Annotated in this window: 45 protein-coding genes, 1 tRNA gene and 2 riboswitches (2 of these 48 cut by a window edge); of the genes, 20 read left to right on the top strand and 26 right to left on the bottom strand. The window is 67.2% G+C overall.

Annotated elements, in window-relative coordinates; translation table 11 throughout:
* Together LRX77_RS09350 and ilvA are read left to right on the top strand one after the other, a co-directional pair.
* Positions 1 to 436 carry the final stretch of an AI-2E family transporter gene (locus tag LRX77_RS09350; protein WP_231832630.1) on the top strand. It extends 872 nt beyond the left edge of the window, so 436 of the gene's 1,308 nt are visible here — the last part of the coding sequence; its start codon lies off the left edge, out of view; its stop codon occupies positions 434 to 436.
* A gap of 178 nt (positions 437 to 614) precedes the next feature.
* Positions 615 to 1,859, top strand: coding sequence for a threonine ammonia-lyase (gene ilvA, locus LRX77_RS09345; protein ID WP_231832629.1), 1,245 nt, complete (start codon positions 615 to 617; stop codon positions 1,857 to 1,859).
* A 69-nt stretch (positions 1,860 to 1,928) separates the two neighbouring features.
* Here the strand turns inward: ilvA and greA are convergent, their stop codons facing one another.
* Positions 1,929 to 2,417 carry a transcription elongation factor GreA gene (gene greA / locus LRX77_RS09340; protein ID WP_231832628.1) on the bottom strand — a complete coding sequence of 163 codons (489 nt, stop codon included), beginning with the start codon at positions 2,415 to 2,417 and terminating at the stop codon, positions 1,929 to 1,931.
* An 85-nt stretch (positions 2,418 to 2,502) separates the two neighbouring features.
* A complete protein-coding gene (locus tag LRX77_RS09335; RefSeq protein ID WP_231832627.1) occupies positions 2,503 to 2,904 on the bottom strand; it encodes a DUF4307 domain-containing protein in 402 nt (133 codons plus the stop codon).
* Positions 2,905 to 3,099: 195 nt separating this feature from the next.
* Here LRX77_RS09335 and mca point away from each other — a divergent pair, with 195 nt between their 5' ends.
* Positions 3,100 to 4,074, top strand: coding sequence for a mycothiol conjugate amidase Mca (gene mca, locus LRX77_RS09330; RefSeq protein ID WP_231832626.1), 975 nt, complete (start codon positions 3,100 to 3,102; stop codon positions 4,072 to 4,074).
* 38 nt (positions 4,075 to 4,112) lie between these two features.
* Positions 4,113 to 4,523, top strand: coding sequence for a hypothetical protein (locus tag LRX77_RS09325; protein WP_231832625.1), 411 nt, complete (start codon positions 4,113 to 4,115; stop codon positions 4,521 to 4,523).
* Positions 4,524 to 4,553: 30 nt separating this feature from the next.
* Here LRX77_RS09325 and LRX77_RS09320 read toward each other — a convergent pair whose 3' ends face one another.
* A complete protein-coding gene (locus LRX77_RS09320; RefSeq protein ID WP_231832624.1) occupies positions 4,554 to 5,330 on the bottom strand; it encodes an isoprenyl transferase in 777 nt (258 codons plus the stop codon).
* A gap of 72 nt (positions 5,331 to 5,402) precedes the next feature.
* Between LRX77_RS09320 and trhA the strand changes: the two genes are divergently transcribed.
* Complete coding sequence (trhA, locus tag LRX77_RS09315) at positions 5,403 to 6,197, top strand: PAQR family membrane homeostasis protein TrhA (protein ID WP_442961629.1); 795 nt, start codon at positions 5,403 to 5,405, stop codon at positions 6,195 to 6,197.
* A gap of 22 nt (positions 6,198 to 6,219) precedes the next feature.
* Here the strand turns inward: trhA and LRX77_RS09310 are convergent, their stop codons facing one another.
* From LRX77_RS09310 to xseA, 10 genes are all read right to left on the bottom strand, one after another.
* Positions 6,220 to 11,400: an NAD-glutamate dehydrogenase gene (locus LRX77_RS09310; RefSeq protein WP_231832623.1), complete on the bottom strand. Its 5,181-nt coding sequence runs from the start codon at positions 11,398 to 11,400 to the stop codon at positions 6,220 to 6,222.
* Positions 11,401 to 11,838: 438 nt separating this feature from the next.
* Positions 11,839 to 12,546, bottom strand: a complete 708-nt coding sequence (locus tag LRX77_RS09305) for a GNAT family N-acetyltransferase (protein ID WP_231832622.1) — start codon at positions 12,544 to 12,546, stop codon at positions 11,839 to 11,841.
* 51 nt (positions 12,547 to 12,597) lie between these two features.
* Positions 12,598 to 13,674 carry a redox-regulated ATPase YchF gene (ychF, locus tag LRX77_RS09300; RefSeq protein ID WP_231832621.1) on the bottom strand — a complete coding sequence of 359 codons (1,077 nt, stop codon included), beginning with the start codon at positions 13,672 to 13,674 and terminating at the stop codon, positions 12,598 to 12,600.
* Between the two features lie 391 nt (positions 13,675 to 14,065).
* A complete protein-coding gene (locus LRX77_RS09295; protein ID WP_231832620.1) occupies positions 14,066 to 14,788 on the bottom strand; it encodes a hypothetical protein in 723 nt (240 codons plus the stop codon).
* 728 nt (positions 14,789 to 15,516) lie between these two features.
* Entirely contained in the window at positions 15,517 to 16,818 is a 1,302-nt protein-coding gene (locus LRX77_RS09290; RefSeq protein ID WP_231832674.1) for a PhoH family protein, read from the bottom strand.
* A gap of 707 nt (positions 16,819 to 17,525) precedes the next feature.
* The gene (locus LRX77_RS09285; RefSeq protein ID WP_331716157.1) at positions 17,526 to 18,917 is read right to left on the bottom strand and encodes a class II fumarate hydratase; all 1,392 of its coding nucleotides are present in this window, start codon (positions 18,915 to 18,917) and stop codon (positions 17,526 to 17,528) included.
* 69 nt (positions 18,918 to 18,986) lie between these two features.
* On the bottom strand, positions 18,987 to 19,658 hold the full coding sequence (locus LRX77_RS09280; RefSeq protein ID WP_231832619.1) for a carbonic anhydrase: 672 nt from the start codon (positions 19,656 to 19,658) through the stop codon (positions 18,987 to 18,989).
* A 44-nt stretch (positions 19,659 to 19,702) separates the two neighbouring features.
* On the bottom strand, positions 19,703 to 20,374 hold the full coding sequence (locus tag LRX77_RS09275; RefSeq protein WP_231832618.1) for a DUF4245 domain-containing protein: 672 nt from the start codon (positions 20,372 to 20,374) through the stop codon (positions 19,703 to 19,705).
* Positions 20,361 to 20,678: an exodeoxyribonuclease VII small subunit gene (locus LRX77_RS09270; RefSeq protein ID WP_231832617.1), complete on the bottom strand. Its 318-nt coding sequence runs from the start codon at positions 20,676 to 20,678 to the stop codon at positions 20,361 to 20,363. Before LRX77_RS09270 ends, LRX77_RS09275 begins: the two co-directional genes overlap by 14 nt.
* A gap of 10 nt (positions 20,679 to 20,688) precedes the next feature.
* Entirely contained in the window at positions 20,689 to 21,948 is a 1,260-nt protein-coding gene (gene xseA, locus LRX77_RS09265) for an exodeoxyribonuclease VII large subunit (protein ID WP_231832616.1), read from the bottom strand.
* Between the two features lie 214 nt (positions 21,949 to 22,162).
* Here xseA and LRX77_RS09260 point away from each other — a divergent pair, with 214 nt between their 5' ends.
* On the top strand, positions 22,163 to 23,176 hold the full coding sequence (locus tag LRX77_RS09260; RefSeq protein ID WP_231832672.1) for a 4-hydroxy-3-methylbut-2-enyl diphosphate reductase: 1,014 nt from the start codon (positions 22,163 to 22,165) through the stop codon (positions 23,174 to 23,176).
* Positions 23,177 to 23,226: 50 nt separating this feature from the next.
* Here the strand turns inward: LRX77_RS09260 and LRX77_RS09255 are convergent, their stop codons facing one another.
* Positions 23,227 to 24,729: a DEAD/DEAH box helicase gene (locus LRX77_RS09255; protein WP_231832615.1), complete on the bottom strand. Its 1,503-nt coding sequence runs from the start codon at positions 24,727 to 24,729 to the stop codon at positions 23,227 to 23,229.
* Positions 24,730 to 24,911: 182 nt separating this feature from the next.
* On the opposite strand from LRX77_RS09255, the gene LRX77_RS09250 reads away from it, so the two are divergent.
* Positions 24,912 to 25,676: a ferritin-like fold-containing protein gene (locus LRX77_RS09250; RefSeq protein WP_231832614.1), complete on the top strand. Its 765-nt coding sequence runs from the start codon at positions 24,912 to 24,914 to the stop codon at positions 25,674 to 25,676.
* A 65-nt stretch (positions 25,677 to 25,741) separates the two neighbouring features.
* Here LRX77_RS09250 and LRX77_RS09245 read toward each other — a convergent pair whose 3' ends face one another.
* Entirely contained in the window at positions 25,742 to 25,966 is a 225-nt protein-coding gene (locus LRX77_RS09245; RefSeq protein WP_231832613.1) for a DUF3107 domain-containing protein, read from the bottom strand.
* 208 nt (positions 25,967 to 26,174) lie between these two features.
* Here LRX77_RS09245 and LRX77_RS09240 point away from each other — a divergent pair, with 208 nt between their 5' ends.
* Together LRX77_RS09240 and LRX77_RS09235 are read left to right on the top strand one after the other, a co-directional pair.
* Positions 26,175 to 29,561, top strand: a complete 3,387-nt coding sequence (locus LRX77_RS09240; RefSeq protein WP_231832612.1) for an ATP-dependent DNA helicase — start codon at positions 26,175 to 26,177, stop codon at positions 29,559 to 29,561.
* Positions 29,558 to 32,854, top strand: a complete 3,297-nt coding sequence (locus LRX77_RS09235) for an ATP-dependent DNA helicase (protein ID WP_231832611.1) — start codon at positions 29,558 to 29,560, stop codon at positions 32,852 to 32,854. The genes LRX77_RS09240 and LRX77_RS09235 overlap by 4 nt, the downstream gene beginning before the upstream one ends.
* A 14-nt stretch (positions 32,855 to 32,868) precedes the next feature.
* On the opposite strand, the gene LRX77_RS09230 is transcribed toward LRX77_RS09235, so the two are convergent.
* The gene (locus tag LRX77_RS09230) at positions 32,869 to 34,158 is read right to left on the bottom strand and encodes a phosphotransferase (protein ID WP_231832610.1); all 1,290 of its coding nucleotides are present in this window, start codon (positions 34,156 to 34,158) and stop codon (positions 32,869 to 32,871) included.
* Positions 34,159 to 34,180: 22 nt separating this feature from the next.
* On the opposite strand from LRX77_RS09230, the gene LRX77_RS09225 reads away from it, so the two are divergent.
* Positions 34,181 to 35,854, top strand: coding sequence for an ATP-dependent helicase (locus LRX77_RS09225; RefSeq protein ID WP_231832609.1), 1,674 nt, complete (start codon positions 34,181 to 34,183; stop codon positions 35,852 to 35,854).
* Here LRX77_RS09225 and LRX77_RS09220 read toward each other — a convergent pair.
* Both LRX77_RS09220 and LRX77_RS09215 read right to left on the bottom strand, forming a co-directional pair.
* A complete protein-coding gene (locus LRX77_RS09220; RefSeq protein ID WP_231832608.1) occupies positions 35,823 to 36,935 on the bottom strand; it encodes a hypothetical protein in 1,113 nt (370 codons plus the stop codon). The two genes, LRX77_RS09225 and LRX77_RS09220, sit on opposite strands and share 32 nt — an antisense overlap.
* Before the next feature lie 74 nt (positions 36,936 to 37,009).
* Entirely contained in the window at positions 37,010 to 38,383 is a 1,374-nt protein-coding gene (locus LRX77_RS09215) for a zinc-dependent metalloprotease (RefSeq protein ID WP_231832607.1), read from the bottom strand.
* 50 nt (positions 38,384 to 38,433) lie between these two features.
* On the opposite strand from LRX77_RS09215, the gene LRX77_RS09210 reads away from it, so the two are divergent.
* Together LRX77_RS09210 and LRX77_RS09205 are read left to right on the top strand one after the other, a co-directional pair.
* Entirely contained in the window at positions 38,434 to 39,246 is an 813-nt protein-coding gene (locus LRX77_RS09210; RefSeq protein ID WP_231832606.1) for a YlbL family protein, read from the top strand.
* A gap of 175 nt (positions 39,247 to 39,421) precedes the next feature.
* A complete protein-coding gene (locus tag LRX77_RS09205) occupies positions 39,422 to 42,310 on the top strand; it encodes a UPF0182 family protein (protein WP_231832671.1) in 2,889 nt (962 codons plus the stop codon).
* A gap of 83 nt (positions 42,311 to 42,393) precedes the next feature.
* Here LRX77_RS09205 and LRX77_RS09200 read toward each other — a convergent pair whose 3' ends face one another.
* The 6 genes from LRX77_RS09200 to LRX77_RS09175 all read right to left on the bottom strand — a co-directional run bounded on the left by LRX77_RS09200 (position 42,394) and on the right by LRX77_RS09175 (position 51,167).
* Complete coding sequence (locus LRX77_RS09200; RefSeq protein ID WP_231832605.1) at positions 42,394 to 44,769, bottom strand: hypothetical protein; 2,376 nt, start codon at positions 44,767 to 44,769, stop codon at positions 42,394 to 42,396.
* 98 nt (positions 44,770 to 44,867) lie between these two features.
* Positions 44,868 to 45,215 carry a TraR/DksA family transcriptional regulator gene (locus LRX77_RS09195; protein WP_231832604.1) on the bottom strand — a complete coding sequence of 116 codons (348 nt, stop codon included), beginning with the start codon at positions 45,213 to 45,215 and terminating at the stop codon, positions 44,868 to 44,870.
* 128 nt (positions 45,216 to 45,343) lie between these two features.
* Positions 45,344 to 48,058: an ABC transporter permease gene (locus LRX77_RS09190; protein WP_231832603.1), complete on the bottom strand. Its 2,715-nt coding sequence runs from the start codon at positions 48,056 to 48,058 to the stop codon at positions 45,344 to 45,346.
* Between the two features lies 1 nt (position 48,059).
* On the bottom strand, positions 48,060 to 48,848 hold the full coding sequence (locus LRX77_RS09185) for an ABC transporter ATP-binding protein (RefSeq protein WP_231832602.1): 789 nt from the start codon (positions 48,846 to 48,848) through the stop codon (positions 48,060 to 48,062).
* Between the two features lie 196 nt (positions 48,849 to 49,044).
* Positions 49,045 to 49,839 (bottom strand): response regulator, encoded by a 795-nt coding sequence (locus LRX77_RS09180; RefSeq protein WP_231832601.1) that lies wholly within the window; start codon positions 49,837 to 49,839, stop codon positions 49,045 to 49,047.
* Positions 49,836 to 51,167 carry a sensor histidine kinase gene (locus LRX77_RS09175; RefSeq protein ID WP_231832600.1) on the bottom strand — a complete coding sequence of 444 codons (1,332 nt, stop codon included), beginning with the start codon at positions 51,165 to 51,167 and terminating at the stop codon, positions 49,836 to 49,838. The genes LRX77_RS09180 and LRX77_RS09175 overlap by 4 nt, the downstream gene beginning before the upstream one ends.
* Positions 51,168 to 51,323: 156 nt before the next feature.
* Here LRX77_RS09175 and LRX77_RS09170 point away from each other — a divergent pair.
* Positions 51,324 to 51,397 (top strand) — tRNA-Met (locus LRX77_RS09170).
* A 136-nt stretch (positions 51,398 to 51,533) separates the two neighbouring features.
* Here the strand turns inward: LRX77_RS09170 and LRX77_RS09165 are convergent.
* The gene (locus LRX77_RS09165; RefSeq protein WP_231832599.1) at positions 51,534 to 52,241 is read right to left on the bottom strand and encodes a TenA family protein; all 708 of its coding nucleotides are present in this window, start codon (positions 52,239 to 52,241) and stop codon (positions 51,534 to 51,536) included.
* Positions 52,239 to 52,348, bottom strand: a riboswitch (TPP riboswitch). (Overlaps the previous gene by 3 nt.)
* Before the next feature lie 71 nt (positions 52,349 to 52,419).
* Between LRX77_RS09165 and LRX77_RS09160 the strand changes: the two genes are divergently transcribed.
* On the top strand, positions 52,420 to 52,872 hold the full coding sequence (locus LRX77_RS09160) for a hypothetical protein (RefSeq protein ID WP_231832598.1): 453 nt from the start codon (positions 52,420 to 52,422) through the stop codon (positions 52,870 to 52,872).
* 206 nt (positions 52,873 to 53,078) lie between these two features.
* The gene (locus LRX77_RS09155; RefSeq protein WP_231832597.1) at positions 53,079 to 53,582 is read left to right on the top strand and encodes an FBP domain-containing protein; all 504 of its coding nucleotides are present in this window, start codon (positions 53,079 to 53,081) and stop codon (positions 53,580 to 53,582) included.
* Positions 53,583 to 53,584: 2 nt separating this feature from the next.
* Here LRX77_RS09155 and LRX77_RS09150 read toward each other — a convergent pair whose 3' ends face one another.
* Complete coding sequence (locus LRX77_RS09150) at positions 53,585 to 54,841, bottom strand: cation:proton antiporter (protein ID WP_231832596.1); 1,257 nt, start codon at positions 54,839 to 54,841, stop codon at positions 53,585 to 53,587.
* Positions 54,842 to 54,945: 104 nt separating this feature from the next.
* Here LRX77_RS09150 and LRX77_RS09145 point away from each other — a divergent pair, with 104 nt between their 5' ends.
* The 5 genes from LRX77_RS09145 to LRX77_RS09125 form a co-directional block, all read left to right on the top strand.
* Positions 54,946 to 55,254 carry a DUF4342 domain-containing protein gene (locus LRX77_RS09145; protein WP_231832595.1) on the top strand — a complete coding sequence of 103 codons (309 nt, stop codon included), beginning with the start codon at positions 54,946 to 54,948 and terminating at the stop codon, positions 55,252 to 55,254.
* 68 nt (positions 55,255 to 55,322) lie between these two features.
* Positions 55,323 to 55,463, top strand: a riboswitch (FMN riboswitch).
* 101 nt (positions 55,464 to 55,564) lie between these two features.
* Complete coding sequence (locus LRX77_RS09140; protein WP_231832594.1) at positions 55,565 to 56,200, top strand: riboflavin synthase; 636 nt, start codon at positions 55,565 to 55,567, stop codon at positions 56,198 to 56,200.
* Positions 56,197 to 56,964, top strand: a complete 768-nt coding sequence (gene ribB / locus LRX77_RS09135) for a 3,4-dihydroxy-2-butanone-4-phosphate synthase (protein WP_331716155.1) — start codon at positions 56,197 to 56,199, stop codon at positions 56,962 to 56,964. Before LRX77_RS09140 ends, ribB begins: the two co-directional genes overlap by 4 nt.
* Positions 56,961 to 57,461, top strand: a complete 501-nt coding sequence (gene ribH, locus LRX77_RS09130) for a 6,7-dimethyl-8-ribityllumazine synthase (protein ID WP_231832593.1) — start codon at positions 56,961 to 56,963, stop codon at positions 57,459 to 57,461. Before ribB ends, ribH begins: the two co-directional genes overlap by 4 nt.
* Positions 57,462 to 57,574: 113 nt before the next feature.
* On the top strand, positions 57,575 to 57,671 hold the beginning of the coding sequence (locus LRX77_RS09125; protein WP_231832592.1) for a Mur ligase family protein. It continues 1,205 nt past the right edge of the window; 97 of the gene's 1,302 nt are visible here — the first part of the coding sequence; its start codon is at positions 57,575 to 57,577; the stop codon falls past the right edge of the window.

The following is a 57,671-nucleotide window of genomic DNA, read 5'->3' as shown; positions in this document are numbered from 1 at the left end:
GCTCGCCGTGGTCATCGCCGTGCAGCAGCTCGAGAGCCATGTGATGCAGCCGCTGATCATGGGCAACGCGGTCAAGGTGCACCCGCTCGGCGTGGTGCTCTCCGTCGCCATCGGCACGATGCTCGCGGGCATTCCCGGTGCGCTCTTCGCAGTGCCCTTCGTGGCGGTGACGAACCGAATCGTGAACTACTTCGGCGACCGCGACTGGGAGTCCGACCTCTTCGCCCAAGGCGTTCAGCTGACCATCGACGAGAACTCCGGGCGTTCGTCGTTCACCGGTCCACATGCTGCGAAGAGAGACGCAGCCGTGGTCGCGGCGACCGTGGCCGGCGGAATCAGCGATTCGACATCCGCTGACGACGACGCCTCAGACACCACGAACGGTGACGGGGCGTCAGACGCGAACGACGACGAACCGAGAATTACCAAGGGCTGAGCGCCCTGCGCCAGCCCGTACCAAACCCCCTTGCAGACGCAGTCGGCCGCTGCGCCCGCCCCTGAACAGACCGGGCCGGTATTCTTGGAACGTCGCAGCATCGCCCGCATGGCTCTGACCATCTGTGCGCGGTGTCGCGTGTGACCGGGGAAATCACACGAAAGCAGAAGAACTCCACATGACCACACCAATAGGACTCGCCGCGGCGCCGTCGCTGCAAGAGATCGAACGAGCACGCGCGAACGTCTCGCAGATCGCCAAGATCACGCCCATCGAACGGTCGAAGGCGTTGGGAGCCGAACTCGGGCACGAGGTGTTCATCAAATGCGAGAATCTGCAGCGCACAGGTGCATACAAGGTGCGCGGAGCGTACACCAAGCTGCTGTCGCTGACCGATGAAGAGCGTGCGCACGGCGTCGTCGCGGCGTCGGCCGGCAACCACGCGCAGGGCGTCGCGATGGCTGCCCGCGAGCTGGGCGTCGATGCGACCATCTTCATGCCCATCGGAGTCGCGCTGCCCAAGCTGCAGGCCACCCGCCGCTACGGCGCCGAGGTGAGGCTCGAAGGCGACATCTTCGACCGCACCCTGGCAGCGGCCAAGGCGTTCAGCGCCGAGACGGGTGCGACGTTCATTCCCCCGTATGACGACCCGAAGGTCATCGCCGGCGCAGGAACGATCGGGCTTGAGATTCTCGATCAGCAACCCGATGTCGAGACCGTCGTCGTGCCGATCGGCGGGGGCGGCCTGATCTCGGGCGTCGCCGCCGCGGTGAAGCAGAAGGCGCAGCTGCTCGGTCATCGCATCCGAGTGGTCGGCGTGCAGTCAGACCGCGCCAGCTCGTATCTGCCGTCGCTTGAGGCGGGCCATCCCGTGACCGTGCCGGTGCAGCCGAGCATCGCCGACGGCATCGCGGTCGGGCGCCCGGGCACGCTGAACTTCGAGATCATCCGCGACCTCGTCGACGAGATCGTCACGGTGCGTGACGAAGAGATCGCGCGAGCCATCGTGCTGATGCTCGAACGCGCGAAGCTCGTCGTCGAGCCAGCCGGCGCGGCGGCCCCCGCAGCGATTCTCGCGGGCAAGGTGCACAGCGAGGGAACGACTGTCGCGATCGCCTCGGGCGGCAACATCGACCCGCTGCTGCTGCAGCAGATCATTCAGTACGGTCTGGTCGAGCTGTCGCGCTACGCGACCATCTCAGTGATGCTGCCCGACCGCCCTGGCCAGCTGCAGATCATCTCAGAGCACGTCGCCGGGCAGGATGCGAACGTGGTCGAGGTGCTGCACACGCGACACGGCAAGGGCTTCGACATCGGCGCGGTCGAGCTGCAGATCTCAGTCGAGACCAAGGGCGAAGAGCACCTGCAGCAGGTGCTCGGCAGTCTGCGCGAGATCGGGTACGACCCGCAGATCGTGCGGTGAGGCGAAGGTGAGAAAGGGCGTCTGGCCGAGGCCAGACGCCCTTTGCGCCACAGATGAGAAGCGGTGAGCCTACTCGCCTGAGTAGGTCTCGACCGAGACGATCTCGACCTGCATGGTCTTGCCGTTCGGGGCCTCGTACGAAACGGTGTCTCCGGCCTTGTGATGCACGACGGCGCCGCCCAGCGGGCTCTCTTCGCTGAAGACCTTGATGTCGCCGCTTGCGATCTCGCGGTTGCCGAGCAGAAAGCGCAGCTCGCGGCCGGCGACCTTCGCCGTGACGACGGTGCCACGGGCGGCGCGGCCGTCTTCGACCTCGACGGTGCCGACCTGCGCGTTGTGCAGCAGCGCCTCGAGCTCGCGGATGCGCCCCTCGAACTTGCCCTGTTCGTCTTTTGCGGCGTGGTAGCCGCCGTTCTCTCGAAGGTCGCCCTCTTCGCGCGCCTCTTCGATGCGCTTCGCGATGTCGCGGCGCCAGGGGCCGCGCAGGTGGTCGAGCTCTTCGTGCAGGCGGTCGTATGCCTCCTGCGTCAGCCAGGTTCCCTCTTGCTGATCAGCCATTGCACTCTCCTCGGATGACTAAAGGCCAATTGTACTCCCCGCCCTCTGACACGGGCGGCAGCGCGCGCATGCTCAGAGAAGCCGGTCAGACGATCCAGCAGCTGTCGACCGAACCGGCCATGGCCGGCTGCACGGTCTTGACGGTGACCTCGATGGTGCGGCTCTGCACGTCGGCGGCGGGCACGTCGACGTACTTCCAGCCGACCTGGCTCTGGCCTTCGCCGCGGGCATCGACCGCGCAGCGCGTCGCAGCACCGGGAGCGACGTTGAGCGTGAACCGAACCGTGGCGTTGCCGTGCTCGTCGATCGCCGATGTCGTCGTCTTGGCCTGCACCGAGGCCATGGGCTGCGCGGCCGCGAACCAGGCGAGTGCCACGATCGCGAGCACGATGAGCACCGAGCCGAGCCAGATCCAGCCGCGGCGACTCAGCCGACGGGGAGCTCGACCGTAGCGCTCCTGCAGCATCGCACTGTTGCCTGCACTCATGCGCCGACCCTCACCTCGCCTCGATAGTCACTACGCTCGAGTCTATCGGTGTCGGCAGCCGTCGGATGCGTCGGGAACGATCGCGGCCGACCGCACTGATTTACACTGGAGTTCATGCACGTGAGCGACGGCGCGTCCGGGTGCAGACACGTGCACCGCAGCCTGGTGCGCAAACGCAGCTGAGGAGGCCCACCAGTGACACTTCGCCTGATGGCCGTGCATGCGCATCCCGACGACGAGTCGAGCAAGGGCGCCGCCACATTCGCGCACTACGTGCGGGCCGGCGTCAGCGTCGCCGTGGTCAGCTGCACCGGCGGCGAGAGCGGCTCGGTGCTCAACCCGAGTCTTCGTCGCACGGCCTGGGCCGCCCGCGACATCGCCGGCCTGCGCCACACCGAGATGGCGGCCGCCCGCGACATCCTCGGGGTCGACCATATCTGGCTCGGCTACCGTGACAGCGGCCTGCCCGATCCGGGCGACCCTGTTCCGCCGCTCGCCTTTGCCTCCCTGCCCATCGATCTCACGGTGCAGCCGCTCATTCGGGCGATCCGTCGCATCCGCCCGCACGTGCTCATCACGTATGACGAGAACGGCGGCTACCCGCACCCCGACCACATCCGCTGCCATGAGGTGAGCGTGCGTGCGCTGCGTGCCGCGGCCGATGCGACCGTGCACCCGGATCTCGGGCCGGCCTGGCAGGTGCAGAAGCTGTACTACGACCGCATTCAGAACTATCAGCGTTTTCAGGCGGTGCACGCGGCGATGGCCGCCGACATCAGCGAGGTCGGCGGCGGAGGGGTGAGCGGGTGCGATGGAGGCGATGGTGCGGTCGAGCGCGCAGCTGCGGCGCGGGTCGGCGAAGTCGCCGAGCTGTTCCGCGAGCGTCCGCTCAAGGTCACCACCCAGGTGGAATGCGGGGAGTGCTTCGAGACGCGGGATGCGGCACTGCGCTCGCATGAGAGCCAGGTCGCGCCGGACAGCCCGTTCTTCTTTCTGCCCAACGATCTGCAGCGACGGGTGTGGCCCTATGAGGATTACCAGCTGGTCGACTCGCGGGTGCAGACGGCGATTCCAGAGCACGACCTCTTCGCCGGAGTCGTGGACGATGACGGTGCCCCAGACGCTTCGGACGACCGCAACGCTTCTGCTGCCGCTGACACTGCGTTGTGACTGCTTGCGCATGCGCTAACCGTGAGAGACTGGAGACCATGACTGTGCTGCCTGAAACCGTGACTTCGGCTCTGCCGATCGCTGATGCGTGGAGTGCCGAGACCGAGACCAGCCCCTCGCCCTCGCCGTCTGATCAGCCTCAGCAGGATCAGGAGCAGATCGGTGCGGGCCCCGGGGCCTTCTTCGCGATCTTCGTCATCGCCGTGCTCATCGCGATTCTGATCTTCGACATGGTGCGGCGCCTTCGGCGCATGCGCTACCGTCGCCAGGCACGCGTCGAGCTCGCAGAGAAGTACGGCGTGGTCGACCAGGAGTTTCCCGAGGGCCTTGACGACGATGACGTGTTGCTCGATCCGTTCGAGCGCAAGAAGCGCCAGATCGCTGAGCGCGATGCCAAGTTCGAGGCCCGGGCGGCCCGCCGCGAGGCCAAGCGCACGAACCGCGGCTAGCAGCCCGGTTGCCGCCGCTCGGGCGTTCGATCAGCTGCCGAATCGCCGCTGCCGCAGCGCGTAGGCGCGCAGAGCGCGCAGGAAGTCGACTCGACGAAAATCTGGCCACAGCACGTCGGCGAAGTAGAACTCGCTGTGGGCCGCCTGCCAGAGCAGAAAGTCGCTCAGCCGCTGCTCGCCCGAGGTGCGCAGAATCAGATCAGGGTCGGGCTGACTTCCCGTGTAGAGGTGGCTCGCGATCTCGCTCTCGCTGACCTTCTCGGCGAACTGTGCCAGCGACCGCCCCCGGTGCTGCCAGTCTCGGGCGGCCAGGCGCACTGCATCCACGATCTCGCGACGCCCGCCATAGCCGACCGCAAGATTCACCTGCATGCCCACGGCGTCGGCGGTGCGCGCCTCGGCCGACTGCAGTGCCTCGACCAGCTCGCGCGGCAGGCCCTCTGTGCTGCCGACATGATGAATGCGCCAGTCGCTGCATCGTGAGATCTCGTCGGTGAGATCGATGATGATCTGAATCAGCTGGGTGAGTTCGTCGGTGCCGCGGTGGCTGAGGTTGTCGGTCGACAGCAGGTACAGCGTCACGATGCCGATGCCGAGCCCGTCGCACCAGCCCAGAAACTCGCGGATCACGGCGGCTCCGGCACGGTGTCCGGTGGCCGCCTGGGAGTTCTGCTTCTGCGCCCAGCGTCGGTTGCCGTCCAGAATCACCGCCACATGCTGTGGAGGCGTCTGCTGCCTGAGCTGCTTCTCAAGACGACGCTCATAGATGCGATACAGCAGAGGGGTGCGATGTGCAGTACTGGACACTCACCCAACGATACCCAATCGGGCGCGGCCACGGGGCAGACCGCGGATCCGCTCGCGAGTAAACTGTGCCCCATGAGCGACCAGACACGACGGCAGGGCGTGACGCCAGCGGACTCAGCCGACGCCCGGTCGGTGCAGTGTGCTGCCGTCAACGGCTCTGAGCAGGACGTCGAGCGTGCTGTTCAGGCTGAGGAGCCGAAGCTGCCGCATCTTCCGATCACCGAGGTCACCCGTGAGATCCGCGGCGACAAGCCGATGCTGCGCGGGTGGCTGCACGCGGTGAGCTTTCCGCTGGCGCTGGCCAGCGGCATCGTGCTGATCACCCTGGCGCACGGACTCTGGCCGAAGCTGGCCTGCGCCGTCTACATGGCCTCGTCGATCCTGCTCTTCGGCAACTCGGCGGTCTACCACATCTTCAACTGGGGCCCGCGAGTGAAGCTGGTGCTCAAACGCATCGATCACTCCAACATCCTGCTGCTGATCGCGGGCACGTACACGCCGCTCGCCACGATGACGCTGCCGCCTGGTCAGGCGAGAGCACTGCTGCTGATCGCCTGGAGTGCGGCGTTCGCCGGCATCCTCTTCAGGGTGTTCTGGATCGGTGCGCCCCGCTGGCTGTACGTGGTGATCTATCTGCTGATGGGCTGGGGCGCGGTCATGTACCTGCCGGCGTTCTATCGCGCGAACCCGGCCACGATGATTCTGGTGATCGTGGGCGGCCTGCTGTACAGCATCGGGGCCGTGGTCTATGCGCTGAAGAAGCCGAACCCGTCTCCGAAGGTGTTCGGGTTCCACGAGGTGTTCCACTCATTCACCGTCTTGGCCTTCGCATGCCACGCCGTGGCGATCTACCTCGTGACGGTGTGAGCCGTCGCCCAGCCCCTTCAGATCACAGCACGGTGCGCAGCAGCCGCAGTGCGACCACGAGCGGCGAGGCGTCGCCGGTGGGCGCCTCGGCGAGGCGGTTCGCCAACGCCCGCACCCGGTCGATGGCGCCGGCATGCTGTGTCTCCCACGCATCGAGCCGAGCCGCGGCGGTGTCGCGCTGGTCGCCGCGCGCTGAGGCCTCGACGGTCTGCAGGGCGCTGCCCGTGATCTGGCGCAGCACCGCGTAGACGTCTTGGCGCAGCGACGAACGCGCGAGCGTCTGCCACAGGTCGTGCCGCGGCAGACGGCTGACCAGCTGCAGCAGCTGTTCGAGGTGGTACCGGCGCAACGCCAGGAACTCGACCGCCGCCGCATGCTCGAGCGCCGCATCCGAGGTATCGGGCGCAACCGGGACATCCGCCGATGAGGCCGTGGCCTGCGCGTCGTCGACCAGGTCGACCACACCGATGAGATGCACCTCTTCGAGAGCGAACGCGCTGCGCTCGGCGACGGCGTCTGACACCCCGGCCTCGACCAGACGCGCCACGGTGCGCTGCTCGTGATCGCCGTGATGCAGAGCGGGCAGCTCGCTGCGCAGCCGAGCCAGTGGCCGCACGTAGCGCTCGCGCAGTCGGGGCACGTCGAGCTGCTCGCTGTGCGTCTCGAGCAGCAGTCGCACGCCGCGGCCGAGCGCGCGTTTGAAGCGGATCAGGATGTCGTCCTGCGTGTCGGTCGACACGGCGTTGTCGGTGGTCGCGATGTCGCCGAAGACGGTGTCGACGTCGAACGCCTCACGAATGACCGCCCACGCCCGCACGACCTGCGCCGGGTCGTCGCTGGTCTCTTCGATCACGCTGAAGACGAACTGCACACCGCCGTGGTCGACGATGTCGTTGGCCAGCGTCGTAGCCTTGATCTCGCGCGCCAGAGGATGCCGCTCGAGCGCCTCACCGTAGCGCGTGACCACCTCGGGCGGAAAGTACTCGCGCAGCAGCTGGTCGGTCCACGATTCGTCGGGCACGTCTGATTCGAGAATCGCATGCTTCAGCGTGATCTTGGCGTACGAGAGCACGATCGCGAGCTCGGGCGAGGTCAGCCCCTCGCCTGCGGCGATGCGACGGTCGAACTCGCCGTCTTCGGGCAGGTGCTCGAGCGCCCGGTCGAGCACGCCGTCGGCTTCCCACTCAGCGATCAGTCGCTGGTACGAAGGCATCAGCTCGCTGCGATCGCGCTCGAGGCCCAGGGCGCGGTTCTGCCGGTAGTTGTCGGTGAGCACGAGATGCGCGACCTCGTCGGTCATCGAGGCGAGCAGCTCGTTGCGCTCGTCGAAGGTGAGCACGTGGCCGTCGGCCTGTGGCGAGGCGAGCAGAATCTTGAGGTTCACCTCGCGGTCTGAGGTGTCGACGCCGGCTGAATTGTCGATGGCGTCGGTGTTCAGACGGATGCCGTGCTCGGCCGCCTCGACGCGCCCGGCCTGGCTGAACCCCAGGTTGCCGCCCTCGCCGACCACCCGCACGCGCAGGTCGCGCCCGTCGACGCGGATCGCGTCGTTGGCCCGGTCGCCGATCTCGGCGTCGGATTCGCCGCTGCCCTTGACATAGGTGCCGATCCCGCCGTTGTAGAGCAGGTCGGCCGGTGCGGTGAGCACGGCCTTGATCAGCTCGTTCGGCGTGAGCGCGGCCGGGGCTCCGCCATCGCGGTCGAGGCCCAGCACTGCAGCGACCTCTGGGGAGATCGGCACCGCCTTCGACGCCCGCGAGAAGACTCCGCCGCCCTCGCTGATCAGCTCGGGGCGGTAGTCGGCCCACGACGAGCCGGGCTTCTCATACAGGCGCAGACGCTCATTCCAGGCGGCCTCGGCGTCAGGGTGCGGATCGAGGAAGATGTCGCGGTGGTCGAACGCGGCGATGAGGCGGATGCTGCGGCTGCGCAGCAGCCCGTTGCCGAAGACGTCGCCGGACATGTCTCCGATGCCGACCGCGGTGAACGGGTCGGTCGCGACGTCGACGCCGAGCTCGCGGAAGTGCCGCTCGACCGAGGTCCAAGCTCCGCGGGCGGTGATGCCCATGGCCTTGTGATCGTAGCCGTGCGAACCACCCGACGCGAAGGCGTCCTGCAGCCAGAACCCGTCGGCGATGGCAATCTCGTTGGCGGTGTCTGAGAACCGGGCGGTGCCCTTGTCGGCGGCGACCACCAGATACGGGTCGTCGGGGTCGTAGGCGACCACGGCATCCGGATGCGTCACGGTGCCGGCGGCCAGATCACGGTTGTCGGTCACGTCGAGCATGCCGCTGACGAACAGACGGTAGGCGTCTTCGCCGGCGGCCATCCACGCGCCGCGGTCGACGTTCGGGTCGGGCAGGCGCTTCGGATAGAAGCCGCCCTTGGCGCCGGTGGGCACGATCACCGCGTTCTTGACGACCTGGGCTTTGACGAGCCCGAGCACCTCGGTGCGAAAGTCTTCGCGGCGATCCGACCAGCGCAGGCCGCCGCGGGCGACCTGGCCGAAGCGCAGGTGCACACCCTCGACCTCGGGAGAGTAGACCCAGAGCTCGAACAGCGGCACCGGCTGGGGCACGCCGCTGATGCGTCGCGGCTCGATCTTGAAGGTGATCTGCGGCTTGGGCGATCCGTCGGCGGCGAACTGGTAGGCGCTGGTGCGCACGGTGGCGATCACGGCTTCGGCGAGCCGCCGCAGCACCGTGTCGGTGTCGAGGCTGGTGATCTTGGTCAGGGCCTGCTCGATGTCGGCCTGTATGGCCAGCACGCGCACGCGGCGCTCGTCGATCGTGCCGTCGACGGCCGGATCGAACGACTGCTCGAACAGCTCGACGAGGGCGAGCGTGATGTCGGCGTGGTCGACGAGCGTCTCGGCGATGAACGTGGTCGAGTAGGCGAGCCCGATCTGTCGCAGGTAGCGCACGTAGGCGCGCAGCACACTCACCTCGCGCCAGGTCGCGCGGGTGGTGGTGACCAGACGGTCGAGCGGGTCGGACTCGACCCAGCCCAGCCAGGCCGCCGCGAAGGCTTCGGCGAAGTCGGCCGCGAGGGTGTCGAGGGTGTCTGCCGCGCGCACTCCGTAGTCGTGCACGTAGACGGGGGAGCGGCCAGAGCCGGCCTGCACCACGAACGGGTGCTCGTTGACGACCTCGACGCCGAGGTTCGTGAAGATCGGCAGCACCTCGGCCAACGCGATCGGCTCGTCGTGAAAGACCTTCACATGCGCTTCGCCATCGACGTCGCGATACAGCCGCAGCGACAGCCGGTCGGCGTGTGCGACGGCGCTCGGCGCCGGTGTGCGAACGACGCCCTCGGCCTCGAAGACGGAGGTCGTGGACGCGGTCTCGACGGCAGCATCCGCCGGGCCCGCCGTCACCGGGGCGCCAACCGCACCCAGCATGCCGGTCAGCGCCGCCTCGGGCGACGAGACTGCAGCGAGATGCGGCAGATCGGCCAGCGCCTCGGCGGGCGTGAACGCCTCGCGGTAGCTGTCGGGGAACGCCTGTCGCAGCTGCCGGGCGACGGATGCCGCGGCGATCTGGCCCGACTGGGCGGCCACCAGCTCGGCGAGCTGATCGTGCCACGTGCGGGTGAGCTCGATGATGCGCGCGTGCAGGGCGTCGATGTCGGCGTCGGGCAGCAGCTCGCCCGGCTTCAGGCGGGCGACGAAGTAGAGGCGAGCCAGCGCCGAGTCGGACATGCGCGACTCGTGCTCGACATAGGCCGCGTGATACGTCTGCTGCAGCAGGTCTGAGATGCCCAGACGCACCTGTGTGTTGAACGCGTCGCGGGGCAGATAGACCAGCGCGGTCACGAAGCGCTCGTAGGGGTCGGTGCGCAGGAACACCCAGCTGCGCCGTCGCTCGGCGACCTGTCGCAGAATCAGCACATTGCGCCGCAGCGTCTCGGTGTCGGCCTGGAACAGCTCGTCTCGGGGGTAGGTCTCGAGCAGGGCGAGCACATCGCGGCCGTTGTGGCTGTCAGGGCGGAAGCCGCTGCGCTCGAGCACGCTCTGCACCTTCTCGGCGACGACGGGAATGCTCAGCACCGACTGGGTGTAGCTGGCCAGGGTGAACAGACCGAGAAAGCGACGCTCGCCGTCGACCCGGCCGAAGGCGTCGAAGCGCTTGACGCCGACGTAGTCGAGGAACGCATCGCGGTGCACCGTCGACCGCGAGTTGGCCTTCGTGATGATGAGCACGTCGCGCTCGCGAGCCTTCTCGAGGTTCTTGCGCAGCAGCGGCTTCGGTGCGGCGGCGCTCGATTTCGGGGCGGTGCTCGATGAGCTGCTCGACTCGGGCGCCTTGGCCGGGCCGCTGTGGCGGAACAGGCCGAGCCCGGTGCCGGCGACCCGCTGCAGGGCGTCATCGCCGTCGACGGTGACGAGGTCGTATTCCTGGTAGCCGAAGAAGGTGAAGTTGTCGTCGTCGAGCCACTCGAGGAATCGTGAGGCCTGCGCCGAGCGCTCTTCGAGCCCGAGCGGGGGAGCGGCGCGCAGCTCGGCGCTGATGCGCTGCGCCTGCGCCCGCATCAGCGGCCAGTCGTCGTTGACCAGAGTCACGTCGGCCATGACCTTCTCAGTGGCCTGGACGAGGGCGCGCCGCACGTCGTCGTGCGCGATGAGCTCGGTGCTGACGTAGACCCACGACTCGACGGTGACTTCGTGGCCGGGCTGTGGCAGGGCGAACGACTCTGTGCGGGCGGCGGCCGTGGGCGGGCTGATCACTGAGACGACCCGACCGTCGCGATCGCGCGTGACGACGAAGGTCGGATGCACCACTGCGTGCACGTCGATCTGCTGCCGGCCGAGCTCTGCGAGCAGCGAGTCGACGATGAACGGCTTGTCGGGCGTCACGATGAGCAGCGCGCCGCTGAGCTGTCCGTCTGAGTCAGGGGCGGCCGGGCCGGTGAAGCGCACCAGCGACTGGCCGTGCGCCCGCGTGGATGCGAGAGCGAGGTGGTCTTCGACGACCTCGGCGAGCAGCGCGCCGCCGATCGAGATCACGTCTTGATCGCCGAGGGCTCTGGTGTAGCGAGTGAGCAGATCTGCGAGGTCGTTCACGGAGGCGAGGCTTGGAGCGCTCGAAGGGCTCTGCGTGAGGACCGTTCGGGCCTCGGCGAGCACAGTGTCGCGCGCCTCGGGGCCGGTGCCCTGCGCCTCTTCGTCAGCGCGGGCTGGGATCGTGGTGGCTTCGCCGTTCACGTGTTCCTCCTGGATCACTCTGAATCGTTCTGAATCGCTCAGCAGTCGGACACCGGGTCACAGCGGGATGCGGAGGCCACGGTGCTTCCGGATATGAATCACCCTACCCATTGCCGCCGACACGAGGCGGGTGCCAGAGATTCGTATATCGCCGCGATGGCCATTGCGTCGGATGTGCAGAGAGGGTATAGGCGACATGTCGCAGAGGCATGTCGGGACAGCATGTGCGCGCGTGGAGATCTGCGCATGGGTGGGCTGAGGCTCAGCACCTTCTGCTCGGCGTTCGAGGAGCAGTTTTTCTTTTTTAGGGGGTGGGGAAAATAAGAGAGGCGCAGCGCTCGAGGCACAGTATGAGGGGGAGACGCAGCGTTTGAGGAGCAGCATGGGGTGCAGCGTTCGAGGAGCAGCATGGGGTGCAGCGTTCCAGGAGCAGCGCCCCTACTCGGCGTCGGTAGTCCAATCGTCGAGGGCGAGACGCATCAGGGCGCGGTCGAAGGACTGTCCGCGCAGCAAGACCTGTTCCCGGTGCACGACTGTGAAACCCTGGCGTTCGAAGACCGGTATCGCGACCAGACTCGCGTGGGAGGTCAGCTCGACGGCGCCATGATCTCGGGCCCGCGCGATCGCCGCTGTCAGCAGCTGGCTGGCGACGCCCTGCCTGCCGCGATTGGGGGCGACGAAGAGATGGTCGATGTAGCCCGAGTCGCGAAAGTCGACGTATCCGACGATGTGCTCGGTCGCGGCCTGAGCTTTCGTGCCGTGGTCGGCGTCACGTCGCGCGTCGGGCGCGGCGACAGCCATGCGACTGCTCTGCACCTCACCTTCGGGATCGGTCCTCACAGCCATGAGACCCTTCTGACCCCCGGGCGAGGCATCGATTGCGACCGACACGACTGCGCGGTCGTCGTGAGACTCCGCCAGCATCTCGACCGCGACCAGCGTGTGGTGAGCCGAGCGATCGGCGTTCCAGCGGTTCAGCGAACCGCTGCCGGCCGCCCAGGCAGCCCGTTGCTCGGTCGTGTAGTGCGAAGCGGCGGTGATCTTCACGGCGCGCGAGAAGACATCGCGGGTCGCGGCGGCATCCGCCGAAGAATACGGCCGAATGCGCACCGGAGCCGCTGCGGCGGGCTGCGCGGAGGCGGACATGGCCGCAGTCTACCGACCGCATCGTTCGGCCGTGTGACAGAACGTCGGCAGCTAGACGTTGAAGCGAAACTCGACCACGTCGCCGTCCTGCATGACGTAGTCTTTGCCCTCCATGCGCACCTTGCCCTCGGCCTTCGCCTCGTGCATGGAGCCTGCGGCATCGAGGTCGTCGAAAGAGACGATCTCGGCCTTGATGAAGCCCTTCTCGAAGTCAGTGTGAATCACACCGGCGGCCTGCGGTGCGGTCCAGCCCTGGTGGATAGTCCAGGCGCGAGCCTCTTTCGGACCGGCTGTGAGGTAAGTCTGCAACCCCAACGCCTGGAAGCCGATGCGAGCGAGCTGGTCGAGGCCGCTCTCATTCTGTCCGATGGTGGCGAGCAGCTCGTGGGCCTCGTCTGCGGAGAGGTCGATGAGCTCGCTCTCCATCTGGGCGTCGAGCAGGATGGCTTTGGCCGGCGCGACGAGTGCCTCGAGCTCGGCACGCTTGGCATCGTCGGTGAGCACGGCCTCGTCGACGTTGAACACGTAGACGATGGGCTTCGAGGTGAGCAGGCCGAGCTCTTTGACCTCGTCGAGGTCTATGTCGTCGGCGGTCGAGAGGGGCTCACCCCGGTTGAGGTGGGCTTTCGCGGCAAGTGCAGCGTCGAGCACTGACTTGTCGATCTTCTTGCCCTTGACCTCTTTCTCGTAGCGGACGATCGCCTTCTCGAGCGTCTGGAGGTCTGCGAGCACGAGCTCGGTGATGATGGTCTCGATGTCGCGCTTCGCATCGACGCTGCCATCGACGTGCACGACGTCGGGGTCGCTGAAACCGCGGCTCACGAGGGCGATCGCGTCGGCCTCGCGGATGTTGGCGAGGAACTGATTGCCGAGCCCCTCGCCTTCACTGGCGCCCTTGACGATGCCGGCGATGTCGACGAACGACACGGGGGCCGGCACGAGTTTCTCGCTCTGGAAGATCTCGGCGAGGCGGTTGAGCCGCTTGTCGGGCAGGTTGACCACGCCCACGTTCGGCTCGATCGTCGCGAACGGGTAGTTCGCCGCGAGAACGGTGTTCTTGGTCAGTGCATTGAAGAGGGTCGACTTGCCTACGTTGGGCAGTCCCACGATTCCGATTGTCAGCGCCACGAGGGTCAAGTCTAGCCGGTGTGCGGCAAAGGCGTCGTGCTGCTCTGCGGCGTCCATGCGCCGTGCAAGAGCATCTGTGTCGGACGCCTGGGCCGTGCAGGAGCAGACAGGCCGTGCAGGAGCAGATGCACCGTGCAGGAGCAGATGAGCTTCGCAAAGCAGGCGTCGTGCTGGCCGAGAGGGGTGGTGCAGGAGCAGATGTGTCAAGCAGGAGCACCAATTGCGGCAATCACGCTCCAGACTGGAGCAAATGCTCCTGCACGGCACGTTTGCTCCTCGTAGCAAGACGTGCGTGTACTCCAAGGCAAAAGGCGAGTCCAAGAGACTGAGATGGCTGGGCGAGTGCCGGGCCGGCACAAGGCTTCTATCCAACGAGTGCATGGCGCAGAGTTCAACAGCTCGGCGGGATTCGAGGTCTGAGCTTCTCCGGGCAGAATCGCGCGAGCAGGGCTTCGATGCTGCTGAGCACCAAATCCCAGTGGTAGATGATTTGTGCGAAAGTGAATCGCAACGGGATGACCCCGGTTTGGGCTGAGCGTGCCGCTTTCGCATGATCCTTGACATACCGGCCTGGCTCAGCGTGGCCGCGACCATCGGCTTCGAGCGAGATGATCTCCTCGATGAGAAGGTCAAGTCGCTCAAGACTCGGAAGTCGTACCTGAATCTTGACGTCGTAGCCGAGAAGCCTCAGACGGACGCGTGGGTATGACTCGATGATTGATTCAGAGTCTGCATCGCTGAGAGCCAAGACCTGTCTGCCAAGCGAGGAACGCATGAGCTCTGAACGAATCTCATCTTCTCGGAGTGCCGACGCTGGGGGCAGCTTTCTGCTGCGTGCAGTGTGCAAGAGTCCGTCGACGACGGCAACAGCTTCCACGATCTCAAGCCGTCCCAGTGCGTGTCGGAGCGCCTGCTGCCAGGGGACGATTCCAAATGGAGCTGCTGGCATGGCGGCGTGGTGCACGTAGTGGGTGTGCAGGCGCTCTCGCTTGATCGGCGCAGTATGGCCCACCTGCACAATATGGCCGTAGGCGTCAGGAGGAATTCGACCGCCCCAGCGTGCCAGTGCGTGCGGGCCGCTGAGGACACCTCCCAGCGAGACCGCTCTGAGCACGTGAGGATCTGGTGCAGGAGCTGTCTCGACCCAACCTCTGCGGATGGTCTTGATCAGTCCCTGACGCCGTGCTCGCGCGAGGTCTGCTCGTGAAGCGCCTTGTTGCAGAAGCCAGCGCACTTGGACGACTCCAGTGGGTACCAGGGCGAGTAAGTCTTGCATGAGAATACGATGCCCTCATCGGGCGCTCAGCCGATTCCTGGTCCGTCTGGTGTTGACGAGATGCATGGCCTGTGCCGGTTGTGCAGAGTGGAAGGCCCCCGAGTCGTGAGAACGCGGAAGCAGCCGGCTCAGTCGAGCATTTGCCCCGTCTCGATACTCGTGGCAGTGAGCTGTTGACAGCCTGGGCCTGCGCTCGGTCACACCTGCAGATGAAGTCGAACGAGATCCTCACCTGCTCGCTTCGCACAGCAGGAGCATCTGAACCGTGTAGGAGCAATTCTCGCCGAAGAGCGCTCCCGCTCGTCACAGATGCTCCTGCTTGGTGGAAGCTGGGTTCAACGGCCAGGAGATGTCGAACTCATGCGCTCCTGCGAGGCATAAGCGCTCCTGCTCGGGGCAGGTGCTCCTGCTTGGCGGGGTCAGCGCTCAAACGGCCAGAGGCCCTTGAACGCAATCGCAGCCCCGAACCTGCAGCCCCGAACCTGCAGCCCCGAAGCTGCAGCCCGAACCTGCTCGCGACTCCGGCAGCAGACACCAGCCACCACCTGACCGCACAGCGTCTCTGACTAGAAGTCCCCGAGCACATCGGTCACCAGGCCTGCGATCTCGCTGCGCTCGCTGCGTGTGAGCGTCACATGCCCGAACAGCGGGTGCCCCTTCAGCTTCTCGACCACCGAGGTGATGCCGTCGTGCCGGCCGACCCGCAGGTTGTCGCGCTGATTCACATCGTGTGTCAGCACCACACGCGAATTCTGCCCGATGCGGCTGAGCACCGTCAGCAGCACGTTGCGCTCGAGAGACTGCGCCTCGTCCACGATCACGAAGGAGTCATGCAGCGACCGCCCGCGAATATGCGTCAGGGGCAGCACCTCGACGAGCTCGCGCGCCACGATCTCTTCGAGCACCTGCGGCGACACAACGGCGCTGAGCGTGTCGAACACCGCCTGGCCCCACGGGTTCATCTTCTCGTCCCGATCGCCCGGCAGATACCCGAGCTCCTGCCCACCGACCGCATACAGCGGACGAAACACCATGACCTTGCGATGCTGCCCGCGTTCGAGCACCGCCTCGAGCCCTGCACACAGTGCGAGCGCCGACTTGCCAGTGCCGGCCCGACCGCCGAGCGACACAATGCCCACGCTCGGGTCGAGCAGCAGATCGATCGCTAGCCGCTGCTCTGCACTGCGCCCGTGCAGCCCGAAGATGTCGCGGTCGCCCGAGACCATCTTGACCTGCCCGTCGGCGAGCAGCCGCCCGAGCCCCGAACCGCGTGCCGACGAGAGCACCAGTCCCGTGTTCACCGGCAGCTCCTCGGTGCCGTCGAGGTCGACGCGATCCTCGTTGTAGAGCGCTGACATCTGATCGTCGGTCACGTGCAGCTCGGCGAGGCCGGTCCATCCTGTGTCGACGACCTGCTCGGCGCGATACTCGTCAGCCGCAAGCCCGAGCGCCGACGCCTTCACCCGCATTGGCATGTCCTTCGACACCACCACGACGTCGCAGCCCTCGACCGACAGGTTCTGCGCGACCGCCAGAATGCGCGAGTCGTTCGTGGATCCGCTGCTCTGAAACCCGCTCGGCAGTGCTGCGGTGCTCGAATGGTTCAGCTCGACGCGCAGCGAACCGCCCTCGTCACCGATGGGCACGGCGAAGTCCAGTCGCTCGTGTTCGCGGCGCAGATCGTCGAGGTTTCGCAGCGCCCGGCGCGCATAGTATCCGAGCTCCGGATCGTGCCGCTTGCCCTCCAGCTCGGTCACGACAACGATCGGAATCACCACTTCGTGCTCGGCGAACCGAAAGATCGCGTCGGGATCGCTGATCAGCACTGACGTGTCGATCACGTACGTGCGCTGCCCGGTGCCGATCAGATCGGCGTGATGTGCGTGGGCGAATTGACCGGCGCCGGTGCCGGCTGTACTGCCTGCTGTCTGGGCGGCGTTCCGGCTCGGTGCCTGCACACTGCGTGCGGATGCGATGGTCTGCCCGCCTTCGACGGTCGCGCTGGTCGACTCGCTGCGGTGGGATGTTGTGGCCACGTTGACTCCTCAGACGACTGATGCGTGAGGGGCCGCTGCCTTCCTTTCGGGAGGGGAGGCCCTACCCGCGCCGATCGGGTGATCGGTTGTCTTGAGCCTAAAGCAGAATTGGCGCGATTCCAGTTCATTCTGCGTGTGACCGCGTGACGCTCCGGTGAACACTGAGCGACGCCCGTGTTGCCTGCAGCTGATACTGGGTAGCTCGCCATCGTTTCGCTCTGCTGCGACTGCGGCCGTAGGTCCACGAGCGAGCTGGAAGTTGGTATGCCTCAAGAGGTTTCGTCGCGCTGCTCGCCTGCCAAAAGAGAGAGATCCACAGCACTCTCAGAGCATCAGGTCGGGGCGAAACGGAATGGGGCACGACCGGGTGCTCATCGCACGCAGAGAACCGAGCATCGTCTCATGCCGCGGTCGTGCTGGGACACACGTGTCGGCTGATGCCTCGGGTGCGCCGAGAGAGCAGAGTGAAGGCACAGAAAAACGGGGAGTGGCCGGTGCCCCGATCTGGCACTGGCCACTCCCCGCAGAACTTGCGCGAATCAGAGATTCGGCGAGGTCATCGACAGCACGTCGAGGGCCTTGTCGAGCTGCTCTTCGGTGATCTCGCCACGCTCGACGAAGCCGAGGGCGATGGTCGCCTCGCGCACGGTGACCTTGTTGGCCACGGCGTACTTCGCGATCTTCGCCGCGCTCTCATAGCCGATCACCCGGTTCAGCGGTGTGACGATCGACGGTGACGACTCTGCCAGCTGGCGAGCACGCTCGACGTTGACCTTGATGCCGTCGACGGTCTTGACCGCGAGCAGGTGCGTCGAGTTGCTCAGCAGGCGGATCGACTCGAGCAGTGCATTGGCGATCACCGGAATCTGCACGTTGAGCTCGAAGTTGCCCGAGGCACCAGCCCAGGTCGCAACCGTGTCGTTGCCGATGACGCGCGAGGCGACCTGCAGCACCGCCTCGGGAATCACCGGGTTGACCTTGCCGGGCATGATCGACGAGCCGGGCTGCAGATCGGGCAGGTGCAGCTCGCCCAGACCGGCGTTGGGGCCTGACGACGCCCAGCGCAGGTCGTTCTGAATCTTGATCAGGCTGACGGCGATGGTGCGCAGCGCGCCCGACGCCTCGACCAGCGCGTCGCGCGCGCCCTGAGCCTCGAAGTGATCTTTCGCCTCGGTGATGGGCAGCCCGGTGTCTTCACGCAGCAGCTCGATGACCTTCTGCGGAAAGCCCTTCGGCGTGTTGATGCCGGTGCCGGTCGCGGTGCCGCCCAGCGGCACCTCTGCGACGCGTGGCAGTGCAGCCTCGACGCGCTCGATGCCCAGACGAATCTGACGCGCGTAGCCGCCGAACTCCTGACCGACGGTCACCGGGGTGGCGTCCATCAGATGGGTGCGGCCGGCCTTGACGACGTCCTTCCACTCATCGCGCTTCGCCTCGAGCGAGCGGGCGAGCTCGTCGAGCGACGGGATGAGATCTTCGAGCAGCGCACCGGTGACGGCCACGTGCACCGACGTCGGGAACACATCGTTCGACGACTGCGAGGCGTTCACATTGTCGTTCGGGTGCACCGGCTTGCCGAGCGCCTGCGACGCAAGATTGGCCAGCACCTCGTTGGTGTTCATGTTCGAAGACGTGCCCGACCCGGTCTGGTAGACATCGATGGGGAAGTGCCGGTCGTACTCGCCGGTGACGACCTTGTCAGCGGCGTCGGCGATCGCCTGAGCGACGTCTTGCTCGAGAATGCCCAGCTCGGCGTTCGCCAGCGCGGCGGCTTTCTTGATGTGCGCCAGCGCGGCGATGTGCCGGTGCTCCAACCCGGTGCCCGAGATGGGGAAGTTCTCGACGGCTCGCTGCGTCTGTGCGCCGTAGAGTGCGTCAGCAGGAACTCTGACCTCTCCCATGGTGTCGTGCTCGATGCGGTATTCGGTCACTGTTACAGCCCTTCTTTCTGTTCTGTGCTGCGTTGCACGTGCAGCTTCGAGGTGGATGCGGTGGTGGGGTCAGTGGGAGAGCTCGCGCCCGGCGGTGCTCGTGACCGACTGCCCGAGGTCGAGGCCGCGCGCAGTGATGGCGCGCACACGTGAGGTGCTCAGATCGTAGATGCTGCCGACCACCGCGGTCTCGCCACGGCTCACCGCGGCGGCGACGAGCTCGGAACGTTCCATGATGGCCTGCACCGTATTCTCGACCTGCAGCTCGCCGATGTGTCGCGGCGAAGTGTCACCGTCTCGCCCGGCCTGCGTGACTGCCGGCTTGATGCGGTGCAGCAGCTCTTCGAGAAAGTAGCCGGGGGGCGTCGGCTGCTCCGGGTCTGCGGCGGCGATGGCTCCGGCGATCGCGCCGCAGCTCTCGTGACCCATCACCATCACCAGCGGCACGTGCAGCGAGCCGACCGCGAATTCGATCGATCCGAGGATGCTGGTGCCGATGACGGCGCCGGCGTTGCGTACGACGAAGAGATCGCCGAGGCCCGCATCGAACACGATCTCGGCAGGCACACGGGAATCGCCACAGCCCAAGACGACTGCTTTCGGAGACTGCCCGGTCAGCAGCTCCTGTCGGCGAGCCTCATCGCGATGCGGGTGGCGACAGCGCATCGTGGCGAAACGGTCGTTGCCCTCCTGCAGCTCATCCCATACCTCTTGAGGCGTACCAAGTTCCAGCTCGCTCATGGCTCTCCTTCGTGCCGGTGTGCGACGGTTCGTCCGATCGGGGGTCAGCTGTTCAGCGAGGTCAAAGTCGCGTCGACCAGCTGGGCGAACTCGTCGTCATCGGCTGTTCCGTTGAAGATCAGTGTAGTTCCCGCGACCTCGGTGGTCAGCGCGTAATCGTTCTGCCCCTTCTGAAAGTCGGGGGAGTCTCGCTGGTCATAGACGGTGAACGCATGGCCGGAGAGCTCGATCTGGCCGGTCGGCCGTCGGCCGTCGAGATCCTGGCTGACCCAAGTCGGGTTCGCCCCCCTGACCTGCTCAAACCGGATGTATTGGTGTCTTGGCGTCAGGAACCCGATCGTCCAGACTTGCAGCTGGTTCGTGGGCTCCTGGTCGATGTCGGCGCGATTCGCCTGCCAGCCCTGGCCCGGTTCGGGAACCGCGAGCTGCCAGTCGATGGTCGGCTGGATGCCCTGCGCCGTGCCCTGGAAGTCGACGGCATCGTGCATCGGTGAGTTGTCGCGGGGCACGACGATGAGCATCAGCACGAGCACGCCAGCGCATGCGATGATCGCGAGAATCAGATTGCGCAGCGTCTGCTGGGCGCGGTGCTTCTTCGCAGAGTCAGAGGCCTGAGACGGCACCGGGCCGCGCGGAGGCGCAACTGCTCGGTCGCTGTCAGCTGGGCTGTCGGCAGTTGAACTGGCGACGCGCTCGGTCTGATCAGAAGACGTCATCGTCGCCTGTGCTCGTCGCTGCAGCGCCGGCAGCACCAGCACCGGCAGCACCGGTGTCCTCGTCGCCTGCCACGGCGCTCTGCCGACCTGCTGCTGAGGTCTCTTGCGCGGCCTCGAGGCGCTGGCGTGCGCCGGTGAGCCACTGCTCGCAGCGATCAGCGAGGGCGGTGCCGCGCTCCCAGAGCTCGAGCGACTCTTCGAGGGTCGCACCGCCTTGCTCGAGACGATTGACGGTTTCGGCCAATTGGTCGCGAGCGGTCTCATAAGAGAGGTCGGCGACCTCTTGCGCATAGTCGTGAGCCATGATCGACAGTCTACTTTCTCTCTGCGGCGGCGAGATGATGGTCTGAGATCTGGTCGACGGTGCTCTGCAGCTCTCCTGCGGCCAGCAGCACCGAGACGTGCTGCCCGACGGTCGCATCGGCGGCGTTCGTGAGCACGGTGCCGTCGTCGAGACGGGCGATCGAGTATCCCCGTTTGAGCGTCGAGAGCGGAGAGAGCGCGACGAGGTGCCCACGAAGAGCCTCGATCTGGCTGTGCCCCCGTTCGAGCGTGCGGACGAACAGCTCGGACGAGCGGTCTCGCAGCCGGTTGACGTCTTCGGCGCGCTCGTGGAGCATCCACTCAGGGTCGCGCATGACCGGACGACTGCGCAGCTGCGCCAGCCGCTCGTGCTCGTTGCGCAGGCGGCTGCTCATCGCCGTCAGCAGGCGGGTGCGCGCCTGTGTGGTGCGCAGCAGCTCGTCTGAGACGTCTGGCACCACCCGCTTGGCGGCGTCGGTCGGAGTCGAGGCGCGCAGATCGGCGACCTCATCGAGCAGCGGGCGATCGTTCTCGTGACCGATGGCGCTGACGATCGGAGTGTGCGCCGCTGCTGCCGTGCGCAGCACCCGTTCGTCGCTGAACCCGAGCAGGTGCTGAAAGTCGCCGCCACCACGGGCGATGATGATGACTTCGACCTCGGGGTCTGCATCGAGCTGCTGAATCGCGGCCACGACCTCGTCGGGCACGCGTTCGCCCTGCACTGCGGTGTGGATGGTTCGAAAGCGCACGGCGGGCCAGCGCAGGGCGGAGTTGCGCAGCACGTCTTTCTCGGCGTCTGAGTTCGCCCCGGTGATAAGACCGATCAAACCGGGCAGGAACGGCAGGCGCCGCTTGCGCTCGACGGCGAAGAGCCCTTCGGCGGCGAGCTGTCGACGCAGGCGTTCGAGTCGTTCGAGCAGCTCGCCCAGCCCGGCGTGACGCAGCTGGGAGGTCACGAAGGTGAGCGACCCGCCCTTGGGCCAGTAATTCGGGGTGAAGAGCCCGACGACGCGGTCGCCCTGGTTGAACTCGCCGAGATCGATGCGGCGGGCGGTCGACGACCAGATGGCGAACGAGAACGTGGCGTCTTGGTCAAGGTCTTTGAGCTTGCCGAAGACGTTGCCGCCGCGCACGTTCCACTGTGTGATCTCGCCTTCGACCCAGATGCCGCCGAGACGGTCGATATAGCCCTTGAGCTGCTTCGCCACTCGTGCGACCGACCATGGCGCGTCGGACGTCGCCGGGCCGTCGTGCTGAACCTGCTCGCTCATCGTGCTCCTGTCTCATGTCGTGCCCGCTGCGGCCGAACCATCTCTGGTCGCAGCCCGCAGCCCGCAACATGCCTGCCGTGTGCACCGCCTTGCGCGGCCGAGTGCGCAGTCAGCTGCCGCGGCGACGGTGGCACCGTATCATGAAGGTGTGACACCAGAAGCCGCGAACGATCCCGTCTTCGTGCCGACTCCGCGCGTTCCCCGCGCCGCGCCGGTGCTGCCGGTGATCGCTGATGATGACAGTCTGCCCCCTCGTCGGGTGCTGCTGGCTGCCCCACGCGGGTATTGTGCAGGAGTCGACCGTGCCGTTGTGGCTGTGCAGAGAGCGCTCAAGATCTATGGCGCCCCCGTCTACGTGCGCAAACAGATCGTGCACAACAGACACGTCGTCGCCGAACTCGAGGAAGACGGAGCGGTCTTCGTCGAAGAGCTCGACGAAGTGCCCTCGGGGGCGCACGTCGTCTTCAGTGCGCACGGCGTCGCTCCCAGCGTGGTCGCCGAGGCCGCAGAGCGCGAGCTGCAGGCCATCGACGCCACCTGTCCGCTCGTCACGAAAGTGCATCGCGAGGCGAGGCGATACGCGAAGCAGGACTATGACATCCTGCTGATCGGTCACCGCGGTCATGAAGAGGTCGAAGGCACCTCAGGCGAGGCGCCCGACCACGTGCAGATCGTGAACGACCCCAGCGAGGTCGACCACGTGGTGGTGCGCGACCCGGCGAAGACCGTCTGGCTCAGCCAGACCACGCTCTCGGTCGACGAGACGATGCGCACGGTCGAGCGGCTGCACGAACGGTTTCCCGAACTGGCCAGCCCCCCGAGCGACGACATCTGCTACGCCACGTCGAACCGACAGATCGCGATCAAGAACATCGCGGCGCGCTCCGACCTGGTGCTGGTCGTCGGCTCGTCCAACTCGTCGAACACCATGCGGCTCGTCGACGTCGCGCTCGATCACGGCTCTCGGGCCGCGCACCGCATCGACTTCGCGCATGAGATTCAGCCCGAATGGCTCGCCGGCGTGCGCACCATCGGAATCACCTCAGGCGCCTCGGTGCCCGACGTGCTCGTCGACGAAGTGCTGGCCGCGCTCGCCGAGGCCGGCTGGCGTGACGTCGAGGAGGTGCGCACCGGCGAAGAAGACCTCACCTTCTCGCTGCCCAAGGAGCTGCGTCGCGACCTCGCGGCCGCAGGCGAAGAAACCGGGTTGGGCGGGCACACGCGCTGATCTTGCCCGCGCCGCTGACCCGCCCCGATCTGCCTGCGGATCAGGTCTGACTATTCGGCCGAGGCCGCGGTCTGCTGACCGTGACCCTGACCGGCTTCGCCGCCCTGACCATGACCGCGCCGGCGACGACGGCGACGAGGCTTCGCGGCCTCGCCCGTCTGCTCCTGCTTCGCCTCGCCCTGCTGCCCGCCCTGTGAACGATGGTCGTCACGACGATCGCTGTGGGGCCGGTCGCGGTCTCCGTGCTCGCGCCCGCGACCGTTGCCGCGGCGCCCGCCACGGCGTCCGTCGTGCGAGCCCTGGCCGCCGCGTCCGCCGTGATCTTGGCCGCCGCGCGAACTGCGGCGCTCGCCGCTGCGCGTCGATGCTGTGAGTCGGCCGGTGGCAGCCTCGGGAATGTGCAGATCGCTGAACAGATGCGGCGATGTCGAATAGGTCTCGGTCGGCTCGGGCTGGCCGAAGTCGAGCGCCTTGTTGATCATGCCCCAGCGGGCGACGTCCTCCCAGTCGACGAAGGTGACGGCGATGCCGTGCTTGCCGGCGCGGCCGGTGCGGCCCACGCGGTGCAGATAGTCTTTCTCGTCTTCGGGGATGCTGTGATTGATCACGTGGGTGACATCGTCGACGTCGATGCCGCGGGCGGCCACGTCGGTGGCGACCAGCACGTCGGCCTCGCCGTTGCGGAACCTGTTGAGGTTGCGCTCGCGCTGATCCTGGTTGAGATCGCCGTGCACGGCGACGGCCTTGAATCCGCGGTCGTCGAGCTCGTCGGCGAGGCGGCTCGCGGCGCGCTTGGTGCGGGTGAAGATGACGGTGCGGCCGCGGCCCTCAGCCTGCAGGATGCGACCGATGATCTCGTCTTTGTCGAGCGGATGCGCGCGGTAGACGAAGTGGTCGATGTTGGCCTGTGTGAGGCCCTCGTCGGGGTCGACGACCTGCACGTGGATGGGATGCGTCATGAAGCGGCGGCTCAGCGAGACGATCGCTCCAGGCATGGTGGCCGAGAACAGCATGGTCTGGCGCACGTCGGGCAGCTTCGAGAAGATGCGCTCGACGTCGGGCAGGAACCCGAGATCGAGCATCTTGTCGGCCTCGTCGAGCACGACGAAGCGCACACGGCCGAGCTGCAGGATGTGCTGCTGGTTCAGATCGAGCAGGCGGCCGGGGGTGCCGACGACGATCTGCGCGCCGTCGTTCAGCGCGGCGATCTGATCGTCGTACGACTTGCCGCCGTAGATCGCCGCGATCTTGACGTCGGGGCGGTGCGAGGCGGCGAAGAGCAGGTCTTCGTACACCTGCTGCGCGAGTTCGCGGGTGGGCACGACCACGAGGGCCTGCACGTGGTCTTCGGGGTGCTCGCCGAGCTCCTGCAGCACGGGAAGGCCGAAGCCCAGGGTCTTGCCGGTGCCGGTCTTGGCCTGGCCGATGATGTCGTTGCCCTTGAGGGCGAGCGGAATGGCCTGTTCCTGAATGGGGAAGGCCTCGGTGAAGCCCTTGTCGTCAAGGGCCGAGACGATGCTGTCGTCGATGTTCAGTTCTCTGAAGGTGGTCACGTGTGTTCTTTCATCTGCGCGCCGATCGGTGCTCTCGGGTCGGGAACGACGTGTGCGTCGCGTCACCGACCGGGCACCCAAGGCGCTGATCTGCACTGCCTGTCATCAGGCATCGCTCCGATTCTACCGGGTCAGCGGCCGTTTGCCATCAGATCGCATCGACTGCGGGTACGATGAAGCCCGTGTTCAAACTCTTTCGTCGCCGCCAGAAGGGCACCGAGCTGCGTGTTCGTTCGCGCTCGGAGTCTGCCCACACGTCTCGCCCGACGAATGTGCGCATCGATTTTCTCGCCCCCGACTCCGAGGTGCTGGTCGGCACGCTCGCCTATTTCAAACTGTCGGCGTTCGAGTATCTGACCGGCGTGCTGCCGCTCATCGAGCAGCCCGACCTGCGCGCGCAGACCGCCGTGGTGGCCGAAGAGCTGCTGATCAGACACCGTCACTATCGCGGTGCGTTCGGCCAGGGCGACAGCGAGCTGACCTTCGGCGGCGTGCAGGTGCACCAGGCCGACTCAGACGAGCTGTGGTCTCGGCTCAGCCCGAACCTGTGGCAGGAGGCAGTTCTCGCGGTCTATCTGGTCGACGGGTTCGCCGACGACTTCGTGGCACGGCTCGGCAGAGGGGCGAAACTGCGCACCGGTCTGCGCTGGCCGGTCGCCGAGCGCCCTGATGCGGACGCTGCGCTCTCGGTGCTCGCACAGGAGATCGAGCGCACGGACTGGCTGGCCGATCGGCTGGCGATGTGGGGACGTCGCCTGGTGGGCGATTCGCTGCTGTGGTGCCGTGCTCTGATGGTGCTGCCAGACCCGGTGCTGCGTGCGCTGCGTGACACCTCGCTGCATCGTGACGACGAAGTGCAGCAGGTGATCTCTCAGATCGAGGCTGTGCATGCTGACCTCATCGCGGGGCATACGGCGCGCATGGAGAGGCTTGGGCTCACCGCCTAGCGTTCCCGGCTTCTGCGGCAGGTCGGCGAGCCCACAGCCTCAGCTGCTGACGGGATGCGGCGTGGTCAGGAGACGAAGCCGACGCGGCGGGTCTCCTGCGGGCCGACCTCGACATAGGCGATGCCCGCTGCGGGAACGACGAAGAGGCGCCCCTTGTCATCGATCAGCCTGAGCACGCCGTGCTCGTCGGCAACGGCTGTGCTGACCGCCTCGGTCACCTCTTCCGGCTTCTGAGCCGATTCGAAGCTGAGCTCACGAGCGCTCTGACGAACACCGATTCTGACCTCCATGGAGACTCCTCACTCTGGTCTGCGAGACGCTCACACCGAGCAGCCTCAAGACGACGACATACGGGTCTCAGTCTAGGCCACCGCTGTTCTGAGAGCCCACGGAGTCGTGCCTGTTCGGAACCATTTCCGCTCACGGCGCACAAATCCGAAACGTTCGGCTGGCAGGGCCCTCAGGAGTCGTGTCGGAGGGGTGTCGTACCGTTGAGACATGCCTGAGATCAGATTCACCAGCAGTGCCTCAGCACCAGCCCGCGTGCTCGACCGATCTGCGCTTGACGCGTCGCAGCTGCAGGTGATCGAGCGGTCGCAGCAGGGGCATCTTCGTGTGCTGGGCGCCCCGGGCACCGGCAAGACGACCGCGCTCGCCGCAACGGTGATCGACGCCCTCGATCGGGGCGTGCGCCCTGAGCAGATACTGGTGATCGCCTCGTCGAGGCAGTCTGCGGCTTCACTGTCGACGCTGGTCGACGCCGGCCTGCGCGACGTGTCGGCGAGTTCTCTGGTGCGCACAGCAGCGTCGCTCGCCTTCGAAGTGCTGCGAGCGGTGGCTCTGGCGCACGGTCAGACACCGCCGCGTCTGCTGACCGGCGGCGAGCAGGATCGCCTGCTGCAAGACCTGCTGCACGGCCACGAGACGGCGGATGTCGCCGGCGGCGCACTGCCCTGGCCGCCGGTGATCGGGCCCGAGGTTCGCGAACTGCGCGGGTTCCGCACTGAGCTGCGAGAGCTCTTCGGACGGGCGTATGAATACGCGGTGACGCCGCAGCTCATGGCGCAGCTCGGGCAGACCACGAACCGTGCCGAATGGGTGGCCGGTGCTCAGCTCTTCGACGAGTACCTTGCCGTCAAACGGGCCATCGAAGAGACTGCGACGGCCTATGACTCGAGTGAACTGGTCTCAGCCGCGGCCGAGGTGCTGGCCGACACCCCGCCTGCGGGGCTCGCCGATCTGCGGCTGGTGCTCGTCGACGACCTGCAAGAGAGCACTGCTGCGCTGATCGGGCTGCTGCGGCCGCTGGTGCAGCGTGGCGCACGACTGGTGACCTTCGGTGATCCAGATCAGGCGACCAACGGCTTCCGCGGTGGTCGCCCCGATCTCGTCGCACACCTGCATGACGAGATCGGGGTGCGCGCCGAGCAGTTCGTGCTCGAGCAGAGCCATCGGCTGCACGGCCAGCTCGCCCAGGCGGTCAGCAAGATCCTGCAGCACGTCGGCACTGCATCCGCCGGCGAACAGCGCCGGGTGCTGCAGGCGACGGCCGGACGCGCAGAGAATGCCGGACGCGCAGAGAATGCCGGACGCCCAGAGAATGTCGGACGCTCAGACGCGGCCCGACGTCAGGCAGCTGCCTGGGAGGCGCAGACGACTGATGCGAAGGCGCAAGGCGCTGTTCAGAGCATCGGCAGAATCGCTGCGAAGTCATTCGCGACGTCGAGCGACGAGATCACCGGTGTCGCCGGAGTCCTGCGCCGGCGACATCTCGAAGAGCACCTGCCTTGGGCACAGATGGCCATCGTGACGCGATCGTCAAGCGAGCTGGAGCAGCTTTCGCGGCAGCTCGCGGCGGCCGGCGTGCCCGTCTCACTCTCTGGCGTCTCGGGAGCGCTGCGCGACGAAGCGGTGAACCTCGATCTGCTGCGCACCGTCGAGGTCGGCTGTGGGCTGCGCGACCTCGACGAGCAGGTCGTCACCGAACTGCTGACCGGACCGCTCGGCGGGCTCGACGGTGTGCATCTGCGACGAGTGCGCCGTGCGCTGCGCGAACGCGAACTGGCCGAGGGCGGTGAGCGGCGAGCCTCAGAACTGCTCGTCGACGCTGTGCGCGGCGGTACCGGGCTGCCGCATGCAGGGCCGTTAGCGGGGGCAATCGCACAAGTCGACCGGCTCTTCGCGCTGCTGGGCGAGATCGGGCAGGGCAACGAGCGCCGGGCTCCGGCGGTCGAACTGCTCTGGCTGGCCTGGCAGAAGGCTGGGGTCGCAGACGAGTGGCGCAAGCAGGCGCTCAGCGGCGGGGTCGCCGCCGTCGACGCGAACCGCAGACTTGATGCCGTCGTCGCGCTGTTCGCCTCGGCTCAGCGACATGTCGAACGCTTTCCCGAGGCCGACGCTGGCGAGTTCGTCGAGCAGCAGCTGCAGCAGAGCGTGCCCGAAGACTCGCTCGCCCATACCGGTCGTCGCGACGCGGTGTTCCTGGGGTCGGCTTCGGCGACGATCGGCCTCGAGTTCGACACGGTCGTGGTGATGGGGCTGCAAGACGGCGCCTGGCCGAACACACGTCAGCGCAACACGCTGCTCGGCGCCGAACAGCTCGTCGAGACGGTGCGCGGCGAGCGCGACGTCGATCGCCGTCGCGAGGTGCTGCACGACGAACTGCGCATGTTCGTGCAGGCCCTGAGCCGTGCGCGCTCGCACGTGCTGCTGACCACGGTGATCGACGAAGACAACGCGCCGAGCATGATACTCAGAATGCTCGACGACATCGTCAGCACTGAGGCGGCCGAAGGCGAAGAGTACGGCTGGTACACCCTGCGCGGCGTAGTCGGCACGCTCAGACATCGACTCAACGGGCATCCAGACGACCAGATCGCCGCTCGCGCGCTGGTCGTGCTCGCGCACGCGGATGTCCGCGGGGCCGCTCCGGCCGAATGGTCCGGGCTGGCCGATCTGAGCACGACCGAGCCGCTCACCGAGCTCGATCCGTTCGCCGGCGACCTCGACGCTCCGCTCGCTGTCGAGACCAGTGACCGCATCGGCCGCCAGACCGGCGACACAGCGATGGCCGCAGCCGTCGAAGGTCCGCTGGTGCGGGTCTCGCCGTCGTCGCTGCAGATGTTCCAGAACGATCCGCTGGCCTGGTTTCTCGGACACATCGGGGTCGACAGCGGCGGCATGTCGACAGGCATCGGCACGCTGATCCACGAGGCCTTCCAGAAGGCCGAAGAAGAGCACCACCGTGATCTCGACCGTCTGGTCGGCCAGGTGCGTCGGCGGTGGGGCGAGCTTGACTTCGAGACCCCCTGGCAGTCGCGCATGATGCTCGACGACGTCACCAATCGGCTGCGCAACATGCGCGCGTACATGCTCGACGCCGACAAACTCGGGGCACGAGCCATCGCGCTCGAAGAAGGCTTCACCGCAGAGTGCGGCATCGCTGAGATCATCGGAACAGTCGACCGCATCGAACAGCTGCCCGACGGGGCCGTGCGCATCATCGATCTCAAGACCGGCCGGCCCTTCAAAGAGGCCGAAGTCGCCGAGAACCTTCAGCTGCTGGCCTATCAGATCGCCGTGGCCGCCGGGGCGGTCAACGGAGTCGATGCTGCGAAGCTGCAGCAGGCGATGCTCGTCTTCGTCGGCGGCGACCGCAAGAGCTACAAGCCTCTCGTGCAGGCCGCTCTCGACGCGCAGCAGCTCGCCAACGCACGCACCTTGGTCGACCAGCTCGCTCGAGGCATGGCCGGCAGCGAATTCTGGGCCGACCTCGCCCGCACGAGACAGGGCGACGGCAGCGCGGCGACCACGCACATCCACACGCTCGGCGAGACCACGATGCCGGCTCGACAGCCGGTGCAGCACATCCAGGAGGCACAATGACGCAGCGAATCAGCGCGGCCCGCATCGCCGAGGCTGTCGGCATCTTTCCGCCCACGGAAGAGCAGCGACGGGTCATCGAGCACGAGGGCGAACAGCCGGCACTCGTGATCGCCGGTGCGGGCGCTGGCAAGACCGAGACGATGTCGCGCCGTGTGGTCTGGCTGGTGGCCAATGGGGTGGTCTCACCAGAGCAGGTGCTCGGGCTCACCTTCACGCGCAAGGCTGCGAGCGAGCTGTCGTCGCGCATCGACGGGGCACTGCGAGCCCTCGTGCGCTCTGGCCTGGTCGAATCGGTCGATCTCAGCGAGCCTCCGTCGGTGTCGACGTACAACTCGTTCGCCAACATGCTCTTTCAGGACAATGCCCTGCGCATCGGTCGTGAGCCCGATTCGACGCTGCTCACCGAGGCAGGTGCCTGGGGGTTGGCGCATGAGGTCGTGCTCGCCTCTGACGACGACGAAGCTCTGTACGAGCTGGGCAGGTCGCCGACCAGGGTCGCCGAGATGCTGCTCACGCTGACGCACGCAATGGTCGACAACAATGCCGAGCCAGACGACGTGCTGCGATTCGCGCAGGAGTTCGCCGGGCTGCTCGATCTGCCGCCCAAGCCACGGGCTCGCAAACCCGGGCCGGGCAGAGAAGTCACTGACAGCGTCACGGCGGTGCAGACACTGCAGACCCTGGTGCCCCTCGCCGTCGAGTATCAGCGGCGCAAGCGCGAACGGGGACTCATCGAGTACGCCGATCAGGTGGCGCTTGCATTCGAGGCGATCAGGCGCGACCCCAGCGCGGCCGAGCCGTATCGACAACGATTCGATGCCGTGCTGCTCGACGAATACCAGGACACCTCGGTGTCGCAGACACGGCTGCTCAGCACTCTGTTCCACGGGCAGCGGGTCATGGCCGTCGGCGACCCGAATCAGTCGATCTACGGCTGGCGCGGCGCGAGCAGCGAGAACCTCGAGGGCTTTCACCGCGACTTCGGAACCGAGGGCGCTCCGGCGAACTTCGAGCTGGCCACGAGCTGGCGCAACAGTCGGAGCATCCTCGACGTCGCCAATGCTCTCGTTGCCGATGCCGCCGCCGATTCGTCGGTGCCCGTGGTGCGGCTGCAGTCACGGTCGGGCGCCCCAGACGGTGCGGTGCAGGTGTCGGTGTCGGCCGACCTCGAAGCCGAGGCCGACGCAGTCGCCGCCTGGATGCGTGAGCGCATGTCCGAGGCGTCCACCGGCGCGGTGCTCTTTCGGGCGCGAGCGCTGATGCCGGTCTTCGCGCAGGCTCTGGCCCGAGCCGGAGTGCCGCACGAGATCGTGGGCTTCGCCGGTGTGCTCGAAGCCCCTGAGGTCGTCGACCTGCTCAGCGCACTGCGCGTCGTGCACAGCGCCGACGCCGACAACCCACTGGTGAGACTGCTGGCCGGCGCCAGGTGGCGGGTCGGCCCCGCAGACCTGCAGGCACTCGGCAGTCTCGCCAGACAGCTGGCCAGCTATGACGCCGATCTGCAGAAGCTGGCTCCGGCAGTGTTCGAGCAGATCAAGCAGTCGGTCGCCCGAGACGACCAGGCCACGCTGGTCGACGCCCTCGACCTGATGGTCTCTGGCGGGCCTCGCGTCGAGCATCTCATCACCCGAGCCGGGTTCTCACGGGCAGGCGTGCTCCGACTGCGAGATGCTGGTGTGCTGCTGCGCTCGCTGCGCAGCCACGCGCACCTGCCGCTCACCGAGTTCATGCAGCTGGTCATCGAGCGCTTGGGCATCGACGTCGAGCTGCGGGCCAACGAGAGTCTGCGCCGGCCGTTGCAGAACCTCGATGCGCTGCTCGCGAAAGCGAGCGAATACATGCACAGCGCTCCGGCCAGCACACTTGGCGGATTTCTCGCGTGGATCGCCCAGGTGGAACGTCGAGAGCGTCTGGCGGCCGAAGGAGCCCAGACACAGCAGGGCGTCGTGCAGCTGCTGACGGTGCATGCGGCCAAGGGGCTGGAATGGGATCACGTCGCAGTTCCCCGGCTCGTCGAAGGCGAGATGCCGGCGCGTCTGACCTCGGCCAAAGGCTGGCTGTCAGCAGGTGAGCTGCCCTACGAGTTTCGCGGTGACCGCCTTGATCTGCCCGAGCTCGCCTGGCGTACTGCAGCCGATGCCGCTGAGTTCGGCGAGACGCTTGAAGCGTTCGGCGAACACGAGAAGCGTCGTCACCTCGACGAAGAACGACGCATCGCCTACGTCGCATTCACCCGAGGGCGCGACGACCTGCTGCTCTCCTGCTCCGCCTACCGGGCCGATCGGGTCGGAGCGCGCACGCCGAGCGTCTTTCTCAGCGGGCTGGTCGAACGCGGGGTGCTGCCCGATTTCTCAGACGACTTCACCGGGCAGCCCGAACCGGTCGAACGCGGCGTCGACCAGTTCCCGTGGCCGCAGGATCCGCTCGGCGCACGCCGTGCCTCGGTCACCGCTGCCGCCGCAGCCGTCGAAGCGGTCGAATCCGCGCCTGCGGCCGCAGGGCTGAGCGCAGACCCTGCCACGTGGCCCGACATCGGCGGCTGGAAGGCGCCGATCGAAGCGCTGTTGAAAGAGCGCGCAGATGCCGGCCGAGGGCTCAGCATCGAACTGCCGAGTCGCGTCGCCGCGTCGCGCATGCACGAGTTCCTCACCGACCCCGTGGCCGTCGCAGCGCAGCTCTATCGGCCGATGCCCATCGAACCGCACCGCGAGACCCGTGTCGGCACGCTCTTTCACGAATGGGTCGAAAGGCGCTATCGGGTCAGCGATCAAGAGCTCCCTCTCACTGCTGAGTCGTCTTTCGACGATCTGCAGTCGACGCCGGCCCTCGACGAGCAGGGCCGACTGCGCGCCGACAGGCTCGCCCCAGAAGAACGCCCCGGCACCGCACCCACTGTGCTCGACGAACAGGCGAGCGCCCGGCTCGCCCGGCTGCAGGCGACGTTCGAACGCAGCCGGTGGGCAGCCGCACGGCCGGTCGCCGTCGAGACGCAGATTCGTCTGCCGTTAGGTGACGTTCAGACCGTCTGCAAACTCGACGCGGTGTTTCGCACCGACGAGGGCTACGAAGTCGTCGACTGGAAGACCGGTCGGGCTCCGCAGACCCCGGCCGAGCTCGACGAGCGACAGATTCAGCTGGCGCTCTACCGTCTGGCCTGGGCGCAGCATGTCGGCGTCGACGTCGCCGAGGTCTCGGCGCGGTTCTACTACGTCGCAGACGATCGTGAGATCGCCCCGTCACGATTCTTCACAGCAGACGAGCTCGCCGAACGGTGGTCGACCATCGCATCGTGATGCGGTCGTGCCGGTCAGGCGCGAGCGGTGGAAGACTCCGGCGCGTCGTCGTCGACGATCGTGGCGTTCTCTTCGTTCGCCGCAGAATGCGGTGAGCCGTCGCCGTCCGCCTCGTCGGCATCGGTCTCAGATCGGTCATCGCCGTCTGCGATTTCGCCGTCTTCGATGACTTCGGCGACGACTACCTCGTCGGTCTCCTCCTCGACGACGATCTCGATCGGCTCGGTCATCACGATCGGCTCGTTCGGCTGCGCCGCAGCGCCAGCACGATCAGCGGGACGCGCCGCAGCACCCGCACCACGCTCGGCGCGGAAGTCATCGGTCGAACCTGCTGCGGCATCCGCCGTCGGGCGCTCGGCCTCGAAGACCGGGTCGGTCAGCAGCAGGCGGTAGTTGCCGTCGACCAGATCGGCGAGATCCTGCAGCATGTGCTTGGCGTCTTGGGTGATCTTGTCGTCGTCGCCGTCGACGCCGTGCAGCAGCCATTTGGCCACCTGCAGCTCGGCATAGAGCGTGGCACGGCGGCGCAACGACTTGAGCGCGCCCTCGCCGCGGGCCGACCCGTAGGCGTCGAAGACCGCGTCGACGGCCTGCAGCACCGCCGAGTGCATCAGCCATGAGAAGTCGAGTGCCGGGTCTGAGATGCGCAGCCCGCCCCAGTTCAGCACGCCCGAGACCTCGTCAGCCTCGATCAGCACCGCCTGGTCGTCGAGCTCGCCGTGCACCACGGTCGGCTCGAACTCCCACAGGCCGTCGTCGTCGATCGCGGCAAGCCAGCGGTCGAGCAGCGCGCGTGGCACCAGCCGCGTCTTCTCCGCGCGCACGATGATCGTTCGAGATCGTTCGCGCACGACCTCCGGGTGCTCGTGCGGCAGCCCGTAGTCGTCGACGAAGCCGGTCGGCAGCGTGTGCAGCGCGGCCAGCGCACGTCCGAGGGATGCGGTGGCCGGCGATGTCTGGGAGAGGTCGGCGATGTCGATGAGCACGCCGGGAATGTACGTGTAGATCAGCGCAGCCGACCCGGCGAACTCGGCGCGCCCCGCCTCGCTGGGCACCTGGAAGGGGAGCCGGGTGCGAATGCCGGCGCTGAGGGCGCTGAGTGACTTCAGCTCTTCTTCGAGATGGCGGTAGGCGGTCGGCGAGTTCGGCACTCGGATGATGAAGTGCCGGTTCTGATCGTCGGCGACGACGGCAGAGTCGTAGTCGCCGGTGGTGCCGGCGGTGTGCATCGCGACCGAGGTGACCTCGAGGCCGGGAATTGCCGAAGTGGCGAGTGCAGCTAATGTGAGAGGAGACCGACTCATGTGACCAGAGTAGAGGACGAGGATGCCGTCAACAGCGACCGCCACGCACAACGACCTGCTCGGCGGGCTCGATGTGCAGCAGCGCACGGTCGCTGAGGCGCTCACCGGGCCGGTGCGCGTGCTCGCGGGCGCCGGCACCGGCAAGACACGGGCCATCACGCACCGCATCGCCTGGGGCATCCAGCAGCAGATCTACCAGCCGAGCTCGGTGCTCGCACTCACCTTCACCAGTCGCGCCGCGGCCGAGATGCGGCTGCGCCTGCAGCGGCTGGGGCTGCCGCCGGTCGCCGCCCGCACCTTCCACGCCGCCGCCCTCGCGCAGCTGCGGCACTTCTGGCCGCGGGTGCTCGGCACCAGACTGCCGAACCTGCTGACCTCCAAGGCCCCCGTGATCGCCGAGGCGGCAGCGGCCTGCGGCATCGAGAGCATCGACACCGCCCGGCTGCGCGACCTCTCGTCGCAGATCGAGTGGCGCAAAGTGCGCTCGCTCACCGTCGAGCGGTATCTGCTCAGCGACCACGCCGGCGTCGACGGGCTCGCCGACGAGCAGGTCGCGGCGATCATGATGCGCTACGAACGGCTGAAAGAGCAGCGCCGCAGCATCGACTTCGAAGACGTGCTGCTGGCCATGACCGGGATGCTGCGCCAGGAGCCGGTCGTCGCCGACGAGGTGCGCGACCAGTACCGCTTCTTCGTCGTCGACGAGTACCAGGACGTCTCGCCCGTGCAGCACGACCTGCTGCGCGAGTGGATGGGAAGGCGCCGAGATCTCTGCGTGGTGGGCGACCCGAGCCAGACCATCTACTCGTTCTCTGGTGCCGACCCGCGTTACCTGCTCGACTTCGAGAATGAGTTCGCCGGCACGACCTCGATCGAGATGAGCCGCAACTATCGCTCGGCTGCCCCGATCGTGGGGCTTGCCAACCGCATCATGGCCGGGCGGCCGGGTGCCGTGAAGCTGCACTCGCCGACGGCGGGGCCGACGCCGATGCTCAACAGCGCTAACGACGAGTCGCAAGAGGCGACGCTGGTCGCAGCCCGGATCCGTGCGCAGATCGACTCAGGTGAGAGTCCTGGCGAAATCGCAGTGCTGATGCGCGTCAACGGGCAGACCGCCCGCTACGAGCAGGCGCTCGCAGATGCCGGAGTGCCCTACAAGCTGCGCAGCGCCACTCCGTTCTTCTCACGTCGCGAGGTCGTCGACACCATGCTGCTGATCGGCGTGGCCGCGGCGTCGACACCCGAGGAGCTCGCGCTGTCGGCCGTGCTCAAAGCGATCGGCGAGGCCGGGTGGAAGGCGGATCCGCCCTCGCAGGCAGGTGCCGTGCGCGAACGATGGGAGTCGCTCGACGCGATTCGTCGCCTTTGCGTCGACGCCGGTGAGCGAACACAGCTGGCCGTCTTCAACCGCGAGCTGATCGAGCGGCGCGAGCAGAAGCATCCGCCGCCCACCGAGACTGTGATGATATCGACCATTCACGCGGCCAAAGGCCTGGAATGGGACCACGTGCACGTCGTGGGGCTCACCGATGACTACCTGCCGTTCGGCGGGGGTGCCGATGAGGCGCAGATCGACGAAGAGCGGCGACTGCTCTACGTGGCGGTCACGAGAGCGCGGCGCACGCTGCACCTGTCGTATCCCGAGCGCGTGGCGGGTCGCGCCGTCAAGCCGTCGAGGTTTCTCTCGGAGCGCTGATCGCCTCGTCGAAGGGCTGGTCACGGCACAGACAGCGCGGATGCGGCTCGTGCGCGAGCAGCCGCGTCTGGCCGTCGTGCACGACGACGCGGCGATTCCAGATCTGGGGCAGCCGGCTCGGAGAGGCGGCGAGCGCGTCGAGCGCGCAGCGAACCGCGAGCGACGTGGCCAGCGCGACGTCGGTGGGCAGCGGAGCCAGCCGTGCTCTGCGCCACATCTGATCGCAGATGAGGGCCCAGTCGTCAATCTGGTCACGTGCATGCTGATGCACGCAGCCGAGGCAGCCGGTCTGGCCTGGTACGACCAGGGGCCCGACGACGATGGCGCCGGTCGCGGTGGCCCACACGCTCAGGTGCACGCGATCGTCACGCAGCAGAGGAGTCCACTGCGCGGGGTGCGGTGGGCCGTAGCCGCAGACGATCGTCAGGTCGTCGTGCGCGTCGTCGCCGGTCGTGATCGCGCAGTCGTAGAGCTCGGCGATCTGGGCGTCGTGCTGATGCCACGCGCCGGGCGAGACCGGCTGCCGCAGCGCCGCCTCGGCGGGCAGCCTGTGGCACCGATCGGCCGGGTGCGGTGAGCCGTCGAGTCCGTGCGGCACGGCGGGGTCGGGCCGATGGTGCAGCGTGGCGCAGCCACTTGCTGCGAGCGTGCGCAGAATGGCCGCCGGCAGCGACCCGTGCCCGGTCACGGCGACCTGTGCACGCTGAACGTGTTCGGTCGCGCGATGGTGCTCGGCGAGAGAGTGCGAGGGCCGCACGTTCCAGAGTCGGTGCAGACTCAGCGGCTGCGGTGTGCGCTGGCACCGGTCGCCGAGCTGCGCGAGCAGGCCTTCGACGGATGCCGGCGTCAGCCCGCCTCGCTCGGCTCGTCGTCGCAGTTCGTCGTCGGTCACGCCGCTCTGCAGAGCGACGAGCAACGATTCGATGCCGGGACTCGGGTCGTCGAAGACGACCGGATGCTGCAGGCCGACCTGCAGTCGCCCGCCTGCGCGCCAGAGCAGCGGGTGCTCTGGATGCAGCTGCAGCGACGGCGGTGCGAGACGGGGGTCCGAGGCTGATGATGAGGCCGTTCGCGTGTTCATGCTCCGAGTATGCGAGAGAACGCTCGAGCGTGCGAACGGTTCTCCACAGGCTCGCTCGCGCGGCTGCGGGCGCACTAGCCCCGCTGCGGAGCGTCGCCCTCTGAACCTTCGTCGGAGTCGTTCGGCTCTGGCGAATCGGGCAGGTCTCCTTCGAGCAGACGGGCCAGATCACGATCGAAGTCGCTCTGCTCGTCGCCGCGAGCACGGCTGACGAACGCCTCGGGGGCATCGAGCTCATCGATGGTCGGCAGCAGATCGGGATGCTGCCAGATCGCGTCACGGTCGGCGCTGCCCAGCGAGTCGGTCACTCTCATCCAGAGGGCCGCCGCCTTGCGCAGCTGACGCGGACGGAATTCGAGGCCGATGAGCGTGCCGAAGGCATGCTCGGCCGGGCCGCCGATGGCCCGACGGCGGGTGACCGCCTCGGCGATCGCCGCACCCTTCGGCAGCCGGCGCACAGCGGTGCCGGTCACCGTGTCGACCCAGCCTTCGATGAGTGCCAGCAGCAGCTCGATGCGGGCCAGGGCGGCGGTCTGATCGTCGGTGCGCGGAGGAATCAGCTCGCCGCGCTGCACGGCACCCCGCAGCGAATCGAGATCGGAGGGGTCGATCTCGCCGCCGAGCGACTCGATGCGACTCACGTCGATCTGGATGCCGCGGGCATACGAGGTGATGGCGCTGGTGAGCTCACTGGTCAGCCAGGGCGCGTGTCGGAAGAGCGCGACGTGCGCCAGCTCGCGCGTAGCCAGGAAGATCGTGATCTCTTCGACCGGTACTTCGAGGCCCTGTGAGAAGTCGTGGATGTTCTGCGGCAGCAGTGCCGGCTCGTTGTTCGGCATCGCGGGAATGCCGATCTCATTGGCCGACACGGTCTCTGCGGCGAGCTGGCCGACGACCTGACCGAGCTGGACGACGAAGACCGTGGTCGCCATGGCGCGCATCACCTGCACCGCCTGGCCCAGAGACGCCCGCATCTCTTCGGGGAGGTTGCCGCGCAGCGCTTCGAGCAGAGCCTCGGCGACGCTGCCGGCGACGGGCTCGCAGAGCCGCTGCCAGAAGGGCAGAGTCTCGCGTGCCCATTCGGTGCGGCTCATCACACGGCCGGCCGAGACCGGTTCGAATGCGGTGGCCTCGCTCAGCCACAGACGAGCGATGTCAAAGGCGTTGGATGCCCTGGTGCGGTCGTCATCGGTGAGTACGACCTCGGAGGCGTGCGCGACCTGCTGAGCGCGCTCGCGAGCCTGCGACCAGTCGACCTGTCCAGGAGGAGTCGACGCGGCCTGCTGAATGGAGGCGATGATCGAAGCGATCGCGTTCTGATCGATGGGGAGTCCGGCTGCCTTCGCGAGCCCCTCGGAATCACCGCTGAGCAGCTGCTTCAGCAGACGCTGAAACTCGTCGTCGGAGCCGTCGTCCTGTGGTTCGGATGGGTTCTCAGGGGAAACCATGGAGACCTCCTTGGTGTTCGTCACAACGGTACACTAGTGTGATTCACGCCATGCCCATCGCTCGTCACCGTCTGAGCCGACTCGCGACCATCGTCGCCGCCGGAGCGCTGATCGTGTGCGCCTTCACGCCGAGCCCGTATGTGATTCGCGAAGAGGGGCCGGCCTACGACGTGCTCGGCACCGTCACGAACGAAGACCAGACCGAGACGAAGACGGTGCTCGACATCACCGGTGCGCCGACCTACCCGACGACCGGCAGCCTCTACATGCTGACCGTCCGCGTACTCGGCAGTCCACGCGCGCAGCCGAACTGGGTGCAGACCGCCGCAGCCTGGGTCGATCCGTCGCGGACGGTACTGCCGCTCGACGCGGTGTATCCGCCAGGGCAGACGTTCGACGATCAGGAGCGCGAGACCGCCGAGCAGATGACGAGCTCCCAGCAGGCAGCCGTCGACGCCGCCCTGACGCATCTCGGGCTCGAAGACGCTCCGACGAAACCACAGGTGCAGATCAGCCTCGACAAAGTCGGGGGACCAAGTGCCGGGATGATGTTCTCGCTCGGCATCATCGACAAGCTCACTCCCGGCTCGATCACCGGCGGCGAGACGATCGCGGGAACCGGTACCATCGACGCCGCCGGCCAGGTCGGGCCGATCGGCGGCATCCGCCAGAAGGTGCTCACCGCTCGTGACCACGGAGCCCCCTGGTTTCTCGCACCGGCAGCCAACTGCGCCGAACTCGCCGGTGGCATCCCCGACTCTCTGACCGTCGTCTCGGTCGCCTCGCTCGACGACGCCCTGCATGCGCTCGACACCATCGCGACGACCAAGAGCGTCGAGGGGCTGCCGCAGTGCGCACGCTGATCGAAGTCAGCCAGCAGCGGAACATGCCCCTCGACTGACCGGGCGCCAGCAGGTGCTGGCTAGAATGACATGACGCACTGACCGAGCAGCACCGGCTACACCCGCGAAGGAGCGCCCCATCGTGTCTGACCCCCATAGCACTGCGAGACAGCCCACCAGAAGTCGCCGAGTGGCTGTGATCAGCATCATCGCGCTGGCGGTGATCATCGCGCTGCTCTTCGCCGCCTCTGCCGTGTGGACCGACGTGCTCTGGTACCGGCAGGTGGGCTTTCTCAACGTTCTGACCACACAGTGGTTCGCCGGCGGGCTGATGGCGCTGATCGGGTTCGTGCTGCTGGCCGGGCCGCTCTGGGTGAGCGTCTGGTTCGCCTTCCGCTCGAGGCCGACCTATGTGCGGGTGAACGCCACTCTCGACCAGTACCAGCAGGTGCTCGAACCGCTGCGAAAGGGCATCACCTGGGGCATTCCGATTCTCTTCGGTCTGTTCGGCGCGCTGTTCTCTGCGAGCCGGTGGACGACCGCAGCGCTCTGGATCAACGGCGGCACCACGGGCGAGACCGACCCGCAGTTCGGGCTCGACACCGGCTTCTACCTGTTCCAGCTGCCCTTCTACCAGCAGCTGGTCGGCTATCTGCTCTTCGCCGTGCTGCTCAGCGGCATCGTGTTCGTCGCGATCTCGTATCTCTACGGATCGATCCGCATCGAGAACCGTCGGCTGCGGGTGGCCAAGGGCACTCGTGTGCAGCTCGCCGTGACCATCGCCGTCTACGTGGCGCTGCATGCCGTGCGGCTGTGGCTCGAACGCTATCAGCAGCTGACCGACCCGGAGGGGCTGTTCACCGGTGCCGGCTACTCCGGCGTCAACGCGCAGATTCCGGGCCGCACCATCCTGGTCGCCGTCGCGGCGCTGGTCGCGCTCGGCTTCGTCTACGCCGCGGTCACCGGTCGCTGGCGCATCCCGGTCGTCGGCGCGGCTGTTCTGGTGGCGACCTCGCTGCTGATCGGCGTGGCCTATCCGTGGGGCGTGCAGACCTTCGTGGTCAAGCCCAGCGAGCGCAGCCTCGAAGCCGAGTATCTGCAGCGCAATATCAATGCCACGCGTGAGGCCTACGGCATCGACAAGGTGAACGTGCAGTCATACAATGCGGTCACCGACGCCAAGGCCGGTGCACTGCGCAGCGACGTCGACACCACCGCCTCGATCCGTCTGCTCGACCCCGACCTGGTCAGCGACACCTTCCGGCAGCTGCAGCAGTACAAGCAGTACTACCAGTTCGGCTCGAAGCTCGACGTCGATCGCTACAACATCAACGGCCAGAGCGTCGACACGGTGCTGTCGGTGCGCGAGCTCAGCCAGCAGTCCACCGACTCCTGGTACAACAACTCGATCGTGTACACGCACGGCTATGGAGTGGTCGCGGCCTACGGAAACCAGGTCACCTCAGACGGCAAGCCGATCTTCTTCGAGGGGGGCATCCCCAGCAGCGGTGATCTCGGGTCGTTCGAGCCGCGCATCTACTTCGGTGAGAAGTCGCCGACCTATTCGATCGTGGGCGCGCCCGAGGGCGATTCGCCCCGTGAGCTCGACTATCCGTCGGGCAGCAGCGCGAATCCCGACGAAGGCGAGCAGAACGAGTCGAATCAGACGTACACCACGTTCTCGGGCGACGGCGGGCCGAAGCTCGACAACGGGTTGACCCGTCTGCTCTACGCCATGAAGTTCGGGTCGATCGAGATTCTCACCTCGAACGCGGTCAGCAACTCCTCGCAGATTCTCTATGACCGAAGCCCGATCGATCGCGTGCAGAAGGTCGCCCCGTACCTGACGCTCGATCAGGATCCATACCCGGCGGTCGTCGACGGACGCGTGCAGTGGGTCGTCGACGGCTACACGACCAGTGACCAGTATCCCTACTCGCAGCAGCAGAGCTACCGTCAGGCCATCAACGACGGAGCGTCGTCTGCGGCTCGTCCAGCGACCGACACCATCAACTACATGCGCAACTCGGTGAAGGCCACGGTCGATGCATACGACGGTTCGGTCACACTCTATGCATGGGACCAAGACGACCCGGTGCTGCAGGCGTGGCAGAAGGTCTTCCCGAACACGGTCAAGTCGTCAGACGAGATGAGTTCTGCACTGCTCTCACATGTGCGGTACCCGACCGACATGTTCAAGGCTCAGCGCAACGTGCTCGGCACCTACCATGTGACTGACGCCGGTTCGTTCTATTCGCGTGAAGACGCCTGGCAGGTTCCGGCTGACCCGCAGGCCGGCTCAGACACCTCGACGAAGCAGCCCCCTTACTACCTGTCGATGCGTCTGCCCGAGCAGGAAGACGCGGCGTTCTCGCTGTACAGCACGTTCATCCCGATTCAGCAGAGTTCGGGTGGATCGCGCAACGTGCTGCGTGGCTATCTGGCCGCCAACGGCGACGCCGAGGGCGCTGACGGCAAGCGCAGCGAAGACTACGGCAAGCTCACCCTGCTGCGTCTGCCCGGCGAGACCAACGTGCCCGGCCCCGGTCAGGTGCAGAACCTCTTCGACTCGGACAACACCGTATCGACACAGCTGAACCTGTTGCGTCAGGGGCAGACCACGGTGAGCAGCGGCAACCTGCTGACGCTGCCTGTCGGCGGGGGCCTGCTCTACGTGCAGCCGGTCTACGTGCGGTCGACGGGTGAGACCTCGTACCCGCTGCTTCGCAAGATCCTGGTCTCATTCGGTGACAAGGTGGCCTTCGAAGACACGCTCGACAAGGCGCTCGACGACATCTTCGGCGGCGACTCCGGTGCCGTCGTGGGCCAGAACGGCCCCGGGCAGGCCGGGCCGTCGACCGATGGGCAGTCTGCAGCATCAGACACCGGGCAACAGGCTTCGCCTTCAGACGGCGGTACGAGCACCTCATCGTCGAACCCGACGGTCGCGGAGGCGCTCAGAGACGCCAAGGCGGCGTTGGACGCTCGTGAGCAGGCACGCGTCTCTGGTGACTGGGCGGCGTTCGGCACGGCCGACAAGCAGCTGCAGGATGCACTGCAGCGGGCGATCAACGCTCAGCAGTGAGGCCGCCTTCTCAGCGACGGTGAGCAGCGGCAGCCAGACCCTCGATGAGGATTCCGGCTGTCGCTGCTTCCGATCGCCGATCGTCACCGACGCCGTCTGCGCAGCACGGCGCCCGTGCCGAGAACGAGCATCGAGGCCCCAGCGGCGACCCACAGCACCGGAGCAGGAAAGCCTGTGGCGGCGAGTGCGATCTCTCTCGAGGCCACGGGTGCGATGGGTTCAGCAGGCGGAGCCGGTTCATCGGGCACGGGCGGCACCGGGGGCGGCACAGCGATCACGGTCTCACTTTCAGCGCCGCAGTCACCCTCGTGCAGCATGGTCGTCAGCGCCGGCTCATGAGCGTCAGACGCTCCGGGCTCGACAGTATCGGCGCCAGACGCTTGCGTGACCGTGGTCGAGAGATGATGACGGAAGCCATAAGTGCCCGGTGCCTCGACCGTCACAGGGTCAGAGACGTAGTCGCCCGGTTTCGTCACCGTGATGGGCTCCGGCTGCGTCCACATCGGTGCCAGACAGACCGGCTGTGCTCCTCCGTCAGTAGAATCGTCGAACCGGTACAGCGAGAACGACAGGTCGGTTCGCACACTCTCCGACCTGTTCGAGGTCGGGATGGTTCCGGTGACTGTTGCGGTGTCTGTCGTCTGTTCACCGGCGACGAGATACCTCGCCGTCTTCGTCGTCGCGGTTGGACGAGTGAGCGTGATCGTCTCGTGCGGCAACAGATGCCTGCCCTGCCAGCGTTCCGTGCTCGGGGAGCGGTCGATGCGTTCGACCCAATACAGGTTCGGCCAGACGTCTTCGCCGACGAAGCGCGACCATGGCACATCGACCGGTTCGGTCGACACCGTCTCGTTCCCGGTGACCGTCGTCGACACCGTCGCCAGACGCTCGGCGTCGACGGGCGCGTCAGGCAGTCCCTCGGTGCGCGCTGGTTCGTGCGACATCCACAGCTCCGAAACCACGGTGAGCTCAGCCGCCGGATCGTTGCCGCTCACCGAGATCAGATCGGTCACCCGGCCGTCGACGATCTCTGACGCCTGCGTCACCACACTGGGCTGCCACGGCACGATCGTCTGCTCCCGCTCGGCGTGGAAGTCTGCGGAGAAGTCACTCGCGAAGCGCCCACGAAGATGCTCTGGCTGGTCGGCCACGCGGAAGGAGACCACGGGGTAGAACCAGCCTGACCGATCGACCGCACGCTTCGACGAGACGACGAGATCGCCGGGGCCGGTCGCAGTCGCCTGCACCCGGTCGAAGTGCTCGGCTTCGGCAGGGGGCTTCGCTGAACGGGGCAGAGGGCTCGCGGAGTAGTACCAGTCGACGGTGAAGGTCGCCGGAATCTGACCGGAGCCGTCGACGGAGGGCAGCCACGACGTGTCGCGGCTGGCGCGAACATGCAGCGTGTCGACCAGTGGCGACCCGACCAGCGGCGTCTCGTCGGCTGCTGAGCCCTCGTGGTGCCAGGTCTGTGCGGTGGTGTCGGCCTCCGGCTGAAAACGGTCGACGACTCTCACCTGCGCCTGGGCTGAGATCGGCACGTTCTCTGCGGATGCGACGATTCGCTGGGCATCCGCTTGAGTCGGGTGCGCAATGAGCAGGTGCGAGCTCGGGACCGACCGGGCCGTTTTCACCGTGATCTCGCCGGTTCCGGTCGCCAGGATGCGATGGCTCCCATCGGCATCGAACGAGAGCGTGGTTGTTCCGGTCTGCTCCCAGACCCCGGGGCCGGTGATTGAGGCGACCACCTCGCCGGGCACCGGCTCACCGCTGCGTCCACGCGGCGTCTCCAGATCGACCGTGACCTGCTGGCCGCCGTGCTGGGGCGTGAGTCTCGGCCCGGCCATCGTATGCGGGCCGCCGAACCGACCGGCCTCCTGCCACATGCGATCGGCGAGCTCAGCGGTGTCGGCGGTGAGCTGCTCGCCCGCTCGAAGAGCGAATCCGACGCCGGTGTGATGGTGCAGGGCACGGTAGACCGCACGAGCGGTGAATTCGTCCTGCGTGTCTCCCCAAGTCGCCAGGATGTAGGCCGCTCGCTCCAGCGGCTCTCCGGTGAGCTCGACCCCGTTTCCGCTCACGAACACTGATTCCTGCTGCCAGTCGCCATAGGTGTAGTCAGAGGCGGCTGGTCCGAAGAGGTCAGGGTCGAAGGCGCACCAGGCGATACGACCGTCGTCGAGTCGAAACGACCCCATCCAGACCGGTGTGATGCCGTACTCGTATCGACCCGCGTGGGTCGAACCCCCGCCGAGCGCATGGGCCGGTGCGGGCAGCAGCGGGAGCATCGGAACGACCATGAGCAGCATCACGACTGCTGCGACGACGGCAGACCACCGGTGACGGTGCGCAGCGAGCTCCGGGCCTGATCTCAGACGGTCGTCGGGCGCGTTCGGCGGATGCTCGCCAGGGTGCGGCCTCGAGCTGGCGGATCGCCTGGAGCGCGTGACGGATTCGTTCATGATGTGCCTTTCCGAAGACGGATGATTCGGCACGAGACTACGAAGAGTGCACCCTGACAGCAGACGCGCGAGAGACCGTTGTGAACGGACTCGACGAGTCAGGCTCGCTGTGCGCAGTCGATGCAGAGCGTCGCAGCAGGGCGGGCCGCGAGTCGTCGAGGATCGATCGGGCGGCCACAGCGGGCACAGATCCCATAGGCTCCCAGGCGGGCGCGACGCACTGCAGCCTCGATCGCCGCACGCTCGGCCTGCGCCGCTTCGAGCAGCGCCGCGGCCTTCGACCATTCGAACGACGCCGGCACGCCCTCGGGGTCGTGCTCGTCATCAGCCTCACCGCAGGCTTGCAGGCGTCGCACCTCGACCAGCTGTGCGGCTGCCAGGCGTTCGCGCTCCTGCGCAGCCGCCAGACTGTCGAGCAACTGCGCGAGCGCCGCATCCGAGGTCATGTCGCGATTCTGCCACGATTCGCAGACGCAGACGCAGACGCAGACGCAGACGCAAGCAGACGGCGGCGGCGCTTCGGGAAAGGACACCCCGAGACACCGCCGCCGCGCGTCTGCCGGCCTCAGCCCGCCTACTCGTTCGAGAGTCCCTCGACCGGTGACAGCCGGGCCGCACGCCTGGCCGGCAGCACCGACGCCAGCAGGCCGACCAGCACCGCTGTCACCACGAACAGCAGGTACTGCACCCATGGCAGCTGCCATGAGATGTCGATGCCGGTGCCGAGGGTCTGCCCGAACAGAATGCCCACACCGAGCAGCCCGTACGCAGTGCCGAGCATCAGGCCGATCGCCGTCGCCACGATCGATACCAGAACCGACTCCATGCCGAGCATCGCCCGCAGCTGACGCTTCGTGAGACCGAGCGCTCGCAGCAGTGCGTTCTCGCGCACCCGTTCGATCACCGACAGCGACAGCGTGTTCGTCACCCCGATCACCGCGATGACCACCGCGATCGCGAGCAGCCCGGTCACGATCGACAGCAGCACGTCGATGATCTGCTCGTACATCAGCTTTTCGAGCTGGGCGGGCGACACGTAGTCGTCGGGCATGATCGTGCCGATCTGCTCGGCCACATGCTGCACCGCCTGGGCGTCGAGACCCGGGGCGAGCTGCATGATGATGCTCGTCGTGGTGACGGGCACCCCGATCTCACTCGCCACCCGATCGAGCGTGGGCTCGTCGACCAGTGCGCCGAAGTACGGGTTCTTCATGCCGTGCTGCAGGTGCAGAGACGCGGTTCGTCCGTCGGGCCCGGTCATGCTCATCTCTCCGCCGGGCACGCTTCCGTCAGGCAGCGCCTCGTCGACGACGGTCACTGTGTCAGGCGAGGTCGCCGGCAGAGGAGCCTTCGCCACCCGCTGCCAGGTCTGTGGATCGACCGCCTCGAGCTGGGTGAGCTGTGCCGAGGTCGGGGCATTCTGCCCGACGAACGACGCCGAGTCGCCCACGACGATGCCCTGCACAATGCCGACCGACTGCACGTCGTCGATCACGGCGAGCCGCTGCACGCGATCATCGATCCACTGCTGGTCGGTGCTTGCCTCACGACTCTGCGGCGTCAGAAACACTTTGACGTCGACCGGCCGGGCCTCGTCCACGGCCGTGAGCAGGGTCGCCTTGGCGACCGACGCGCCGGTGAACACGGTGGTCACCAGCGTGACGCCGATGAGCAGCGCGGATGCCGTGGCCGCAGTGCGCCGCGGGTTCCGAGACGTGTTGAGGGTCGCCATCTGTCCCGGCACACCGGTCAGTGCGAGCAGCGAGCCGATCGCACGCACCAGCGGCGGCACGATCACGATCGCGAGCATGACCACGCCGACGATGCTCAGCGCCGAGCCGAGCACGCCGCCGCCGAGACCGGTCAGCAGCTGCTGCTCTGCGGCGCCGTCGGTCATCGGCTGGTGCGCGGTCGTCCAGCCATACCACTGCAGTGCGGTGCCGGCCGCGAAGAGCACGAGCCCGACGATCACTCGGGTGCGGCCCGCGCGGGTTCTGGTCGGCGCGGCCAGCTCAGGACGCAGCGCGGCGAGCGGCGCCACGCGCGTCGCCGAGCGAGCCGGCTGCCAGGCGGCGATCAGCGTGACGACGATGCCGGCGAGCAAGCTGACCACGACCGATGAGACCGGCACCGACAGCTCGGTGAGCATGCCGTCGCCGCTCGACCGAGAGAGGGCGACGGCACCCGACATCATCAGCGCCGCGACCACCACACCCAGCCCCGAGGCGACCACGCTCATCACCAGTGCTTCGAGCAGCACGCTGCCGCGCACCTGTCCACGACTGGCGCCGAGACAGCGCAGCATCGCAAGTTCGCGAGTGCGCTGCGCGACAATCACCGAGAACGTGTTCGCGATGACGAGCACGCACACGATCAGCGCGATCACGGCGAAGGCGAGCAGCATCCCGGTCAGCACGTCGGTCTGGCCGGTGAACTGCTTGACCTGATCGGTGACGACCTGCTCCGTGGTGCGCACCGTGAGCCTGTCGCCCGCCGAGGCCGGAGTGGCCGACGAGATCGCCCCGGCCACCGCATCACGCGCCTGGTCAGGCGAGACGCCCGCCTTCGCCTGCACACGAATGCTCGTCATGGGCAGCAGGTCGGCGGTGCCCGCAGAGCTCGAGCCGATGTCAGCCGGCAGAGTGCTCATGATCGCGGCGAGCAGCGAACTCTCAGACAACGACACCTGCGGAGCCATGCCGCTGCCCGGCGAGCTGCTCGTCTCGGTCAGACCGACCAGCGTGACCTCGACGGGCGACCCGCCGGCGTTCGTGAACCGCACCCGGTCGCCCACGTGCAGGCCGAGCTGGTCGGCGCCCTGGGCATCCATCGTCATCTGGCCGTCACCGGTCACCCATGAGCCGTCGACCAGCGCGTGCGGGCGCAGCGGCATCGGCAGCTGCACGCTCGCCGAGACCGGCTGGCTGCGCCCGTCGAGCGCGAGCGCGAGCGACGCCGTCTGATCAGCCCCGACCGCTTCGACCTGCGGCAGATGCTGCACCGCGTGCAGCTGGTCGAGGGTGAGACGTGCGGCGGATGCCCCGCTCGCGCCCGCCTCGTCGTCACCGTCATCGCCGTGGTCGGCGTCGTTCGCGCTGGCAGGCTGCGGTGCGACGAGCACGTCGGCGTTGGTCAGATCTGAGCCCAGCGTGTGCCGCAGGGTCTGCTGGAAGGAGGCGTTGAGCATGAGCGTCGCCGCGACGAACGCGACGGCGAGCACCACCGCGACGGCGACGGCGACGAGGCGCGACCAGTGCGCGCGCAGAGTGGAGAGGGTCGTGCGCAGCATCTCACGCCCCCAGCCGGCTCAGCGCCTGCATGATCTGGTCGGTGTCGGCGCCGCGCAGATCGTCGGCGATGCGCCCGTCGACGATCATCAGCACGCGGTCGGCATACGAGGCGGCGACCGGGTCGTGGGTCACCATGATGATGGTCTGACCCATCTCACGGGTGCTGCGGCGCAGCAGCGTGAGCACCTCGGCACCCGACGTGGAGTCGAGGTTGCCGGTGGGCTCGTCGGCGAAGATCACGTCGGGGCGGGTCAGCAGGGCTCGGGCGATCGCCACGCGCTGCTGCTGGCCGCCGCTGAGCTCGCTCGGCTGATGCCTCAGGCGCTTCTGCAGGCCGAGTCGGTGCACCACCTCGGCGAACCACTCCTGATCGACGCGCTGTCGGGCGAGACGCGCCGGCAGCGTGATGTTCTGCTCGGTGGTCAGCGTGGGCACGAGATTGAACGACTGGAAGACGAAGCCCACCTGGTCTCGGCGCAGCTGGGTGAGCTGGTGGTCGCGCAGGCTGGTCACCTCGGTGCCGCCGATCCAGGCCTGCCCCGAAGTCGCGGTGTCGAGGCCGGCGAGCACGTGCATCAGCGACGACTTGCCCGAGCCCGAGGGCCCCATGATGGCGGTGAACTCGCCGCGGCCGAAGCCCACGTCGACGTGGTCGATGGCGGTGACCCGGGTGTCGCCGCGGCCGTAGACCTTCAACAGGTCGACGGCGCGCACGGCGATCTCGGCTGTGGCGTGCGCCTGCGCTGAGACGGTGCGAACCGGGGTGGTCGGGTCTGAATCCGGGATCATGACACTCCTCTGTGGTGGGCGGTCGAGCGAGCCCGCTGCGACCTGATACCCACAGCATCGCCGAGTCCGCCTGCGGGCGCGTCGTGCCAGAGGAGGATTCTCGAGGTCTCATCCTGCAGGAGGAGACCGAGATGCTCGGGCGTTCGCGTTCACCCAGGTGCTCGTCGCTCGCAGATGCCCAGAACGCCCAGAACGCTCAGTCGGCGTCGGGCGCCGGAGCCGCGATGCCCGCATGGAATGCCTGCACGACCGCCTGCACACGGTCCCGCGCATCGAGCTTCATCAGCACGTGCCCCACGTGCGTCTTCACCGTGGTCTCAGACAGATGCAGTCGGGCGGCGATCTCGGCGTTCGACAGCGCCTCGCTCATCAGCACCAGCACCTCGCGTTCGCGTGGGGTGAGCGTCGCGATCGCGACGCGGGCGGATGCCGTGCTCGGGAGGTCTGCGGGCTCGGGTGAGCGGGGCGGGCGCGCGCCGGCATCCGCCGCAGCTCTGGTCTGCAGCATCGGCACGACGTGCGCCAGCAGGCGACGCGTCATCGACGGCGAGATCACGGCATCGCCGCGGCACACGGTGCGAATCGCCGCGAGCAGGTCTTCGGGTCGGGCGTCTTTGAGCAGAAAGCCGCTGGCTCCCGCCTCGATCGCACGCAGCACGTATTCGTCCAGGTCGAAGGTGGTGAGCACGATCACCCGCGTCGCGGGGTGGTCGGCGAGCACGCGGGCGGTCGCGGCGATGCCGTCCATGATCGGCATGCGCACGTCCATGAGCACGACGTCGGCGGGGTGCGCTCGCAGCTGTTCGACGGCAGCCTGCCCGTTGCCGGCCTGTACGGTGACGGTGAGGTCAGGCTGGGAGTCGACCAGCATGCTCAGCCCGCCGCGCACGAGTGCCTGATCGTCGACGATCGCGACGTCGATGTGCGAGGCGTCGGGGCGCGACGTCTCGGCCGGTGCGGTCTGCGCACGGTCAGGGTCGGTCGTCGTCATGAGGCTCCGTTCTCGTAGGGCAGCGTCGCGTGCACGCTGAAGCCGCCGCCGGCACGCGGGCCGGCCTGCACATTGCCGTCGTAGAGCGCGAGACGTTCGCGCATGCCGCGCAGGCCGTTGCCCTCGCCGTCGTCGCTGCTGAGCGCGCCGCGGCCGTCGTCATCGATCTGCAGCTGCAGCGTGCGCGGCCCCCAGCGCAGAGCGACAGTTGCGTGGGGGTTGGTGCCGGCGTGCTTGAGGGTGTTGGTGAGCGCCTCCTGCACCACGCGGTAGGCCACGAGCTGGGCGCCGGCGGTGAGACGCGAGACGCGGGCCTCGTCGCCGCTGACGGTGAGCTTCGCCCGCGTGCCCGACAGCTGCACGGTATCGACGAGGTCTGGGATGTCGGCGACGGTCGGCATCGGCCGGGTCCCGGAGCTCGAGTCGTCGTGCAGCACCCCCAGCAGGCGGCGCATCTCGTGCAGCGACGAGCGACCGGTCTCGGCGATGGTCTCAAGCGTGCGGCGGGCGATCTCGGGGTCGTTGCGCGAGGCATACCGGGCTCCGTCGGCCTGGGTGATGATCACTGAGAGGGAGTGGGCGACGACATCGTGCATCTCACGGGCGATGCGGGCGCGCTCGTCTGCGGCGGCGAGGTCGCGCTCCTGCTGCTGCTGAATCTCAAGACGCTCGGCGTGCTCGCGCAGGTCGCGCTGCTGGGCGATGCGGTTGCGGGTGATCGCGCCGAGCAGCCAGGCTGCGGTGACCGATGCGGCGACGAAGCCGAAGAAGAGGGCCATGGCCAGAATCATGCCGAGCACCGGCTGGGTGATCTCGCCTGATTCATCCACCGGATCGGATGCGGAGGACAGCGGCATGGCACGGTACCGAACGACGAGGGCTGCGGCGCCTGCGATCGCCAGCCAGAATCCGCCGATCGAAGCCCAGCGAGGAGCATAGGCAGCGAGCGCGTAGACCATCATGAGCACGAGGGCGTCAGCGGGCAGCACCTGGACGCCGAGCACGACCTGCAGCACGCACACCGCCGCCATCGCGATGCCTGCGGGCAGTGTGTGCGTGCGGCGCCAGATCAGGGGTGCCGTGACGAGTACCGAGAAGAGAAAGCCTGTCCAGGGTTCGTTCTGCCAGTTCGTGTGGTCGAAGGGGCTGCCGAAGCCCACGAGAGCGAAGGGCAGCACGAGCACCATCGAGAGCGCGGCGACAAGCAGTGTGTCGACCAGCTGCACGTGCGTCGCGAACCAGTGCAGCACGCGGCCGACCATGCCCCGGCGCGGGCGGTGGGCGAGCGTCGGACCAGCCTCAGCGCTCGAAGTTCTCGGTCTGCTCACACTCCCAACTGTAGGGCGCGCCCCCTGGCGCCGGGTCATCCTGCAGGAGGAGGTTTTCCCCTCCTGCGTCAGGCCGTCCCCGAACCGGCAGAACTGACGTGGAACCGACGCAGAGTAGACGCAGATGCAGATCGGTGCTAGTGTTATCTCTTGTGCCGCGGGGTGGAGCAGTTCGGTAGCTCGCCGGGCTCATAACCCGGAGGTCGTTGGTTCAAATCCAGCCCCCGCAACAGAAGCGCCGACGCGGTGCACAGAAGGCCGGAAGCCCAATCGGGTTTCCGGCCTTCTGCATTTCACGCGCCTGCAGCTGACCGGTTTGCGCTCATGTCCCTGTGTCGCATGGTCCGAGCCTCACCCGACGGCGCTTCACCGCTGCTCGTACGACTGGTCGAAGAAGTCGAGCTCGAGCTGCACGGTGCGGCCGAAGAACTCCCGTGCCTCAGCGGCATGGGTCGGCCCGACGCGGTCGAGCTCGCTGCGCAGAAACTCGACCAGCTCCCGGAACGGCGGGTTGTCGTGCAGTGTGATCCACTCTGCGTGCACGAAGCTCTTGGGCGCCTGCTCGGGCGCGCGCACGGCCCAGCTCAGGTACGACCACTCCGACACCAGCAGCACCGACAGAATGATGGTGTAGTTCCGGGTGTCCGCGGCATCCTGAAAGACCCGCTTGAACCCGGCCGTGGCCGCCGTGTCGGGAATCCTCGCGCGGTCGGCCTCGCTCACCCCGAACTTCGCGAAGCAGCGCAGAAAGTACGTGCTCTCGTCGCCGGCCACGTCGCCGGCGAACGCGGCGAGCTTCAGTCGAGCATCCAACGTGTCGGCGCTGGCCACGGCCGCCCCGATCAACGCCAGAAAGCCGTCGAGAAAGCGGTGGTCCTGAATCAGGTACCCCGACATCACCGAGTCGTCGATCGAACCGTCGAAGAGCTCTGAGACGAAGCGGTGCTCGACGACCGCCTGCCAGTTCGCCGCGTTGTCGTCGCGCAGCGAGTCGGTGAAGCGCTGGCCGGCGGATGCTGCGCTCGGGTGGGCGGCGGACGTCTCGTCGTGATCGGATGCGGTGGTTGCGTGCATGAATGACTCCCATTCTTCCTTCGCCGGCATGACCCGGACAGGTTCGACGGTCGCAGGCGTCGGCAGCCTGATCTCAGCCCCGTGACCGGGGCACCCGTGTGGACACCGCCGAGCGTAGCAGCAGGCGCAGGCCGGCTCTACTACGCTGGCAGAACATCTTCCGGCAGAGAGGCCGCACATGTCAGACCAAGATCACACCGACGGGTTCAGCGCGAGCGAGCGCGAGGCGATGCGCCAGCGCGCCGAAGAGCTGCGCTCTGTCAGCGGAGTCAAAGGCGCCGCGAAGAAGGCCCGTGAGTACGAGGCGTGCCTTGCGGCGATCGACGCGCTCGACGGCCTCGATGCCCTGATCGCGCAGCGTCTGCACCTGATCGTGGCCGACGAGGCCCCGCATCTTGCGGCCAAGACGTGGTACGGGTTTCCGTCATACGCGAGGGGCGGCAAAGTCATCGTGTTCCTGCAGCCCTCGTCGAAGTTCGACACCCGGTACGCGACGCTCGGTTTCAGCGAAGACGCGCGACTCGACGACGGGGTCATCTGGCCGACCTCGTTCGCCGTCACGGCCTGGAACGATTCGGTGGATGCTCAGGTGCGTGCGCTGGTGCGTCGTGCTGCGAGTGCGGCTGAGTAGACTCTCCGCGTGAACTACCGAGAGATGTATGCCCAACGCGAGGAGGTCGTCGGCGAAGCGCTCGCCGACGGTGATTAGCGCGGCTGCTCTCGCCGTGTTCGACGTTCCGTCGTGCACGGCGATCGAGCGAACCCGATCACATACTCACCATCTCTCTGCGGCGACGCGACGCTTCTTCGACGTTCCGGGCCGCGAAAGGCATTCCTATGCAGTCTCTCACCGAATCATTCATCCGCTCATCGTTCGTCAACGCCTCGCGGCGCGAGATGAAGGAGCTCACATTTCGCGACGACTTCGCGGCACTCACCGAAGACGACTGGCAGCAGCTCGACTACCTGGGGTGGCGCGACCCGAAGTATGCGCGACGTGCCTACGTCGTGCTGCCGCGCCTCGACGGCGACCCGGTCGGGGTGCTGCTGACCCGCGCAGCGGCGGCCCCGCGCACGCCGACCATGTGTCATTGGTGCCGTGACGTGCGCTTGCCGAACCCGGTCATGCTCTGGAGCGCGAAGCGTGCCGGGGCGGCAGGTCGTCGCGGCGACACCGTCGGCACCCTGCTCTGCGACGACTTTCAGTGCTCGCACAACGTGCGCAACGATCCGCCGGCGTTCTACAAGGGCTACGACGTGCTCGCCGCACGTCAGCAGCGCATCGACGACCTGCGCGCACGGGTCTCCGGCTTCGCCGAGTCGTTGATCGGCGCCGTCTGAGCTCAGCCCAGCGTGGTGACGAACGGAGTGTCTCCCGGGCGGTCGTCCCGGGAGGCGCCCGGCGTGCCGCTGTGCTGGTCGTTCCCGGTGGTCGGGCGCTGGGCCTTCTGCAGCGTCGCACCGACGACGGGGCCGATGATCACTGAGATCAGGCCGCCGCCGACGAGTGCAGCGGCCATGCCGCTGTCGATGATCTGCTGTGAGACGGCCAGCGAGGATGCGGCGACGATGATCGGCAGGGCGGTGCCCGTATAAGCCGCCAGTGCGAACCGTGACCGGGCTGAAGACCCCTTCGGCGCAGTGAGCATTCCGGGCAGACCGCGCACGACGAACAACGCGAGCGCAGAGCCCACAGCGATCAGCAGGAGCGTGGGCGACGCGAACAGGGCCGGCAGGTCGAAGCCGAGGCCGGCGTTGATGAAGAAGATCGGCACGAGCAGGCCGAAGCCGATGCCCTGCAGCTTCGACTCGACGAATGCGGCATCATCATGCGGAGCATCTGAGAGCAGCACGCGCAGCACCATACCTGCGGTGAACGCGCCCAGCAGCGTGTCGATGCCCAGCAGCAGGTCCAAGGCGACGAGCACGCCCATGATCATGATCACGAGTCGCAGCGCGAACTGGCTGCTGGTGTGCTGAGTGTCACGGATGAACCGGTGCAGTCGGCCGTGGGGCAGGCGATTGGCCAACCACAGCAGAAACACGGCGATCACCGCGAAGACGATGAGCACGATCAGCGACGTACTCAGCGCGCGACCGGAGAGCAGCAACGACATCGTGATCAGCGGCAGAAACTCGCCGACCGCGCCGTTGGCGACAACCGACGTCGCGAAGGGCGACCCCAAATCGCCGGCATCCTTCAGAATGGGCAGCAGCATGCCCACAGCGGTCGAGGAGAGCGCGATCGCGACGACGGGTGCGACGGATGCGCCGGCCGCCACCGTGCCGATCGCGAAGAGCACGGCGAACGAGATCACCCAGGCGCTCGCCGCTCGTCGCAACGGTCGGCCGGTGATCGAACGCACGTCGATTTCGGTTCCGGCAAGCAGAAAGAGAAAAGCGCCACCGAGCTCGGAGAGCACCGAGATCATCTCGTTCGGCTGAATGAGACCGAGTACCGCCGGCCCGGCGATCACACCCAGTGCGATCTCGATCGCGGGCAGCGGCACGGGAGCGACGCGCCCGATGAGGCGGGTGGCGAGCGTTGCAACGACGGCGAGAATGGGGAGCAGAGCGATGCTGAGTGAGAGGTGTTGCACCCTCTCAGTCTATGCACAGTGCGGGACGTCGCTGTCCCATGCACTCGCCAGGCCCGCCTGACACAATGGACGCAGTACGGTTTTCGCGATGAGAGGATGCTCACATGGCCCGTTTCGAAGAGTTCAAGGTCTCTGGCGGACAGCTGCTCGATCAGGTGAAACAGCTGCTGCACGAGGGCAATGTGCGCTCGATCGCAGTGAAGAGCAAAGAGGGCCGCGTCATCGTGCAGTTCCCGCTGACGCTCGGCGTCGTCGGCGTCGCGCTCGCCCCGGTGCTCGCGGCGGTGGGTGCAGTAGCCGCCCTGGTCACCGAGTGCACCATCGTGGTCGAGCGTGACGAGAGCGCGCCTCCGCGCACGATCAAGGTCGATCCGGTTGATGACCCTGACGCGAAAGGCGACTCTGCCGCGTAGCGTTCGAAGTCGCCTGCGACGTGGCTGTTGTCTGTTCTGCGCCTGCAGCGCATAATGGTGTCAGCAACAAGTGCTCACGGGGTCGGTGCAATTCCGAGCCGGCGGTGACAGTCCGCGACCCGTTCTTACTCGTCGAAGTGATGAGGCAGGCGGTTGAGCCGGTGAAATTCCGGTGCCGACAGTGAGAGTCTGGATGGGAGTCAGCACTTGCGGCCTGCGACGTCGAACGTCGTCATCGGCGCACCCGAAACGGGGCCCGATGACAGCTCCGACCTCGCGCCGCATGCTCCCGTGGGCCGGGAAGGAACACATGTTCACCGGTCTCATCGAGGCGCGAGGGGTTCTCTCCGCGCTGCATCCTCACGATCGCTCGGCCGATGTCACCCTCGAAGACGTGCCGTTCGCCGCCGCTCTCTCTCGTGGTGACTCCGTCGCGGTCAACGGCGTCTGTCTGACCGTGCTCGAACACGGCGACTCGTCGTTCACCGCAGACGTCATGGCCGAGACGCTGCAGCGCACTACCCTGGGTACGCTCGCCTCTGGCGTCGCTGTCAACCTCGAACGTGCGCTGCAGGCCGATGCCCGCCTGGGCGGGCACATCGTGCAGGGACATGTCGATGCCGTCGCCGAGGTGCTCTCGACCAGTACGGTCGGCGAGCAGCTCGTGCTGCGTCTGTCTCTCATCCCTGACGTCGCCGATCTGGTCGTCTTCAAAGGCTCGATCGCCGTCGACGGCGTATCTCTGACGGTGAGCGCGCGCGGCGACGCCTGGTTCGAGGTGTCGCTCATTCCGCAGACCCAGCACGACACCGATCTCGGCTCGCTGAACCCGGGCGACCGCGTGAACATCGAGACCGATGTGCTCGCCCGCCATGTGCAGCGGCTGCTGCAGTCCCAGGGCGTGCTGCGGGCACCCGCGCACGACACCGAGGAGGTCGTGCGATGACCATCGCCGCTCAGGCCGACGCACCGGTCGTCGCCGACGCCACCGATCTGGACCGTATCGAGGCGACGCTGCGCTCTGCCGTCGAGGCGCTGCGCAGAGGACTCCCCGTGCTCGTCGCCGACGATGAGCAGCGTGAGAACGAAGGCGACGCCATCATCTCGGCGGCCATGGCGACGCCCGAGTGGATCGGCTGGATGATCCGGCACACTTCGGGCTATCTCTGCGCGCCGATGACCAACGAACTCGCCGACCGTCTTGATCTGCCGCCGATGGTCGCGCACAACCAGGATCCGAAGCGCACCGCGTACACGGTGACCGTCGACGCCGCTGAGGGCGTCACGACTGGAATCTCGGCGACCGACCGGTGTCGCACGCTCAACGTTCTGGCCGACCCGGCATCCACCGCCGACTCGGTGCTGCGCCCCGGCCACATCGTGCCGCTGCGCGCCCGCGACGGCGGCGTGCTCGTGCGCGGCGGGCACACCGAATCGGGCGTCGATCTGATGCAGCTGGCCGGACTGCCAGCGGTGGCCGCCATCGGCGAGATGGTGCATGACGACGGCGAGATGATGCGTTTCCCCGACGTGGTGCGCATCGGCGCGCGCTACGGGCTGCCCGTGCTGACGGTCGCTCAGATCGCCGCTTGGCGGCGGGCGCATCCCGACAACGCTCCGCTCACGGGTGTGGGGGAGTCCGAGACGACGCCGTCGATCGCCGATCAGCAGACCTTGACCGAATGCGAACGAGAGCAGGTGCACGCATGAGCCGAGCGGGAGCCCCCCAGGGGCGCATCGACGAGTCAACGGGTGATCACAAGCAGAGATCGAACGGCGTGCGCGTCACCATCGTGGCCGCCAGCTGGCACGAGCAGGTCATGAGCGGCCTGATCGCCGGCGCGGAGCGCACGCTCATCGAGGCGGGTGCGCAGTGGCGCACGGTGCGGGTGCCCGGCAGCTTCGAGCTGCCGCTGGCGGCGCAGGCCGCCTTCGACGGCGGTGCGGATGCCGTGGTCGCGCTGGGCGTGGTGATCCGTGGCGGCACGCCGCATTTCGATTTCGTCTGCGAGGCCGCCACGAGCGGCCTGACGAGTGTCGCCCTCGACAAGGGGCGCCCGGTCGGGTTCGGGCTGCTCACCTGCGACGACGAGCAGCAGGCGATCGACCGAGCGGGTGGACCTGATGCGTCCGAAGACAAGGGAGCCGAGGCCGCCGCCGCCGCTCTCGACCTGCAGCGGCAGCTCGGCATCCTGCGACACGGGTGACGAGACCATCGTCTCGCGCGAACTGTGCGGTTCGTACGAAACGGTGCAGAGTAATCGGAAAACCTGGGAAGTCGCCGAGGAGATGTCGGTGGCTCCGCCTACAATGAAGAACCATGAGCAATCCCGTCGTCGTCGCAATCGGTCGCCTGACTCAGGCGGTCGCGCGCCTGCGCGGAGGCGGCTCGGCGCTCCCGGGGTATGTGGTCGAGA

The organism is Pseudoclavibacter sp. 13-3 (assembly GCF_021168475.1).
Classification (GTDB): Bacteria; Actinomycetota; Actinomycetes; order Actinomycetales; family Microbacteriaceae; genus Pseudoclavibacter_A.
Note: the sequence above shows the minus strand (reverse complement) of the source record. Positions and strands in the feature narration are given on the sequence as shown.

Excerpts from the sequence above, each read along its gene's own strand:
- ilvA (WP_231832629.1), top strand. The coding sequence starts at position 615 with ATGACCACACCAATAGGACTCGCCGCGGCGCCGTCGCTGCAAGAGATC.
- greA (WP_231832628.1), bottom strand. The coding sequence starts at position 2,417 with ATGGCTGATCAGCAAGAGGGAACCTGGCTGACGCAGGAGGCATACGAC.
- LRX77_RS09335 (WP_231832627.1), bottom strand. The coding sequence starts at position 2,904 with ATGAGTGCAGGCAACAGTGCGATGCTGCAGGAGCGCTACGGTCGAGCT.
- LRX77_RS09325 (WP_231832625.1), top strand. The coding sequence starts at position 4,113 with ATGACTGTGCTGCCTGAAACCGTGACTTCGGCTCTGCCGATCGCTGAT.
- trhA (WP_442961629.1), top strand. The coding sequence starts at position 5,403 with ATGAGCGACCAGACACGACGGCAGGGCGTGACGCCAGCGGACTCAGCC.
- LRX77_RS09305 (WP_231832622.1), bottom strand. The coding sequence starts at position 12,546 with ATGTCCGCCTCCGCGCAGCCCGCCGCAGCGGCTCCGGTGCGCATTCGG.
- LRX77_RS09280 (WP_231832619.1), bottom strand. The coding sequence starts at position 19,658 with ATGAGCGAGCTGGAACTTGGTACGCCTCAAGAGGTATGGGATGAGCTG.
- LRX77_RS09275 (WP_231832618.1), bottom strand. The coding sequence starts at position 20,374 with ATGACGTCTTCTGATCAGACCGAGCGCGTCGCCAGTTCAACTGCCGAC.
- LRX77_RS09270 (WP_231832617.1), bottom strand. The coding sequence starts at position 20,678 with ATGGCTCACGACTATGCGCAAGAGGTCGCCGACCTCTCTTATGAGACC.
- xseA (WP_231832616.1), bottom strand. The coding sequence starts at position 21,948 with ATGAGCGAGCAGGTTCAGCACGACGGCCCGGCGACGTCCGACGCGCCA.
- LRX77_RS09245 (WP_231832613.1), bottom strand. The coding sequence starts at position 25,966 with ATGGAGGTCAGAATCGGTGTTCGTCAGAGCGCTCGTGAGCTCAGCTTC.
- LRX77_RS09240 (WP_231832612.1), top strand. The coding sequence starts at position 26,175 with ATGCCTGAGATCAGATTCACCAGCAGTGCCTCAGCACCAGCCCGCGTG.
- LRX77_RS09235 (WP_231832611.1), top strand. The coding sequence starts at position 29,558 with ATGACGCAGCGAATCAGCGCGGCCCGCATCGCCGAGGCTGTCGGCATC.
- LRX77_RS09230 (WP_231832610.1), bottom strand. The coding sequence starts at position 34,158 with ATGAGTCGGTCTCCTCTCACATTAGCTGCACTCGCCACTTCGGCAATT.
- LRX77_RS09225 (WP_231832609.1), top strand. The coding sequence starts at position 34,181 with ATGCCGTCAACAGCGACCGCCACGCACAACGACCTGCTCGGCGGGCTC.
- LRX77_RS09220 (WP_231832608.1), bottom strand. The coding sequence starts at position 36,935 with ATGAACACGCGAACGGCCTCATCATCAGCCTCGGACCCCCGTCTCGCA.
- LRX77_RS09215 (WP_231832607.1), bottom strand. The coding sequence starts at position 38,383 with ATGGTTTCCCCTGAGAACCCATCCGAACCACAGGACGACGGCTCCGAC.
- LRX77_RS09210 (WP_231832606.1), top strand. The coding sequence starts at position 38,434 with ATGCCCATCGCTCGTCACCGTCTGAGCCGACTCGCGACCATCGTCGCC.
- LRX77_RS09200 (WP_231832605.1), bottom strand. The coding sequence starts at position 44,769 with ATGAACGAATCCGTCACGCGCTCCAGGCGATCCGCCAGCTCGAGGCCG.
- LRX77_RS09195 (WP_231832604.1), bottom strand. The coding sequence starts at position 45,215 with ATGACCTCGGATGCGGCGCTCGCGCAGTTGCTCGACAGTCTGGCGGCT.
- LRX77_RS09190 (WP_231832603.1), bottom strand. The coding sequence starts at position 48,058 with ATGCTGCGCACGACCCTCTCCACTCTGCGCGCGCACTGGTCGCGCCTC.
- LRX77_RS09185 (WP_231832602.1), bottom strand. The coding sequence starts at position 48,848 with ATGATCCCGGATTCAGACCCGACCACCCCGGTTCGCACCGTCTCAGCG.
- LRX77_RS09180 (WP_231832601.1), bottom strand. The coding sequence starts at position 49,839 with ATGACGACGACCGACCCTGACCGTGCGCAGACCGCACCGGCCGAGACG.
- LRX77_RS09165 (WP_231832599.1), bottom strand. The coding sequence starts at position 52,241 with ATGCACGCAACCACCGCATCCGATCACGACGAGACGTCCGCCGCCCAC.
- LRX77_RS09160 (WP_231832598.1), top strand. The coding sequence starts at position 52,420 with ATGTCAGACCAAGATCACACCGACGGGTTCAGCGCGAGCGAGCGCGAG.
- LRX77_RS09155 (WP_231832597.1), top strand. The coding sequence starts at position 53,079 with ATGCAGTCTCTCACCGAATCATTCATCCGCTCATCGTTCGTCAACGCC.
- LRX77_RS09145 (WP_231832595.1), top strand. The coding sequence starts at position 54,946 with ATGGCCCGTTTCGAAGAGTTCAAGGTCTCTGGCGGACAGCTGCTCGAT.
- LRX77_RS09140 (WP_231832594.1), top strand. The coding sequence starts at position 55,565 with ATGTTCACCGGTCTCATCGAGGCGCGAGGGGTTCTCTCCGCGCTGCAT.
- ribB (WP_331716155.1), top strand. The coding sequence starts at position 56,197 with ATGACCATCGCCGCTCAGGCCGACGCACCGGTCGTCGCCGACGCCACC.
- ribH (WP_231832593.1), top strand. The coding sequence starts at position 56,961 with ATGAGCCGAGCGGGAGCCCCCCAGGGGCGCATCGACGAGTCAACGGGT.